The organism is Oerskovia flava (assembly GCF_026163685.1).
GTDB lineage: Bacteria > Actinomycetota > Actinomycetes > Actinomycetales > Cellulomonadaceae > Oerskovia_A > Oerskovia_A flava.
On the sequence record NZ_JAOXSR010000007.1, the window covers coordinates 1 to 56,594 of the forward strand.

A 56,594-nucleotide genomic window follows, 5' to 3' on the forward strand; every position below is an offset into this window, starting at 1 on the left:
CGCAGCTGACCGGTACTAATCAGCCAACAACTTCAACACCAACACTTTTGCTACGCGTCCACTGTGCGGTTCCCGAGAAACGGGCCAACACCCCCACCACCCACGACCACGGGCGGCAAAAGGGGGGCACCCGACAACTCGATAGCGTTACGGCGGTCACAGCGAAGGGGAAACGCCCGGTCCCATACCGAACCCGGAAGCTAAGCCCTTCAGCGCCGATGGTACTGCCCTGGAGACGGGGTGGGAGAGTAGGACGCCGCCGAACACCCATTCACCAAAGGCCCACCCCACCGGGGTGGGCCTTTGGCATACCCCCACACCCCGTCTCCGGGCGGCCGGCCCACGTCGCTCGTCAGCTCCACCCGTAGCCGGCCACCCACCGCGTCATCTCGGCGAAGAAGCGAGCTCGTGGTACGGGTGCCGACAAGCAGAGGTCGTGCACGCCGCCGAGGATCCTCACCACGGAGACCACGGGTCCCAGGTTCGGTGCGCGACGGGCGAGCAGTTCCACGTCGAGGACGATGTCCGCGCTGCGCATCTCCTCGCTCCACCGGGCGCTGATGAGCGAGCGGCTCGCGGTCAGGACGGCCACGGGACAGTCGATATCCAGCCCTGCCGCCACGCGCGCGTGCCCCTCGATGATGGCGCGCAGCCACCCGGCACGGACTGGGAACGACGGGACCGGCCGCCACGCCGGTTCGATGTCCCAGCCGCGACCGTTCAGGTCGCGGAGACTGCGCGCGTAGTAGCCGGGATCCACGTTGGGCAACGGTGCTCGGGGCTGGAAGCGTGCGAGCTGGCGGATCGCCGGCGTCGAGACCGTCCGGACCACCGACGAACCCTGCAGCTCCAACCAGGGGCTGTTGAGGACAAGGCCGCGGATCCGTCCCGGGTGGCGCTGCGCCCAGAGCGCCGCGACGAGCCCACCCGTGGAGTGCCCCATGAGCATCACCGACGCGTGCGCACCGAGCTCGTCCCGCACCAGGTCGAGCGCGGCTCCGATGTCCTCGTCGTACTCGTCGAGGTGCTCGACGTACCCCGGGGTCTGGTGTGGTCGCAGGCTCCGGCCGTACTTGCGCAGGTCGAGCGCGTAGAACGCCGCGCCCTGAGCCTTCCAGTACTGCGCGAGCTCGGTCTGGAAGAAGTAGTCGCTCCAGCCGTGCAGGTACAGCACAGCCCGGACCGGTCGCCTCGCGTCCGGCGTGGGCGGTTCGTAGCGCACGACGGTCGCCTCGACGGCGCCCTCGTCGTCCGGCGTGAGTTCGAGCGTGTGCCGCCGGTAGTCCGGTCCGAGCACGTCCTCGGTCCATCCGGGCGGGTAGGTGCGTGGCGTGGTCACGGTTCTGGCACGTCCCTCCCGACCTGATGCTCGGCCCGAGGGCCGTCCAGCGGGTCGGGGAGTCCGAGGTGGGCAGCGTACGCGACGAGCATGGGACCAACCTACGGTCTGGGCGGGCACTGCGCCTGGCGCGCGGCTCGTGCGTACATCGGCCGCAGATCCGTTACAGCAGCGGGAGCATCCGCCCGAGGTCGGGCACGGCCTCCGAGGTGTGCGCCGGCGCCAGAGCACGAGCGAGCTCGTCGACGTCATAGGGCTGACGTCCGGTCGCGAGCCGTACCCACAGGAGCGGGTCTGCGACGGTCAGACGCCATCCGCCCCGGGCGACGACGATGCGCAGCAGCTCGTCGGCGACGGCCGCCAGAGCCTGCGGATCGACGGGGTCCGACCCGATCTCCGGCGCGGAGCGAGCGAGGTCGTCGGCGTGGACGACCAGCTCGACCGTTCGGGAGACCACCATGTCCCGCAGGGTGAGCGGACCACGCCTCGCCTGCACGATCGTCTCGCCCGCGAGCTCGTCGAGGCGAGCGAACGCGGCCTGTGCCAGACGGCCGACGCCGGTGAGGCGGTCGAGACCGAGGTCGGCGTCGAGCTCCCGTGTCGCATCGGCGACCTCCTCGGCTCGCGCCGGGTACGTGCCCAGGTACTCGGCCAGCGTCAGTGGATGTGTGCCCGCCGGAACGGGGCTCGCAGCCGTGAGCGCCGTCATGGCACGTCCGAGGTGGGAGACGAGCTGGCCGAGGGTCCAGCCGTCGAGCACGCTCGGACGCTCGGTGATCCCGTCGTCCAGAGCGCCGCTCTCGTCGAGATCGCGCAGCCACGTGTCGAGCCGCGCCCATTGCTGCCGCAGCACGCGGGCTGCTTCTGTGACCTCCGGATCCATCCTGCTCCTTGCTCCCGTCCTCAGAGCCGCGCGCGCTGGCCGAGGAAGTCCGCCACCACGGGGCCGAGCTGGTCGAAGTCGATGAGGAACCCGTCGTGCCCGAAGTCGGACCGTAGGACGTGCAGCGGCTCGGCTCCCGGGATCCCGGCGACGATGCGCGCGCATCCGGCGGGGAGGAAGAGCCGGTCGGTGTCGACCGCCACGACGAGCGCCCGGGCCGTGATCTGCGCGAGCGCCGCCTCGACCCCGCCACGGTCGCGGCCGAGGTCGTGGGTGAGCATGGACTCGGTGAGCACGAGGTACGAGTTCGCGTCGAACCGCCGCGCGAGCTTGTCGCCGTGGTGATCGAGGTAGGACTGGACGGCGTACCGCCCGTCGACGAACGGGTTCTCGCCCCCCTGCGGCAGGCGGCCGAAGCGTTCGTCGAGCTCACGCGCCGACCGGTACGTGGTGTGGGCGATCTGTCGCGCGATCCCGAGACCGCGGTGCGGCCCCTCGCCGTCGGGCAGATCGTAGTAGTCCCCACCGTGGAACCCGGGGTCGGCACGGATCGCGCCGAGCTGCGGGTGCGCCCAGGCGATCTGGTCCCCGCTCGTCTGCGCGTTCGTCGCGATGGGCGCGATCGCCTCGACGGCGATGCCGGCCTCGGGGCCGAGGACCGCCCACTCCAGCACCCGCAGGCCACCCATCGAGGCGCCGACGACCAGGGCCCAGGAACTGATCCCGAGCGCGCGGGTGAGCTCGATCTCGACGGCGACCTGGTCACGCGTGCTGACGCGGGGGAAGCGGCTGCCCCACGGGCGCCCGTCTGGCGCCGACGACGCGGGGCCGGTCGTCCCCTGGCAGCCGCCGAGCGCGTTCGGCGCGACGACGAAGTACGTGTTCGTGTCGATCGGTGCGCCCGGCCCGACCATCTCCTGCCACCACCCGGCCGTGGCGTGCCCCGGGCCCTGCGGCCCGGTGACGTGGGAGTCTCCCGTCAGGGCGTGCAGCACCAGGACCGCGTTGGACCCGTCGGCGTTCAACGTGCCCCACGTCTCGTACGCCACGCGGACGTCGGGCAGGCGCACACCTGACTCGAGGTCGAAGGTGCCGACCTGCGCGAACTGCCGGTTCCCGACGTCGTCCCCCTCGCGCCAGGCGCCCGAGGCGCGCACCGCCGGCTTCACCCGGGCGCGCGACGACGCCGGACGTCGGGACGGTCCGGCCACCGGGGCAGGGTCGGGCTTCACTGCTTCCCACTGTAGGGCCGGGGCGCCAGGGGCGCCCCGGCTGTCCAGGTGCGTCATCGGGCAGGTCGTCTCAGGCGCCGAGCTGCGACTTCGCGGCCGTGAAGCCGAGCTCGAGGTCCGCGAGAATGTCGTCGACGTGCTCGATGCCGACGGACAGGCGCACGAGTCCCGGCGTCACCCCGGACAGGGCCTGCTCGTCCGGGCTCAGCTGGCTGTGCGTCGTCGAGGCCGGGTGGATGACGAGCGAGCGGACGTCACCGATGTTCGCCACGTTCGAGTGCAGCTCGAGCGCGGACACGAACGCCTGGCCCGCCTCGGCGCCGCCGTCGAGCTCGAACGCCAGCACGGCGCCGGCGCCCTGCGGCGCGTACTTCTGCGCGTTCGCGTACCAAGGGCTGGAGGGCAGGCTCGCGTAGTGGACCTGGCGGACGTCGTCGCGCGCCTCGAGCCAGGCCGCGACCTTCTGCGCGTTGGCGACGTGGCGCTCCACGCGCAGCGACAGGGTCTCGATGCCCTGGGAGATGAGGAACGCGTTGAACGGTGAGATGGCCGACCCGAGGTCGCGCAGGAGCTGGACGCGGGCCTTGAGGATGTAGGCGAGGTTCGCACCGAGGATGCCTCCCACACCGAGGTCACGGGCGAAGACGATCCCGTTGTAGCTGGGGTCCGGGGTGTTGAAGTTCGCGAAGCGCTCCGTGTCCTGCGCGAAGTCGAACGTGCCGCCGTCGACGATGACCCCGCCGATGGCCGAGCCGTGGCCGCCGAGGTACTTGGTCGCCGAGTGCACCACGATGTCGGCGCCGTGCTCGAGCGGCCGGACGAGGTACGGGGTCGCGACGGTGTTGTCGACGATCAGCGGGACGCCCGCGGCGTGCGCCTCGGCGGCGACCGTCTCGATGTCGAGGACGTCGGACTTCGGGTTGGGGATGGTCTCGGCGAAGAACAGCTTGGTGTTCGGCCGCACCGCGTCGCGCCAGGCCTGCGGGTCGTGCGGGTCGGTGACGAACGTCGTCGTGATGCCGAGCTTGGGGAGCGTGTAGTGCAGCAGGTTGTACGTGCCGCCGTACAGGCTGGGGCTGGCGACGACATGGTCGCCGGCCTCGGCGACGTTGAGGATGGCGAAGGTCTCGGCCGCCTGGCCCGAGGCGAGCAGGAGCGCGCCCACCCCGCCCTCGAGCGAGGCGATGCGGTTCTCGACGACCTCCTGGGTCGGGTTGCCGATGCGTGTGTAGATCGGACCGAGGTCCTTGAGCGCGAAGCGGTCGGCCGCGACGCCGGCGTCGGGGAAGACGAACGAGGTCGTCTGGTAGATGGGCAGGGCGCGGGCGCCGGTCGTCGGGTCGGGCGACTGCCCGGCGTGGATCTGGCGGGTCTCGAAGGACCATCCGGGCTGGGCTGCGGGCTGGGTGGTGTCGGTCACGATGCTCTCCAGGTGGGTTCGTCGATCGGAGCCGCGAACCGTCGTCGCACGTGCTGCTCGACGCGCGGGACGCGGGGCGGGCGGATGGCGCACGTGTACGGGAGATGCCCGAGGGGCGCCGGAGCTCCGCCCGTCATCGACGACAGGGGGAGGGGGCGACGCAGGGCAGAGCGAACGTGCGCGGGGTCAGCAACACATTCGGCAGGTCATACGGACGAGACTAGGTCGCCGTCTCGCGGGTCGGTAGACGTGTCTTGAAGAGTGAGATCTCGCAGGGTGGTGCTCATCGGCCCGCACCGCCTCCACGCACGACGGCGCCGCTCCCGACCAGGGGAGCGGCGCCGTCGCACGTGGTGCGAGAGGTCAGTGACCGGGCGTGTGGTACCCGCTGTCGATGGCGCGCTGGATCGAGCGCTCGATCTCGGCCTCGGCCTCGGAGCGGCCCGTCCAGTGGGCGCCCTCGACAGACTTGCCGGGCTCCAGGTCCTTATAGACCTCGAAGAAGTGCTGGATCTCGAGACGGTGGAAGTCGGACACGTCGTCGATGTCCTGGCGCCACGCGGCGCGCTGGTCACCCGTCGGGACGCAGAGCACCTTGTCGTCGCCGCCGGCCTCGTCGCGCATGCGGAACATGCCGAGCGCGCGGCAGCGGATCAGGCAGCCCGGGAAGGTCGGCTCCTCGAGGAGGACGAGCGCGTCGAGCGGGTCGCCGTCCTCGCCGAGCGTGCCCTCGATGAACCCGTAGTCGTCCGGGTAGCGCGTCGAGGTGAAGAGCATGCGGTCGAGCCGGATCCGACCGCTCGCGTGGTCGACCTCGTACTTGTTGCGCTGGCCCTTCGGGATCTCGATCGTGACGTCGAACTCCACTGTTCTCCTCCAGGTCGAACCAGTCCGGCGTGCTCGGCGCGGTACCTGGTCGGGTGATGGCTGTTCGTGCAGACGCGGGCCCCCCACCGGCGACGAGCCGACGACGACGCGGACCACGCCTGCGTGCGCGTCCAGTGTGCCATGTGATCGGTGTTCGGCGAGTGGTCGCGGCCCCCGTGAGGGCCGGAAACTGAGTGATAATGCGCACGTGCATCTGCCGGTGCACGGTGCGCGTCGCGTGCAGGACGCCCGAGAGACATGAGGGACGAAGATGGGGTGGGGCGCACGGACCGGCGCGACCGCTGCGGTGGTGCTGACGTTGGCCGGGGCATACCTGACGGCCGACGCGTACGACGCGGTGCCGGGGATGCTCACCCTCGCGCCGCCGCACGCAGAGCCGGCCCCGTTCCCGCAGGCGCCCGGCGCGGTCGAGGGGACGCCGCCGAGCGTCACGCTCGACATCCTCGACGAGACGGCGCCCGTACCGTCCCCGGCGCAGGTCGGGTCCGCCGTGGACGCGCTCGCCGCCGACCAGCGGCTCGGCCCGGCGCTCGGTGCTCTGGTCGTCGACGCGAGCACCGGGGAGGCCCTCGGCTCGCACGCCGCCGACGCGACGCTCGTCCCGGCGTCGAGCCTCAAGCTGCTCACCGCGGTCGCTGCCCTCAGCTCGCCGGGGGGCGCCACCACGCTGCCGACGAGCGTCGTGCAGGAGTCCGCGGAGACGATCACGCTGGTGGGCGGCGGCGACATGATGCTCGCGGCGGGTGCCGGTGACCCGACCGCGGTGAACGGCCGGGCCGGGCTGGGCGACCTCGCGGCGCAGGTCGCCGCAGAGCTGCGGCTCACCGGCCGCACGACCGTGCGGCTGGTCGTCGACGACTCGCTGTTCACCGGTCCGGCCGAGAGCCCCAGCTGGCACCCCGACAGCGTCCGGGACGGCTGGGTCGCGCCCGTGACGGCCCTCGCGATCGACATCGCGCGGCTCGAGGACGAGGAGTACGCGCCCCGCAGTGCCGACCCGGCGCTCGCGGCGGCCCAGGTGTTCGCCGCCGCACTGGACGAGCGGGGTGTCACGGTCACCGGGGAACCGGTCCGGGGGACCGCGCCCTCGAGCGCGACGACCATCGCCGAGGTGCGCTCGGCGCCGCTGAGCGAGGTCGTGGACTATCTCCTCCAGCGGTCCGACAACACCATCGCCGAGGTCGTGGGCCGTGTGGTCGCGCTCGACGCGGGCCTGCCGGGCTCCGCCGAGGGCGCCACGCAGGCGGTGCGGGCGAGCGTCGAACGTCTCGGCGTCGACCTGACCGGTGCGCAGATCGCGGACTGCGCGGGGCTCGGCGACGGGTCTGCCCTGTCCGCGCGCCAGCTCGTGGACGTCCTCGCGCTGCTCACCGACCCCGCGCACCCCGAGCTGCGGACCGGTGCCACGGGTCTGGCGATCGCCGGGCTGAGCGGCACGCTCGACGACCGCTTCGTGGAGACGCCGGGCGCCGGGGTGGTGCGCGCCAAGACCGGGAGCCTGCCCGACGTCACCTCGCTCGCCGGCACCGTGGTGACCGACGACGACCGCCTCCTGCTGTTCGCGCTCCTCGTGGACGACGTCCCCGAGGGCGGGACGTGGGGCGCCCGCCTCATCCTCGACGGCTTCGTGGCCTCGCTCGCCGAGTGTGGCTGCACCTGACCGGTACGCGGCCGTCCGGGGCCGCCCACGGTCGCTCACGGTGGCCACGCGGCGACTACGGTGGAGCGATGACGCTCACCGACGCGGCGCCCACCCCTCTCGTGGACTGGTCCGCAGCTGCGCAGATCGCCGGCCGGCTCGCCCGGCCCGGCCCGGCGGCGTCCCGCACCGAGCTCGACGACCTCGTCGCCGACCTGCACGCGGTGGCGAGCGCCGCGGTCCCGCACGTCCTGCGCGTCACGCGGATGCGCGTCGCTCCCGGCCCGGGCGCCGACCCGGGGGGCCCGACGAGCCTGGGGCCGGTGTACGTCGTCGACCGGGTGCGGTGGGCGAGGGCGAACACCGAGATCATGGCCGCGATGACGGCCGGGCTCCCCGGCGACCACCAGGCCGAGGCCCGCGGCCGGCGACCGCGGGTGTCGCAGGCGACGGCACTCACGGGCGCCGCGCAGGTCGGGGCGGTGCTCGCGGCGCTCTCCAGCCGGGTGCTCGGGCAGTTCGACCCCTACAGCGCCCCCGAGAGCCCCGGCGCGGGGCGCCTGCTGCTCGTCGCACCGAACGTTCTGCACGTCGAGCGGGAGCTCGAGCTCGTGCCGTCGGACTTCCGGCTCTGGGTCGCCCTGCACGAGCAGACCCACGCCCTGCAGTTCTCGGCGGCACCGTGGTTGGCCGACCACCTGCGCGCACGCGCGACGTCGCTCCTCGCGGACGTCACGGAGTCCTCCCGGCGGCTGACGGAGGCCCGGCTCCGCGACCGGCTCACGGTCGCCGGCCGCGCGGTGCTCGGCGCGGTGCGGGGGGACGGTTCGTCGCTGCTCGACGGCGTGCTCAGCCCCGAGCAGCGGCACGCCGTCGAGGAGGTCTCGGCCGTCATGGCGCTGCTCGAGGGCCACGCGGACGTCGCCATGGACGCGGTCGGTCCCCGGACCGTGCGCACCGTCCGGCAGATCCGGGCCCGCTTCGAGCGACGGCGCGACGGCGCGGGGTCGGGGACGTTCGACGCCGTGCTGCGCCGCCTGCTGGGGATGGACGCCAAGATCGCGCAGTACCGCGACGGGGCGGCATTCGTGCGCGCCGTGGAGAAGGACGTCGGCCGCGACGGCTTCAACGCCGTGTGGGCCGCACCGGAGAACCTGCCGACCTCCCGGGAGATCGCCGACGCGCGGGCCTGGGTGCGCAGGGTCCACGGCTGAGCCGATGGCCGGACCCGCACCGTCCGTGGCCGCCGCGCGCAACGCCGTCCGTGCCGCGACGGCGGACCTCGCCCCGGGCGACCTCGTGCTCGTCGCGTGCTCCGGCGGCGCCGACTCCCTCGCGCTCGCGGCCGCGACCGCGTTCGTGACGCGCCGGTCCGGCGTCCGCGCCGGTGCGGTGATCGTCGACCACGGCCTCCAGCCGGGTTCGGGCGGCGTCGCCGCCGACGCCGCCCGCACCTGCCGCGGGCTCGGGCTCGACCCGGTCGAGGTGCGCCGCGTCGTCGTCGGCTCGGACGGAGGGCTGGAGGCCGCCGCCCGGGCAGCCCGGTACGCGGCGCTCGAGGACGTCGCGCGTGATCGGGGTGCGGCCGGGGTGCTGCTCGGGCACACGCTCGACGACCAGGCGGAGACGGTTCTGCTCGGCCTCGCGCGCGGGTCGGGCGCTCGCTCGCTGGCCGGCATGCGAGCCGTCCGCGGGCTGTGGCGGCGCCCGTTCCTCGGGCTGCGCAGGAGCGACACGGAGGCGGTGTGCACCGCGAACGGCCTCGCCTACTGGCAGGACCCGACGAACGGTGCGGCCGGGACGCCGCTGCGTTCGCAGGTGCGGGCGCGCGCGCTGCCCGCCCTGGAGGGGGTGCTCGGTCCGGGCGTGGCGGAGGCGCTCGCCCGGACGGCGGACCAGCTGCGCGACGACGCAGACCTGCTCGACGGCCTCGCCGACGACCTGCTCGAGCGCGCACGGCGCGAGGTGGACGTCGCCGGGACCGGCGGGGACCAGGACGGTCGCGGGATCGTGCTGGGCGTCGAGGTGCTCGCGGGCGCACCGCCGGCGCTGCGCCGTCGGGCACTGCGGTCCGCCGCCGCCGCCGCGGGGGCGCCCGCCGGGGCTCTCGGGCACACGCACGTGGCCGCCCTCGACGCCCTCGTCACCCGCTGGCGGGGGCAGGGTCCGCTGCACCTGCCGGGTGATCTTCGTGCGTGGCGCGCGTGTGGCAGGCTTTTCCTACGACCCGCACCCGTGGTCTCCGGCCACACCCACCAACACCACCAGGAGTAGCCCCCGTGGACGCATCGGACGTCGGCAACGATCTCGAGAACATCCTCCTCACCCAGGAGCAGCTCGAGACGCGGCTCGGTGAGATCGCCGCGCAGATCGACCGCGACTACGCGGGCAAGGACCTGCTGCTCGTCGGCGTCCTCAAGGGCGCCATCATGGTGATGGCGGACCTCGCCCGGCACCTGCACCACCCCGTCGAGATGGACTGGATGGCGGTCTCGTCCTACGGCTCGGGCACCAAGTCCTCGGGCGTCGTGCGGATCCTCAAGGACCTCGACACCGACCTCTCCGGCCGCAACGTGCTCGTCGTCGAGGACATCATCGACTCGGGCCTGACGCTGTCGTGGCTCCTGTCCAACCTGCGCTCGCGCGGGCCGGCGTCGGTGGAGATCGCCTCGATGCTGCGCAAGCCCGACGCGGCGAAGGTCGACGTCGACGTGCGCTACCTCGGGTTCGACATCCCCAACGAGTTCGTCGTGGGCTACGGCCTCGACTACGCCGAGAAGTACCGCAACCTCCCGTTCGTCGGGACCCTCGCCCCGCACGTCTACTCCAGCTGACGACGGGTCAACGCCCTGGGCGAACAGACCAGCCAATTGCCAGGGAGAACGTGTAACTTCACTGGCGAACCATTGCGCGAGTGGAGGGATGCGGGGAATCGTCCCCGTCGCCGATGAACATCAAGAAGATTCTCAGTGGCCCGATCGTCTGGATCGTGCTCGGCCTGGTGATCCTCTGGATCGCCTTCACGACGCTGTCGGGGCCCTCCGTCGAGCGGATCGACACGTCTCAGGGGCTGGAGCTGCTCGCCGGCGACACGGTCGAGCAGGCCCTCATCGTCGACGGCGACCAGCGGGTCCGGCTGACGCTCTCGGAGGACTACGAGGTCGACGAGGACAACAAGGGCCGCGACGTCGAGTTCTTCTACGTCGCACCGCAGGGCGAGGCCGTGGTCGACGCGGTCGTCGCGGCGGAGCCCACCGACGGGTACAACTCGGAGGTCGCGCAGCCGTCGTTCCTGTCGTCGCTGCTCACCCTGCTCATCCCGTTCCTCATCATCGGCGTCATCTTCTGGTTCCTGCTCTCCCGGATGCAGGGTGGCGGCTCGAAGGTGATGGGCTTCGGGAAGTCCAAGGCGAAGCTGGTCTCGAAGGACACCCCGCAGGTGACCTTCGCGGACGTGGCCGGCGCCGAAGAGGCCGTCGAGGAGCTCCACGAGATCAAGGAGTTCCTCGCCGAGCCGGAGAAGTTCCAGGCCCTGGGCGCCAAGATCCCCAAGGGTGTGCTCCTGTACGGGCCGCCCGGGACGGGCAAGACGCTGCTCGCGCGCGCCGTCGCCGGCGAGGCGGGCGTGCCGTTCTACACGATCTCCGGCTCGGACTTCGTGGAGATGTTCGTCGGTGTCGGCGCGAGCCGCGTCCGCGACCTGTTCCAGCAGGCGAAGGAGAACGCGCCCGCCATCATCTTCGTCGACGAGATCGACGCCGTCGGACGGCACCGCGGGGCAGGCATGGGCGGCGGCCACGACGAGCGCGAGCAGACGCTCAACCAGCTGCTCGTCGAGATGGACGGGTTCGACGTCAAGGCGAACGTCATCCTCATCGCGGCCACGAACCGGCCCGACATCCTCGACCCGGCGTTGCTGCGCCCCGGCCGCTTCGACCGTCAGATCGCGGTCGAGGCACCGGACCTCAAGGGCCGCGAGGCAATCCTGCGGGTGCACTCCCTCGGCAAGCCGATCGTCCCCGAGATCGATCTCATGGCCGTCGCGCGCCGCACGCCCGGCTTCACCGGTGCGGACCTCGCCAACGTGCTCAACGAGGCCGCGCTCCTCACAGCGCGCAGCGGTGCCCAGCTCATCGACGACCGCGCGCTCGACGAGGCGATCGACCGCGTCGTCGCGGGTCCGCAGAAGCGCACACGCATGATGAACGTCAAGGAGCAGAAGGTCACCGCCTACCACGAGGGCGGGCACGCCCTGGTGGCGGCCGCGATGCGGTACACCGACCCGGTGACGAAGGTGACGATCCTTCCCCGTGGGCGAGCCCTCGGGTACACGATGGTCATGCCCACCGAGGACAAGTACTCCACGACGCGCAACGAGCTGCTCGACCAGCTCGCCTACGCGATGGGCGGCCGGGTCGCGGAGGAGCTCGTCTTCCACGACCCGACGACCGGTGCGTCCAACGACATCGAGAAGGCGACGGCGATCGCCCGCAAGATGGTCACCGAGTACGGCATGAGCGAGCGCGTCGGCGCGATCAAGCTCGGCACCGGGTCCGGGGAGCCGTTCCTGGGCCGCGACATGGGGCACCAGCGCGACTACTCGGAATCCGTGGCGGGCACGGTGGACCACGAGGTCCGCAAGCTCGTCGAGGCGGCTCACGACGAGGCGTGGGAGGTGCTCACCCAGTACCGCGACGTGCTCGACCACCTGGTGCTGGAGCTCCTGGAGAAGGAGACCCTCAACCAGGCCGAGCTCGCCGACGTCTTCGCGCCGGTCGTCAAGCGGGATGCCCGCGACGTCTGGCTCTCGAGCGAGCAGCGCGAGGTCTCCCAGCGCCCGCCCGTCCAGACGGACGTCGAGAGGTCCAAGAGCAACGGCAGCCCCGTGATCCCGCAGGACGAGGCCGCTGCCGCGAGCGACGAGCTGCCGCCCGAGCGGATCGGCGAGGTGCCGTCGGGCGGTGCTGTGGGTGGTGTGCAGGACGCGCCGAGGTCGGTCGCCGACCGGATCGCCGACCGGCTCACCGACCGGCCCGCGGACGGTGACGACCCGGACCGGACGACCTGATGGACGACGCGCACCGCGTCGCCCACGCCGCCGACGACCTCCCGGCACCCGGCGACGTGCCGGCGTACGACGCGCCCAGGATCGAGGCGGCGGTCCGCGAGATCCTCTTCGCCGTCGGCGAGGACCCGGACCGGGAGGGTTTGCGCGAGACCCCCGCTCGGGTCGCGCGGGCCTACCGGGAGATCTTCGCCGGTCTGCGGCAGGATGCGGGCGAGGTCCTGAGCACGACGTTCGACCTCGGCCACGAGGAGATGGTGCTCGTCAAGGACATCGAGGTGTACTCGACGTGCGAGCACCACCTCGTGCCCTTCCACGGCGTCGCGCACGTCGGGTACATCCCCAACACGGACGGCCAGATCACCGGGCTGTCCAAGCTGGCGCGGCTCGTCGAGGTCTACGCCCGCAGGCCACAGGTGCAGGAGCGCCTCACCTCGCAGATCGCTGACGCACTCGTGGGGAACCTCCAGCCGCGCGGGGTCATCGTCGTGGTGGAGTGCGAGCACCTGTGCATGTCGATGCGCGGGGTGCGCAAGCCGGGCTCGCGGACGGTCACGTCCGCGGTGCGGGGGCAGATGCGCGACGTCGCCACCCGCGCCGAAGCCATGAGCCTGATCCTCGGGCGCTAGCGTGAGGCTCCCCGGCCTGGCCGAGCTCGACGACCTCGGGCGCACTCTCGTCATGGGGGTCGTCAACGTCACGCCCGACTCGTTCTCCGACGGCGGCGAGTGGTTCGAGCCAGCCGCTGCGGTCGCGCACGGACGTCGGCTGCGCGCCGAGGGTGCGGACATCCTCGACGTCGGCGGTGAGTCGACACGGCCGGGAGCGGCGCGGGTGCCCGTCGAGGACGAGCTCGCGCGCGTCCTGCCGGTCATCGAGGCCCTCGCCCGCGACGGCGCCGTCGTGAGCGTCGACACCACCCGCGCGGTGGTCGCGGAGCGGGCGGTGGCGTCCGGCGCCAGGCTCGTCAACGACGTCTCCGGAGGCCTCGCCGACCCGCGCATGGCGGAGGTCGTCGCCCGCACGGGTGTCGCGTACGTGTGCATGCACTGGCGCGGGCACGCAGACGTCATGGACTCCCTCGAGGTGTACGACGACGTCGTGGCGGACGTGCGGGACGAGCTCGCCGCGCGGATGGTCGACCTGCGCGCGGCAGGGGTGCGGGCCGAGCAGATCGTGCTCGACCCGGGTCTGGGCTTCTCCAAGGCCGGCACGGCGAACTGGCCCCTGCTCAGCCACCTCGGCACGCTGCGCACCCTCGGACGTCCCGTCCTGGTCGGTGCGTCCCGCAAGAGGTTCCTCGGGCACCTGCTCGCCGGACCCGACGGCGTCCTGGCGCCGCCCGCTGCCCGGGACGCGGCGACGGCGGCGGTCTCCACGCTCGCCGCGGCCGCGGGGGCCTGGTGCGTGCGGGTGCACGCCGTGCAGGCGACCGCGGACGCGGTGCGGGTCGTCGCGGCGTGGGACGGCGCACGCGCCGTCGACTCGACGGCGGGCCCTGTCAGCACGCAGGATGAGACGGTTCAGGAAGCGTTCGGCGACGACGAGGGGAGCACGACGTGACCGCAGCGTTCACAGGGGTCGTTCCCGGTCCGGACGGCCGCCCGCTCGACCAGATCAGGATCGGTGGGCTGTCGGCCACGGGCCATCACGGTGTGCTCGCGCACGAGCGTGTCGAGGGCCAGGTGTTCCGCGCGGACGTCGTCCTGCACCTCGACACCCGGTCGGCAGCGGTCGGGGACGACCTGGCGGACACGGTGAGCTACGCGGTCGTGGCCGAGGAGGTCGTCGCGATCCTCGAGGGGTCGCCGGTGGACCTGATCGAGACCGTGGCCGAGCGGGTCGCCGCCGCCGCGCTGGCACACGGGCCCGTCGTCGCCGTCGACGTGGCGATCCACAAGCCGCAGGCACCGATCGACGTCCCCTTCGACGACGTGGAGGTCGTGATCCGACGTGATCGGGTGAAGGTGCCCGTCGTCGTCGCACCGACGGTCGCGCCGCAGCCGGCAGCAGAGGCGCCGCAGCACGTGGCGGCCTCGCCCGCAGCGCCCGCGGCGCCGATCCCCGTGGGCTCCGTCGCACCCGCCGTCCTGCACGGCGAGCCCTTCGCCCCGCAGGCACCCGCCGGTCCACCTCCGCTGCCGGACGTCGGCGAGGCTCACCACGTCGCACAGCCGGACGACCAGTCGCACGACGAGCCGGCGCGAGCCGACCAGGCGAGGGCCGACCTGCACGAGCCGGCCGTTGAGGAACAGGAGCCCGACGACCAGGACCCCGGCGAGCCGCACGGGCAGCCGGACCGTCATGGGGACGGCGCGGCCGCCACGACGCCGTCCGTGCCCGCCCGCGAGCGCGACCGGATGGACGAGGTTCCCGCGGGCTTCGTCGACGTGGTGATCGCGCTCGGTGCCAACCTCGGCGACGCGCAGGAGACGCTGCGCGAGGCCATCACGGATCTCGACCGCATCTCCGGCATCGAGGTCACGGACGTATCGCCGCTCGCCCGGACGGCCGCCGTCGGACCGGAGCAGCCGGACTTCCTCAACACGGTGCTCCTCGCCCGGACGGTGCTGTCCGCCCGCGACCTGCTGCACGCCTGCCAGAGCGTCGAGCAGCTCCACGGCCGGGTACGCGACGAGAAGTGGGGACCGCGGACGCTCGACGTGGACCTCGTGGTCTACGGCACGCTCACCGCCGTCGCCGACGACCTCGAGCTGCCGCACCCGCGTGCCCACGAGCGGGCGTTCGTGCTCGAGCCCTGGTCCCAGATCTCGCCCGATGCCGTGCTCCCCGGCCTGGGCGGCGGCCCGGTCCAGGCGCTCGCCGCGACGGCCCCGGACCGCACTGGGATCCGTTGGCTCGCGCTCGACTGGTTGACGGAACCGACACCAGGGCTCGGGACGGGAGAGACTCCGTCCGTGGCCCCGGCCGCACCCTCGTCGCCCGCACCGATCTCGGGGCAGTTCCTGGCGGCCGTCCCGCCGCAGGCGCCCGTCCCGCGGCCCGAGGCGCCGGTCACCGCGGTGACCGGCGACGGTCCGGGCAGCATCACGGGCCCGGTCCCGATCGTCCGGGCCGCAGACGCACAGCCCACCGAGGCCCAGCCGGTCGACGAGCCTAACCACGTCCAGCCTGCCGGTGAGCGGTCGACGGACGAGCACACGCCCGTCGGGCAGCCGGCCGGCGAGCCGGCACCTCCCGCGCCCCGGCGACACGACGAGCAGTCCGGGCACCAGCCGGTCCCTCCGCAGCCGCAGGCACCCGCGCGGCCAGAGGCTCCTGCGCAGCCACAGCCGCAGCAGTGGGTGCCGGAGCGGATGCCGGAGTCGGCACCGCTGGCTCCCGCACCGCTGACACCGGCGCCGTCGCCGGCGCCAGCCCCGATGCTCCCGCCGGCGCCGCCGTTCGAGCAGGTGACGCAACCGACCGCTCCGTCGAACGAGCCTGCACCGGAACGGCCGCGGCCACCCTTCGCGCCCGTCCACCCGCAGCCCGACGAGCCGGCGGGTGCGGGCGACCCGACCGCCTTCGTGGGTGCGGGGTCGCAGCTGCCGCCGAACCCGTTCGCCCCGGTCAGCAGGGTGCCCGCGATCGAGACGCCTTCGGGCCCTGCCGACGTCGGGCAGGCGCCGAGGCGCGACGAGCAGGAAGCCCTGGACGAGGGGGAGCATCCTGCCGCGAACCCGTTCGCACCGGTCCGCCTGCCCCGCCGTGAGCCGGGTGCGACGACCGAGGCGTCCGACCCGAAGGGCCCGATCACCGGGGTGCCGCCGACGTTCCCCGTCGACCCGGCGGGCCCGTCCCGTTGATGCGTCGCACCGCGGTCGCCACGCTGGTCCGGCTGCTGCTGATCACGACCCTCCTCAGCTGGGTGGCCGTCTGGTCGCTCGAGCGTCGTGGGACGTACCTCCCCGTCGTCCCGTGGGTCGTGGACGTCACGCTCCTCGCGCTCGCCGGTGCGATCCTCTGGGCCGGGTGGGCGGTGCGCTCCTACCAGCAGGGCAGGCGACCGTCGCTCGACCCGCTGCGAGCGGCACGCACCCTCGTCCTGGCCAAGGCCGCGTCGCTGACGGGCGCGCTCCTCGCCGGGTGGTACCTCGCCCAGGTCCTCGTCGTCCTCGGGGACCTCGCCATCGACGCGCGCCGGGACCGGGCGACCGCCGCGGGGGCCGCGGTCGTGTGCGCGGTCGTCCTGACGGTCGTCGGGATGGTGGTGGAGAAGTTCTGCGAGCTGCCCGGCGGGACGGACGGCGACGGGCCGGGAGGGGCGTCCGGCGCAGAGAGCCCGGACGCCCCGCTGTCCACCTGACGCCCGCTCGGGCAGCAGCGGTGTCGCCCGTGCCTGACCGGTGGCGCGTCGATGCGAGGATGGAACCATGACTGACCAGCCCGGCACGACGGACGCCGCACCGTCCGGACCGTTCGACCCGCCCGGCATCGTGTGGCAGCGCGTCTCGTTGCGCCTCGTGTCCGCGCGCCTGCTCACTCTCGGGCTGTGGCTGGTGGTGCCGGCCGTCGCGGGCGGGGTGGTCGCGGTGCTGACGTCGACGCCGTGGGTGTGGATCGCTCCCGCCGTGCTGGTGATCATGATGGTCGTCGCCGTGCTGCTGGTGCCGCGGCAGGTCCGGGCGATGGGTTATGCAGAGCGCGACGACGACCTGCTGATCCGCAAGGGGATCATGTTCCGGTCCCTCGTGGTGGTGCCCTACGGGCGGATGCAGTACGTCGACGTCGAGGCCGGTCCCGTCGCGCGCAGGTTCCGCATCGCCCAGGTCCAGCTGCACACCGCGTCGCCCGGCACGGACGCGACGATCGATGGCCTCGAGCCGAGCGAGGCGGAGCGCCTGCGCGACCGTCTCGCGTCCCGGGGCGAGGCCCGGCTGGCCGGGCTATGAGCGACCTGACGCCCACCGACCCGATACGCACCGACCCGTCGCCCACCGACCCGTCGCCCACCGACCCGTCGTCCACCGACCCGACCCCGCCCGAGCCGGCCCCGCTGGTATGGCACCGGGTGCACCCGGTGACACCGGTGGTGCGCGGCTGGACGGTCATCGCCGTGCTCTTCGTCATCGTCGGGCAGCAGACGGTCAACGGGCTGCCCGAGGGTGACAACCTCCTCGAGGGTGACCGATGGTGGCAGATCCTCCTCGGCATCCTCGCGATCGGTCTCGTCGGGCTCGCCTACTCGGCCCTCGCATGGCGCATGACGACGTACGCGATCGACGACGAGTCCGTGCGGCTCCACCAGGGCGTGCTCTTCCGGCAGCAGCGCAAGGCGCGGCTCGACCGGCTGCAGGCCGTCGATATCGTGCAGCCACTGGTCGCGCGCCTCTTCGGGCTCGCCGAGCTGAAGCTCGAGGTCGCCGGGGGCGCGGACTCGGGCATCAAGCTCGGCTTCCTCAAGGAGGCGCAGGCCCAGCGGCTGCGCAACGAGCTGCTCGCCCTGGCCGCGGGCATCCGGGTGGGGGGCCCGGCGCCCGGCGCGTCGGCGTCGCCGGACGTCGAGGGAACCCCCGGCGGCGTCGCGCCCGGCGACGGTGTCGACGCGTCGGACACCCTCGCGCTCGTCGCCCCGGAGGCCCCCGAGCAGCCGATCACGACCGTGCCTCCGGGCAGGCTCGTGCTGTCGCTCCTGCGCTCCGGGGCGACGATCGGCCTCGTTCTCGGTCTGCTGCTGCTGGTCGGCCTGGTCATCGGTACCCGCGAGCTCTCGGTGCTGTTCACCGCCTTCCCGGCGGTGCTCGGTTTCGGTGGGTATCTCTTCTCGCGGTTCACCCGGGAGTTCAACTTCCGGTCGGCGCTCTCGCCCGACGGCATCCGGCTCCGGCACGGCCTGCTGGAGACGCGCTCGCAGACCATCCCGCCCGGCCGCGTGCAGGCGATCCGCCTCACGCAGGGTCTGCTCTGGCGCGGTCCGGACTGGTGGCGCGTGGACGTCAACGTCGCGGGCTACACGCTCTCGGCCGACGGCAGCGACAGCAACAGCGTGCTGCTGCCCGTGGGCACGCGTGAGGAGGCGCTCACGGCCGTGTGGCTCGTCCTGCCGGACCTCGGCGCCGACGACCCGCTCGCGGTCCTCGACGAGGGCATGACGGGGCTCGACGCGGGGGAGTACTTCACGGCGGCGCCGCGGCGCACCCGCATCCTGGACCCGGTCGCGTGGCGCCGCAACGGCTTCGCCGTGACCGACCGTGCGCTCCTCCTGCGGCGCGGTCGGTTGCTGCGACGGCTCGAGGTCGTGCCGCACGAGCGGACGCAGTCCCTCGGCCTGCAGCAGGGTCCGTGGCAGCGGCGACTGCGCGTCGCGACGTTCACGGTGCACTCGACGCCCGGACCGGTCATCCCGACCGTGCAGCACCTGGACGAGGCCGACGCCGGCCTGCTCATGGACACGCAGGCGCGGCGTGCGCGCGAGGCCCGGGCGCACGCCGCACCCGAGCAGTGGATGCGCACCGATGCCGCCGCCCGTCCGGAGCCCGCGGATGGCTGACGTCTCCCGCCGCCCCGGACGTCTCGGGGTCGGCGTCATCGGCGCGGGCCGGGTCGGGGCCGTCCTCGGCAGCGCGCTGCGGGCGACCGGGCACGCCGTCGTGGGCGCCAGCGGGATCTCGGAGGCCTCGCGCGAGCGGATCGAGACCCTGCTCCCTGGCGTCCCGGTCCTGGAGGTCCCGGAGGTGGCCCGGCGCGCCGAGCTCGCGCTCCTCGCCGTGCCCGACGACGTCCTGCCCACACTGGTCTCGGGGCTCGCCGAGGTGGGGGCGTGGCAGGCAGGACAGCTCGTCGTGCACACCTCTGGCAGGTTCGGGACGTCCGTGCTCGAGCCCGCGCGCGCCGCGGGGGCCATCCCGCTCGCGATCCATCCCGCGATGACCTTCACCGGGACGTCGCTGGACCTGTCCCGCCTGGAGGGAACCACGTTCGCGGTGACCGCGCCCGCGCCCGTCCAGCCCATCGGGCAGGCGCTCGTCGTGGAGATCGGGGGCGAGCCCGTCGTCGTCGACGAGGACGCCCGCGGCCTGTACCACGCGGCGCTCGCCCACGGGGCGAACCACCTCGTGGTCCTCGTCGCGCAGGCAACGCAGGCACTCGCCGCCGCGGGCGTCGAGCAGCCGGGACGGGTGCTCGCACCGCTGCTCGCGGCGGCGCTCGACGGCGCGACCCGCACCGCCGACGTGGGCTCCGGTGGTGGTCCCGGGGCGATCGCCGCCCTCACCGGCCCGGTCTCGCGCGGCGACGTCGGGACGGTCGAGGAGCACCTCGCGGTGCTCGAGGACCTCGCGGTCGCGAGCGGCGCGACCGACGTCCCGGCGTCGTACCGGGAGCTGAGCCGCGGGGCGACCCGTCGGGCGCTCGCGAGCGGGCGCATCGACGCGCGGCAGGCGCAGGACATTCTCGACGTGTTGGAGGAACGCTAGATGTCGCACGGACGTGCCCCCGGATCAGGTCCCGGACCGCTCGTCGCCACCACCCGCGCGGAGCTCGACGCGGCGCTTCGCGGCTGGGACGCGAGCCGTGCACCGGGCGCGCGCCGCGCCGTCGTCATGACGATGGGCGCGCTGCACGACGGGCACCTCGAGCTGGTGCGCCGGGCCCGGGAGCAGGCCGGCCCGGGCGGGCAGGTCGTGGTGACGATCTTCGTCAACCCGCTGCAGTTCGGTGCTGGGGAGGACCTGGAGCGCTACCCCCGTGATCTCGCGGGTGACGTCGCCCTGCTCGCGGGGGTCGGCACCGACCTGGTCTTCGCGCCGGACGGCGACGGCGTGTACCCCGGGGGTGAGCCGGTCGTGCGGGTGAGCGCGGGTGCCGTCGGCGAGGTGCTCGAGGGCGCGCACCGCCCCGGCCACTTCGACGGCATGCTGACCGTCGTGCTCAAGCTGATGCACCTGACACGGCCGGACGTCGCGCTCTTCGGCCGCAAGGACGCCCAGCAGCTCATCGCGGTGCGTCGGATGGTGCACGATCTCGACGTCGCCGTCGACGTGGTCGGCGTGCCGACGGTGCGGGACGAGGACGGCCTGGCGCTGTCGTCGCGCAACGCCTACCTGTCACCCGCCGAGCGTGCGGACGCCCTGGCGCTCAGCGCGGCCCTGCGCGTGGGTGCGGACGCCGGAGCGCTCGGCGCCGGTCCGACGGGAGTGATCCGCGCCGCAGCGGGAATGCTCAACGCGTCACCGGGCGTTGTGGTCGACTACCTTGCGCTGGTGGACCCTGCGGACGCGGCCGAGCTGGCGTCGGACGCGACCGGGCCGGCACTCCTGCTCGTGGCGGCACGCGTCGGCTCGACGCGACTCATCGACAACATGGCCGTGGACCTGCGCGCCATGGCCCCCACGCCGGGCGGCAAGGCCCGCCCGGCGGCTCGACCTGGAGGAACCTCGTGACCGACCCGACCCGACACCCCCGTCCCGCGTCCCTGCAGCGGCCGATGATGATCGGCAAGATCCACCGGGCGACCGTGACGCAGGCCGACCTGCACTACGTCGGCTCGATCACGGTCGACGTGGACCTGCTGGAGGCGGCCGACCTCTACCCCGGGCAGCAGGTCGACGTGGTGGACGTGACGAACGGCGCACGCCTGACGACCTACGTCATCCCGGGCGAGCGGGGTGCGGGCGAGATCTGCATCAACGGCGCGGCCGCCCACCTGGTCTCGCCGGGCGACGTCGTCATCCTCATCGCGTACGGCATGGTCGCCGACGCCGAGGCCCGTCACCACCTCCCGAACGTCGTGTTCGTCGACGGGCGCAACCGGATCGTCGAGCTCGGGGACGAGCCGGGTCTGGTCCCCGACGGGTTCGGCCTCGAGGCGAGCGGCATCGCGGCCGCCCCGTTCCAGCGACCGGTCGGCGGGGCATGAGCCTCCGGGTCGCGCGAACCCTCGCGGCGCCCGACCCGGGCTGGACGACGACGGCCGACGCGATCGTCGTCGGCTCCGGGATCGCGGGCCTCACCGCGGCGCTCGAGCTGCGGGCACGGGTGCCGCGGGTGCTGCTCGTGACCAAGGGCGCGCTGTCGTCCGGGTCGACGGTCTGGGCGCAGGGCGGGATCGCCGCCGCGCTGCACCCCGAGGACTCGCCGGAAGCGCACCTCGCCGACACCCTCGTGGCGGGCGGCGGTCTGTGCGACCCGGTCGCGGTCGAGGTCCTCGTCACCGAGGGTCCGGCGCGGGTGCACGAGCTCGTCGCCCGCGGGGCGAACTTCGACCTGGGGCCGGGCGGTGACATCGCCCTCACCCGTGAGGGCGGGCACCACGCCGACCGCATCGCCCACGCCGGCGGGGACGCGACGGGCGCCGAGATCTCCCGCGCGCTCGTCTCCCAGCTGGAGGCGGTGCTCGCGGACCCGGGCATCGAGGTGATCGAGAACGCCCTCGTCCTCGACGTGCTGACGACGGCGTCCGGCGACGGGCCGCGGGCCTGCGGCGTCACGCTGCACGTGCGCGGCGAGGGGTCCCGGGACGGGGTCGGCGCGGCGCTCGCCAAGGCCGTCGTCCTGGCCACCGGCGGCGTGGGCCAGGTGTTCCGCTCCTCGACGAACCCGCCCCAGGCGACCGGCGACGGGATCGCCGCCGCGCTACGTGCCGGCGCGACGCTGGGCGACCTGGAGTTCGTGCAGTTCCACCCGACGGTGCTGTGGTCGGGGATCGGTGCGAAGGGCCAGCTCCCGCTCATCTCGGAGGCGGTGCGCGGGGAGGGCGCGATCCTCCTCGACACGGACGGCGCGCGCTTCATGCCGTCGGTCCACCCCATGGCCGAGCTCGCTCCGCGCGACGTCGTCGCGCACGCGATCGTGCGGCAGATGGCCGCGACGGCGTCCGACCACGTCCTGCTCGACGCACGCCACCTCGGGGCGGACTTCCTGCGTCGCCGGTTCCCGACGATCAGCGGCCGGCTGCTCGACCAGGGCATCGACATCACCGAGGAGCCGGTGCCGGTCGCGCCGGCCCAGCACTACCACTCGGGCGGTGTCGTCACCGACCTGCACGGGCGCTCGTCGCTCGACGGTCTCTACGCGATCGGCGAGGTCGCGTGCACCGGTGTGCACGGCGCCAACCGCCTCGCGTCGAACTCGCTGCTCGAAGGGCTGGTGTTCGCCCACCGCGCGGCCCGGGAGATCACGGAACGGGTCGGCGCGGGCGACCTCGTCGGAGGCGAGCCGGTCGCACGTCCCGGACCGTCAGCGCTCGTCGCCGCAGCCGCCCGCTCCCGCATCCAGTCGATCACCTCCGCAGGCCCCGGCGTCATCCGGGACGCGGTCGGGCTCGCGGTCGCGGCCGACCGGCTCGCGTCGGTGCGTACGGACGCCCACGTGGCCTCCGACGTCGTCGCGGAGCCGCAGGCGGCAGAGTGGGAGACGACGAACATCCACCAGGTCGCCACCGCGCTGACCGCTGCGGCCACCGTGCGCACCGAGAGCCGGGGCGGGCACTACCGCACCGACTTCCCCGCGCCGGACCCGACCTGGGAGCGGCGGGTCGTCGTCGTGCTCGACGAGGACGGGACGCTGCACGCGGGGTGACCGGCTACCGTGGGTGCGCGTGAGCACCTCCCCGCAGGCACCCGTCCCTTCTGCATCAGCGAACGGCCTCGACCCCGCCTGGATCGCCGAGACCGTCGCACGGGCCCTCGACGAGGACCTCGGCCCCGCGCCCGGCCGTGACGTGACCACCCAGGCGACCGTGCCGGCGTCGGGCACGGGCACCGCCCACCTCGTGGCGCGCGCCCCCGGTGTGGTGGCGGGACTGGTCGTGGTCGCCGAGGTGACCCGCCAGGTCGCCGAGCGGTTCGGCCTGCCGGGCGTCGAGGTGGGACTCGTCGCCCGCGACGGGGACGAGGTGACCGCCGGTCAGGTGCTCGCCCGGCTGAGCGGTCCCGTGCAGGTGCTGCTCACCGCGGAGCGCACGCTCCTCAACCTCGCGAGCAGGGCCTCGGGCGTCGCGACGGCGACCAGGGCCTGGGCCCGCGAGCTCGACGGCACGGGGGCGCAGGTCCTGGACACGCGCAAGACCACCCCGGGCTTGCGCGCCCTCGAGAAGTACGCGGTCCGCGCAGGCGGTGGCACCAACAAGCGCATGGGCCTCTACGACGTCGCGATGGTCAAGGACAACCACGTCGTCGCCGCGGGGTCCGTGAGCGCCGCGATCGTCGCGATCCGTCAGGCGTTCCCGGACGTGCTGGTCCAGGTCGAGGCGGACACCACCGCGCAGGCGCTCGAGGCGATCGACGCCGGTGCGGACTTCCTGCTGCTCGACAACATGCCGACGCCGGTGCTCGCGGCGACCGTCACGGCCGTGCGGGAGCGCGAGGACGAGACCGGGCGGATCGAGCTCGAGGCCACGGGCAACCTCACGCTCGAGCGCGCGCGCGAGGTCGCCGGGACGGGCGTGGACTACCTGTCGGTCGGTGCCCTCACGCACTCCGCGCCGATCCTCGACCTCGCGCTGGACCTGCAGCCCGAGGCCTGACCTGCTCGTGCCGGGGCGTGCCGAGGGCGCCGGTAGAATCCTCCGGTGACCTCCGACGCCCCCACCGCCCTGGCCGACGCGCCCGACGACCTCCCCGAGCAGCTCCGGATCCGCCGGGACAAGCGTGAACGCATCCTCGCGCGGGGCGACGAGGCGTACCCGGTCGAGGTCGCGCGCACGCACACGATCGCCGAGGTGCGTGCCGCGTACGACCACCTCGAGGCCGGGCAGGAGACCGAGGACGAGGTCGGCGTCGCCGGCCGGGTGGTCTTCCTGCGCAACACCGGCAAGCTCTGCTTCGTGTCCCTGCAGGACGGCGAGGGCAACCGTCTCCAGGTCATGCTGAGCCAGGCCGTGGTCGGCCCCGAGTCGCTCGAGACCTTCAAGGCCGACGTCGACCTCGGCGACCACCTCTTCGCGCACGGCAAGGTCATCAGCTCCCGCCGCGGGGAGCTGAGCATCTTCGCCGACTCGTGGCAGCTCGCCGCCAAGTCGTTGCGCCCCCTGCCGGTGCTGCACAAGGACCTCTCCGAGGAGTCGCGGGTCCGCCAGCGGTACGTCGACCTCATCGCCCGGCCCGCCGCCCGCGACATGGTGCGGCTGCGTGCGGCCGTGGTGCGCTCCCTGCGGGAGAACTTCCACGAGCGCGGATTCCTCGAGGTCGAGACCCCGATGCTGCAGACACGTCCGGAAGGCGCGGCGGCGCGCCAGTTCGAGACGCACATGAATGCGTTCGACATCCCCTTGTTCCTGCGAATCGCTCCCGAGCTCTTCCTCAAGCGTGCCGCGGTCGGGGGAGTGGAGAAGGTCTTCGAGATCAACCGGAACTTCCGCAACGAGGGCGTCGACTCCACGCACTCGCCGGAATTCGCGATGCTCGAGGCGTACGAGGCCTATGGCGACTACAACACCATGGCGACGCTCACGCAGAACCTTGTGCAGCGGGCGGCCTCCGACGCGCTCGGGACGACGCTGGTCACTCTTTCCGACGGCACCGAGTACGACGTCGGCGGTGAATGGGCGCAGCTGCGCATGTACGACTCGCTCTCCGAGGCTCTCGGCGAGGAGATCACGCCCGCGACGACCGTGGAACACCTTTCCGCCCTCGCGAACCGTCTCGAGGTCTCGTTCGACCCGAAGAGCGTGAATCACGGAAAGCTCGTCGAGAGCCTGTGGGAGCACCTCGTCGGCGACCATCTCGTCGCACCCACCTTCGTCCGGGACTTCCCGGTCGAGACCTCGCCGCTCACGCGGGACCACCGCACGGTGCGCGGTCAGGTGGAGAAGTGGGACCTGTACATCCGGGGCGTCGAGCTCGCGACGGCGTACTCCGAGCTCGTCGACCCGGTCATCCAGCGCCAGCGCTTCGAGGCGCAGGCGCAGCTGGCGGCCGCCGGCGACGACGAGGCGATGCGGCTGGACGAGGACTTCCTCGTGGCCATGGAGCACGCCATGCCGCCGTCCGGGGGGATGGGCCTGGGCATCGACCGACTTCTCATGGCGCTCACGGGCCAGGGGATCCGCGAGACGATCCTCTTCCCGCTCGTCAAGCCCGCGCAGTGAGCGGACGTAGACTCGACGCATGAGCGATTTCTGGCCCGCCGTCGGCGCGTTGATCCCGTCCATCGGTGTGGGCGTGCTGTTCTACGTCGCGATGCGATACATCGTGCGTGCTGACAGGAACGAACGCCGTGCCCTGGCCGAGCTGGACGCCAGGACACCTGTTTCTCCCGCACCTTCTTCCGTGCGCCCGGACGAGAAGCCTTGAATTCTTGCGTGCCACAGGCGTTGTGCTTTGACGCTCGCGGGGCGCGCTGGCATGATTACCACACGATCTCCATTCTCTGATGCGTGAGGTAATCACAGTGGCTCAGAAAGTCCAGGTAATTCTCGTCGACGACATCGACGGTGGCGCGGCGGACGAGACGGTGACCTTCGCTCTCGACGGCGTGTCCTACGAGATCGACCTCAGCTCGGCGCACGCACAAGAGCTGCGCGACGCCATGGCGTCCTGGGTCGGTAATGCGCGCAAGGTCTCCTCGCGAGGGACGACGCGCACGTCGCGCCGGCCTCGTGGGGGCGGGAACGGCGTCTCCAAGGCGACCGAGATCCGCGAGTGGGCGCGGGCGAACGGTTACACGGTCAACGACCGTGGCCGCATCTCCCAGGACGTCCAGACGGCGTACGACGCCGCGCACTGACGCGACGCGCGATCGACGGCCGGCAGGGGCGACCCTGCCGGCCGTCGCCGTCCCTGCCGACCGTCCCTGCCGACCCACGCTGACGCTGCGGGCGCGAGCGGTGCCGCGTGCGAACTAGGCTCGCTCCATGAGCTCCGGCACCTCCTCGACGTCCGCACCGACCAGCACACGCGGCCTGTGGATCGGCACGTACCCCGACGGCGGGCCCGCAGGAAGCGGTGAAGGAGTCTGGCGGGTCGACGTGGACTCCCGCTCCGGTGCGTTCACGGCCCCGCGGCTCGCGGCCGCCACCCCCGCACCGTCGTTCGTCGCGCTGCACCCCACGGGTCGTGTCCTGTACGCGGTCGCCGAGGTGACCGACGGTGAGCTCTCGGCGTTCACGGTCGGGCCGGGCGGCACGCTCGCCCCGCTCGGTGAGCCGGTGACGACCGGCGGGTCGTCCCCGTGCCACGTCGTGTCCACCGAGACCGAGGTCTGGGTCACGAACTACGGCAACGGCGTCTTCACGGCCGTGCCGCTGGACACCGACGGGGCGTTCGACGGCGCGGCCCAGCACCGGACCCACGAGGGCTCGGGCCCGGACCACGAGCGCCAGGACGGGCCGCACGCGCACTCCTCCGCGCGTGTCGACGGGGAGGCGTGGGTCGCGGACCTCGGCACGGACGAGCTCCGCCGGTACCCGTACCCGACCCGCCCCGACGCCCCGGCCGGGCTCGCGGCCAGGCTCCCGGACGGTGCGGGGCCGCGCCACTTCGTGACGCTCGACGGCGACGTCCCGGGTGACGGTCCCGGCAGCGCCGTGCTGCTCGTGTCCGAGCTCGACGCGCGCGTCTACGTCCTGGTCCCGGCCGCGCACGTGCAGCCCGGCGCGGACCCCGGCGGCGCGCCCTACGCCGTCGCCGCGCACCACCCCGCCTGCTCGACGGTGGCGCCGGACGGGGGGCGGGGATACCCGTCGCACATCGCCCTCAGCGCCGACGGCACCCGGCTGTTCGTCGCGGTCCGCGGCCCGGACGTCCTGTCCACCTTCGCGGTGCGTCCCGGTCCCGTCCCCGAGCTGACCCACCTGGGCGACACCCCGGTCGGCGGCCGGTGGCCGCGGCACTTCGCGGTCGTGTCGTCCGGCGCCACGGACGCGCGCGCGGACCTCGTCGTCGTCGCCAACCAGGAGTCGTCCACGCTGACGGCGCTGCGCGTGCCGCGCGAGGGCGGCGTGGGCGAGGTCGTGGGCTCGTGCCCGGTCCCCGTCCCCGCGTGCGTGGTCGAGGACTGACCGTGCGCGACGACCCACGGATCGCGATGCTCTCCGTCCACACCTCCCCGCTCGACCAGCCGGGGACCGGGGACGCGGGCGGGATGAACGTCTACGTCACCGAGCTCTCGCAGGCGCTGGCCCGGCGCGGGGCGCAGGTGGAGATCTTCACCCGGGCGACGTCGTCCGCGCAGCCGACCAAGGTGGAGGTCGCCGAGCGCGTCCTCGTCCGGCACGTCGCGGCCGGACCGTTCGAAGGGCTGGACAAGAACGACCTGCCCGGGCAGCTCTGCGCCTTCACGGCCGGGGTGCTGCGGGCCGAGGCCCGGCGCGCGGTCGGGTGGTACGACGTCGTGCACACCCACTACTGGCTCTCCGGTCAGGTGGGCTGGCTGGCTGCCGATCGTTGGGACGTGCCCCTCGTGCACACGATGCACACGCTCGCGCGCGTGAAGAACGCCGCGCTCGCGCCGGGCGACGCACCCGAACCCCTGGGCCGGATCATCGGCGAGGAGCAGGTCGTCGAGGAGGCGGACGCGCTCGTCGCGAACACCGACGCGGAGGCGTCGGACCTCGTCGCGGACTACCACGCGGATCCCGCGCGCGTCCACGTCGTGGCACCGGGCGTGGACCTCGAGGTGTTCTCGCCGGGGACGCTCGGCCGGCCTGCTCTGCGCGCCGCGCTGGGCCTCCCGGCCGACGACCGGATCGTCCTCTTCGCGGGCCGGGTGCAGCCGCTCAAGGCGCCGGACCTGCTCGTCCGGGCGATGGGTGTGCTCGCCGAGCGGGGCGAGGCGGTCCCGACGCTCGTGGTGCTCGGAGGAGCGAGCGGTCGTCCCACGGCGGTGCGCGAGCTCGAGGCCCTGGCCTACCAGGTGGGGGTCGCCGACCGCCTCGTGGTGCGCCCGCCCGTGGGCCGGGAGGTGCTCGCGCAGTACTTCCGGGCCGCGGACGTCGTGGCCGTCCCGTCCCACAACGAGTCGTTCGGGCTCGTCGCCGCCGAGGCGCAGGCGACCGGGACCCCGGTCGTGGCGGCCGCCGTCGGAGGGCTGCGCACGATCGTCGAGGACGGTGTGTCCGGTGTGCTCGTGCCCGACCACGATCCCCGGACGTGGGCTCGCGCCCTCGCCGACCTGCTCGGCGACGACGTCCGCCGCGCCGCGCTGGCCGCCGGGGCTCGCCGCGCGTCCGCGCGATTCGGCTGGGACGCCGCGGCCGAGCAGATGCTCAAGGTCTACGAGCTCGCCGCGCAGGTACGCTCCGCCCGCTAGGGCTGCGCCGCCCGCCGGCTCCCTACCGGGCTGCTGCGGGCGGCAGCCCGGTCACGCGGTCCGCTCGAGGACGAGCACCGGGATCTCTCGCCGTGTGCGCTCCTGGTAGTCGGCGTACGGCGGGTAGGCCGCGACGGCCCGCTCCCACCACGCGGCCTTCTCTGCGCCCGTGACTTCGCGGGCGACGTAGTCGTGGCGATCGGGGCCGTCCTGCAGCTCGGCGAGGTGGTGCGCCAGCAGGTTGTGGTACCAGACGGGGTGCGTCGGCGCGCCGCCGAGAGACGCGACGACCGCGTACGCGCCGTCGTGCTCGACGCGCATGAGCGGGGTCTTGCGGACCTTGCCGCTGCGGGCGCCGAGCGTCGTGAGGATCACGACGGGGCGCCCGCCCATCGTCGTGGCCTGCGTCCCTCCGGAGCTCTCGTAGGTCTCGACCTGGCGGCGGGCGTGCTCGGACGGGCTCGGTGCGTACTCTCCGGTGATGGGCATGCCCGTGCAACACACCGCGGCGCGGTCGTGATTCCCACGACCCGACCACGCGTGACCACCACCCGGGACACGGGTGCCCCGTCCTGACGGCGTGCGGCAGGATGGAACCATGACCTACACCCTCGTGCTGCTCCGCCACGGCGAGAGCGAATGGAACGCCAAGAACCTCTTCACCGGCTGGGTGGACGTCCCGCTGTCGCAGAAGGGCACTGAGGAGGCGACGCGCGGAGGGCATCTCCTGCGCGAGGCCGGCATCCTGCCCGACGTCGTCCACACGTCGCTCCTGCGCCGCGCCATCACGACGGCGAACCTCGCCCTCGACGCGGCGGACCGCCACTGGATCCCGGTCAAGCGCAGCTGGCACCTCAATGAGCGCCACTACGGGGCACTCCAGGGCAAGGACAAGAAGCAGACCCTGGACACGTACGGCGAGGAGCAGTTCATGCTGTGGCGCCGCTCCTACGACGTGCCGCCGCCGGACATCGAGCTCGGCTCGGAGTTCTCGCAGGACACGGACCCGCGCTACGCGGACGCCCCCGTCGTGCGGGCAGAGGCGCTGAAGAACGTCCTCGACCGTGCGCTGCCGTACTGGACGTCTGACGTCGTCCCGGACCTGCAGGCCGGCAAGACCGTCCTGGTGGCCGCGCACGGCAACTCGCTGCGCGCGCTCGTCAAGCACCTCGACGGCATCTCCGACGAGGACATCGCCGGGCTCAACATCCCGACCGGCATCCCGCTGCTCTACGAGCTGGACGAGGACCTGCGCCCCGTGACGAAGGGCGGACGCTACCTCGACCCCGAGGCGGCTGCCACGGCCGCGGCAGCAGTCGCGAACCAGGGTCGCTGAGCCACCGGCCCCCCGGGCAGCACGACGAACGGCGCGGCCCCCGCGAGGGGGCCGCGCCGTTCGTCATGCTGGTGGGGCGGTGCCGGCGTGGACCGCTACGCCGTCGTGCTGGCCGTGCTCGGGCGCCCGCGGTCGTCCGCGAAGTCACCCGTCACGAGGAACGTCACGCGCTTGGCGATCGAGACGCCGTGGTCGCCGAAGCGCTCGTAGTAGCGACCCAGGAGGGTGACGTCGACGGTCTCCTGCGGCGTCCCGGACCAGTCCGGGCCGAGGAGCGCCGTGAACGTGTCCTGGTGGAGCTGATCGAGCAGGTCGTCGTCGCGCTCGATGTTCGACGCGACGGTGAGGTCGCGCGTCGTGAGCAGGGTGGTCGTCCGGCGTGCGACGCGCACCGCGGCGTCCTGCATCTGCTCGAACGTGCGGCGCATCGACGGCTCGACCGCCGCGCTCGGGTAGCGCCCGCGCGCCACCTGGGCGACGTGCCGGGCGAGGTCGCCCATGCGTTCCAGCGTCGCGCTCATGCGCAGTGCGCTGACGACCACCCGCAGGTCGGTCGCGACCGGCTGCTGCTGGGCGAGGAGCAGGACGCACCGCTCGTCGAGCGTGCGCTCGAGCGCGTCGATCGCGTGGTCGGAGGCGATGACCGACTGCGCGAGCTGGAGGTCCGCCGTGAGGAGCGCCGTTCCGGCACGATCCATGGCCGACTCGACCAGTCGGCTCATCTCGGCGAGGTCCTCGCCCACCTGCTTCAGCTCGGCCTCGAAGATTTCCCGCATCGCTTCCCTTCCTCCAGCCGCCGGGTGTCAGCGGTTCCGGGCCACCATCGCATCGCGAGGTGAACGGTCCGGTGAACTCCAGTGTCCCCGCAGATGAACACTGCGCACCGAACACGCCACAGCAGGGTTCGTCGTCCGGACGTCCCTGGTACCGACCGTACCCTGGAAGTGTGAACGGACTGATTCAGGGAGTGCCGATCCTCGTCGCAGGGGTGATCGGCCTGGTCGTCGGTGTCGTCGCCGCGATCGCGTTCCGGGTCAGCGAACGGCAGCAACACCGGCTTCCGCCCGCCGAGCCGGCAGAGCTGGACGAGGGCCTCGTCCGGGTGCTCGCCGTGCTGCGCTCGGCGGCGGTCGTCCTCGACGCCGAGGACGAGGTCGTCCGGGCGAGCCCGCCCGCCTACGCGCTCGGGCTGGTTCGCAACGACACCGTCGTGCACCCCGCCATCTGGGACATGATCGCGGGCGTTCGCCGCGACGGCGTGATCCGCGACGAGGAGCTCGAGCTCCCGCGCGGTCCGGTCGGGCGCGGCCGGGTCATGCTCCAGGTCCGGGTGGCGCAGGTCGGGCCCGAGCATCTCCTCGTGCTCGCCGAGGACCGGACCGAGGCGCGCCGGGTCGAGGCGATCCGGCGGGACTTCGTCGTCAACGTCTCCCACGAGCTCAAGACCCCGGTCGGCGCGCTCGCGTTGCTCGCCGAGACCGTGCAGGACGCCGCGGACGACCCGGTCGCCGTGCGCAGGTTCGCCGAGCGCATGCAGTCGGAGGCCACCCGGTTGTCCGCGCTGGTCCAGGAGATCATCGAGCTCTCCCGCCTCCAGGTCGCCGGCGCCCTCAAGGAGGTCAGGACGATCCCCGTACGGGACGTCGTCGAGGAGGCGGTCGACCGTGCCCGCACCCGTGCCCAGGCGAAGGGGATCACCCTCACCGTCGGCGGGGACCTCGACGCGGCCGACGCCGTCGTCTACGGCGACCACAACCTGCTCGTCACCGCGGTGCGGAACCTGCTCGACAACGCCGTGGCCTACTCGGGTGACAACACACGCGTCGGGGTGGGCGTCTCGGTCACGGGCGACCTGGTGGAGATCGCGGTCGTCGACCAGGGCATCGGCATCTCCGCGGACGAGCAGGACCGGGTCTTCGAGCGGTTCTACCGCGTCGACCCCGCACGGTCGCGCGACACCGGGGGCACCGGTCTCGGCCTGAGCATCGTCAAGCACGTCGCGGCGGACCACGGCGGCGACGTGACGATGTGGTCGGAACCTGGCCGCGGGTCGACCTTCACCCTGCGCGTCCCCGCCGCGAGCACGTCGGCCCCGGTCGACGACGATCCCGACCCCGCGCCCGCGGAACCGATGTTCCACCCGTCCGGCGCGCCGCGCGCGGCCGGCAGCACGAACGACCCGACCAAGGAGGTGGATGCGTGACGCGCATCCTGGTAGTCGAGGACGAGGAGTCGTACCGCGACCCCCTGACCTATCAGCTCACCCGAGAAGGCTTCGACGTCGTCGCGGCCGCGACCGGCCCGGAGGCTTTGGCGGCCTACGACGACGGCGGCGCGGACCTCGTCCTGCTGGACCTCATGCTCCCCGGTCTCAGCGGCACCGAGGTCTGCCGCGAGCTGCGGCAGCGAGGCAACGTCCCGGTGATCATGCTGACGGCCAAGGACTCCGAGATCGACAAGGTGGTGGGGCTCGAGCTCGGTGCCGACGACTACGTCACCAAGCCGTACTCGTTCCGCGAGCTCCTCGCCCGGGTCCGGGCCGTCCTGCGCCGGCACGGCGCGACCGAGCAGGGCGCCGAGGCGCCGGGGGAGCCGTCCCTCGAGGTCGGTCCCGTCCGGATGGACGTCGAGCGGCACACCGTGACAGTCCACGGCGACGTCGTCGCGTTCCCGCTCAAGGAGTTCGACCTCCTGGAGCTGCTGCTGCGCAACGCCGGCCGCGTCCTCACGCGCGGTCAGCTCATCGACCGGGTCTGGGGCGCGGACTACGTCGGCGACACCAAGACGCTCGACGTCCACGTGAAGCGCATCCGGTCGAAGATCGAGCCCGACCCGGCCTCGCCGCGCTATCTCCTCACGGTGCGGGGCCTCGGCTACAAGGTCGCCGACGGGGTCGGCGAGGGCTGAGAGGGCGCACACGGGAGCGGTCGTGCACAGCCCTGCGAAGTGTCTGTGCACTGTTCATCTCGTGTTCACCGTGACTAGGCGGACGCGTCACTCGGCCTGCTTAGCGTCTTCCTTGTCACCGGCGGTCGCTGGTGGCTCGAGACGTTCGAACAGGATGGAACGAAGAGTGAAGCTCAGCCGATTCTCCCGCGCTGGATCCGCCGTCGTCATCGGCGCGCTCGCCCTGACCCTCGCCGCATGCGGCTCGGACGACCCGGTGGGCAACGCCACCGGGGAGTCCACCGGTGACGGATCCACCGCCGACACCGTCAGCGACCTCAGCGGTGAGCTGAACGGCGCCGGCGCGAGCTCGCAGGAAGCTGCGATGAATGCCTGGCGCGCCGGCTTCCAGAGCCTGAACGCCGACGTCACCGTCAACTACGACCCCGTGGGGTCGGGTGGTGGCCGCACGCAGTTCGTCGAGGGTGGCGTGTCCTTCGCCGGCTCCGACGCCGCCCTGGACGAGGAGGAGTTCGCCCTCGCGCAGGAGCGCTGCATGGGCGACTTCGTCGAGGTGCCGCTCTACGTCTCGCCGATCGCGGTCATCTACAACCTGCCCGAGGTCGAGGGGCTCCAGATGTCCGGTGAGACGCTCGCGGGCGTCTTCAACGGCGACATCACGTCGTGGGACGACCCGGCGATCGCCGCGGACAACGAGGGCGTCGAGCTCCCCAGCACGCGCATCACCCCGGTGAACCGCTCCGACGAGTCGGGCACCACCGAGAACTTCACCGAGTACCTCGCGGCTGCCGGCGGCGACGCCTGGCCGCACGACCCGAGCGGTGACTGGCCGGTGCAGGGCGGCCAGTCCGCGCAGGGCACCTCGGGCGTCGTGCAGACGGTCCAGGGCGGCGAGGGGACGATCGGCTACGCCGACGCCTCGCAGGCCGGATCGCTGGGCACCGTCGCGATCGGCGTCGGTGAGGACTTCGTGCCGTACTCGCCCGAGGCCGCAGCGGCTATCGTGGACGCGTCGCCACGACTCGAGGGCCGCGGTGCGGGCAGCCTCGCGCTCGAGCTGGACCGCGACACCGACGCCGAGGGCACCTACCCGATCGTCCTCGTCTCCTACTCGCTCGCGTGCCTCCAGTACGCGGACGAGGCCGAGGCCGAGCTCGTGAAGTCGTTCCTCGGCTACGTCGCCAGCGAGGAGGGTCAGCAGCAGTCGGCCTCGGCCGCGGGCTCCGCGCCCATCTCGGCCGAGCTGCGGGGCGAGATCGAGACGATCGTCGAGCAGATCAGCGCCTCCTGAGGCACCGAGCATCAGCACCACCGATGCGCCGACGCCGGTGGTCGGGTCCTGTGGGACCTGGCCGCCGGCTGCGGCGTGACAGCACACCGATCCGCACCCCGACCTGCACGGGAGCTTGAGTGACTACCACCGCACCTCCGCCCGCCGCACCGCCAGCGGCACGTCGGCGACGTCGTCGCACGACTTCTGACACGGGCCTGAGCCGTGTCTTCCGCTGGCTGTCCACCGGTGCCGGAGCGCTCATCCTGCTCGTCCTCGCCGCCGTCGCGATCTTCCTCCTCATCGAGGCGTGGCCCGCCATCAGCGCCGGGGGCGACGAGCTCTCCGCGCGCGTCAGCTGGTTCCCCGAGGACGCGAACCTCGTCACCTTCGTGGGGCCGCTGGTCTTCGGCACGCTGCTCGCCGCAGCGCTGGCCCTGGCCATCGCGACCCCGCTCGCCGTCGGTATCGCCCTCTTCATCTCGCACTACGCTCCCCGCCGCCTCGCGAGCGCGCTCGGGTACGTCGTCGACCTGCTGGCGGCCATCCCTTCCGTGGTCTACGGGCTGTGGGGCGCGCTGACGTTCGCCCCCCTCGTCTACCCCGTGTGGGACTGGCTGGCGAGCACGCTCGGGTGGTTCCCGCTCTTCGCCGGACCGGCCTCCCAGCCGCCGCGCGTCATGCTCACGGTGGCCGTCGTCCTCGCGGCGATGATCCTGCCGATCATCACGGCCGTCTGCCGCGAGGTCTTCCTCCAGACGCCGCGCCTGCACGAGGAAGCCGCGCTCGCGCTGGGCGCGACCCGGTGGGAGATGGTGCGCACCGCGGTGCTGCCGTTCGCCCGCTCGGGCATCGTCTCGGCGTCGATGCTCGGCCTCGGTCGAGCGCTCGGCGAGACGATGGCGGTCCTCATGATCCTGTCCCCGGGGACGCTCTACTCGTTCGCGGTCCTCCAAGCAGGTCAGCAGCAGACGATCGCGGCCAACATCGCCGCCCAGTACCCCGAGGCGCCGCCGCTCGGTGTGAGCACGCTCATCGCCACCGGCCTCGCCCTGTTCGTGATCACCATGGCCGTCAACATGGCCGCCCGCGCGATCGTCGCGCGCCGCAAGGACTTCTCGGGGGCCAACTGATGAGCACCACCGTCGAGCACCTCCCGGGCGACAGCACCCCGGGCCAGGACCAGGACCGCAGCGCATCGGTCCGCGCGATGCTCAAGGGCGCCGACGCGCGTCGCAAGCGCACCGACCGAGGCATGACGGTCATGGTGTACCTGGCCTTCGCGCTGGCGATGGTCCCGTTGATCTCCGTCTCCTGGACCGTGCTGTCGAACGGCATCGAGCGGTTCAACCTGTACTTCCTCACCAACTCGATGCGTGGCGTCTTCGGGGGCATCGACGCCGGCGGCATCTACCACGCGATCGTCGGCACGGTGCAGATCACGCTCGCCGCGGCCGTCATCTCGGTGCCGATCGGCATCCTCGCTGCCGTCTACCTCGTCGAGTACGGGCGTGGGCTGCTCGCCCGGTCGGTGACGTTCTTCGTGGACGTCATGACCGGTATCCCCTCGATCGTGGCGGGACTGTTCGCCTACGCACTCTTCGCCGTGTTCTTCGGACCGGGCATCCGGATGGGCATCGTCGGTGCTGTCGCGCTGTCGGTCCTCATGATCCCGGTCGTGGTCCGGTCCACCGAGGAGATGCTCAAGCTCGTGCCCAACGAGCTGCGGGAGGCGTCCTACGCGCTCGGTGTCCCCAAGTGGCTCACGGTCGTCAAGGTCGTGCTGCGCACCTCCGTCGCCGGCATCGTCACGGGCGTCATGCTCTCGATCGCCCGCGTCATCGGGGAGACCGCACCGCTGCTCATCACGGTCGGTGTGATCGACTCGATCAACAACAACCTCTTCGAGGGCCGCATGATGACGCTGCCCGTGTACGTCTATCGTCAGTACCAGCAGGGTTACGTCCCCTGCGCGGCGGACGCCGCGGACTGCATCTCGACCATCAACTTCGACCGGGCGTGGGCAGCCGCGCTGACGCTGATCCTCATCGTCATGGCGCTCAACCTCCTGGCCCGGCTGATCTCCCGGTACTTCTCGCCGAAGCTGCGCTGACCGCGCACCGCACACCCGACAGACTTCCGCACCACCTGACAGGACGGACCGATGGCACAGCGCATCGACGTGAAGGATCTCAACATCTACTACGGTGACTTCCTCGCCGTGGAGGACGTCTCGATGACGATCGAGCCGCGCTCGGTGACGGCGTTCATCGGCCCCTCCGGCTGCGGGAAGTCGACGTTCATCCGGACCCTCAACCGCATGCACGAGGTGATCCCCGGCGCTCGGGTCGAGGGTACGGTCGCCATGGAGGGCGTGGACCTGTACGGCGACGAGGTGGACCCGGTCGCGGTCCGCCGCCAGGTCGGCATGGTCTTCCAGCGCCCGAACCCGTTCCCGACGATGTCGATCAAGGAGAACGTGCTCGCCGGGGTCAAGCTCAACAACAAGCGGATCTCGAAGTCCGACGCCGACGCGCTGGTCGAGTCCTCGCTGCGTGGCGCGAACCTCTGGAACGAGGTCAAGGACCGCCTCGACCGGCCGGGCTCGGGCTTGTCCGGCGGGCAGCAGCAGCGTCTGTGCATCGCCCGGGCGATCGCGGTCAAGCCCCAGGTGCTCCTCATGGACGAGCCCTGCTCGGCTCTCGACCCGATCTCCACGCTCGCGATCGAGGACCTCATCGCCGAGCTGAAGAACGACTACACGATCGTGATCGTCACGCACAACATGCAGCAGGCCGCACGGGTCAGCGACCGGACGGCGTTCTTCAACATCGCCGGGACCGGCATGCCGGGCAAGCTCATCGAGATGGGCGACACCGCGACCATGTTCTCCTCGCCCACCCAGCAGGCGACGGAGGACTACATCTCGGGCCGTTTCGGGTAGGTCCCCCGACGGCCGAGAACGACCTTGGCGTCGTTCTGCGGCCCTTCACGGCACCGATCCCGTGTTCGGCGGCGAGCAGGGTCGTGGTCGGCGGTGTACGCGTTGGCGGAGCGGCATCGAGAGAGCGGAGCGGCTCCGGCGAGCGGCTCAGAGGGAGCGGCTCAGCGCCCGGAGCCGGCCAGGCTGCCGGTGACCAGCTCCGGGGCGGTGTCGAGCACGCACTGCACGACGCGGTCGTCCAGGGCCTGCCACCCGGCCTCGAGCGGGGTCATCGACCAGAAGTAGAGCTCCGAGTCCTCGTAGGCGACGCCGACGAAGGGCTCGAACTCGGCGATGCAGAACTCGTCCGCCCGGGCGTTGACGGCGTCGGCACCCGGGAAGTCGCCCGCCGGGAGCTCGAGCTCGGCGTAGATCTCGCCGTCGTGGGGGTCACTGCAGGGGACGACGGGCAGCGACTCGATCTCGCCCGCGCTCTCTGCCGACTGGTCGAGGCAGTCACCCACCTGCAACGAGAACACGTCAGCCTGCGAGGCCGCGGTGATCTGCCCGCCGGGCTCGTCGCGCTGCGCGTCCGCGGCGCCTCCGAGCGCGTTCTGGATCGCTCCGCAGCCGGAGAGCAGGGCGACGGCCGCAAGGCTCGCGACGAGGGTGGTGACGGAACGCCGCGCGGCGCTGCTGGGGTTCACTGAGGTGTCCTTCGACCTGGGGGCGGCTCTGGTGGCCGTCCGACGGGCGCAAGGATAGGCCCTGGTGGGACCCCGTGGAAGGGCTTTGCGCGGGCGGTACGTCGATGTCCGGCCGAGCCGGTCGACGGCGGGCCGGACGCCCCGGCGACGGGCTACGGCAGGAGGACCTCGGAGTACTCCGGGAGGGTGCCGTCGAGCACCGGGATGGACACCGTCGTGGAGTCGCCTGCGCTCGAGCTGACGGTCGCGGGGATCATGCTCCCGGGGGCCCCGGGCACGCTACCGATCTCCACGTCGACGCCGCCCTCGGCCCCGATCAGGAGCGTCTCGCCGGCGGACACGACGATCTCGACCGATTCGCCGACGTCCGGTGCGACCAGGATGGCGACGTCCTCGCCGGAGTCGTTCGACAGTGCGCCGAGCATGACCCCGGGCTCGCCCTCGGCCGTCGTGACGAACATGAGGTTGAGCGCGCGGACGTCGTCCGTCAGGTCCACCCGCACCCCGTCCGACGGGGAGTAGGGGTTGTTGGTGGTGATGGGCGCGCACGCGGCGAGCGCGAGGGCGCTGGCCGCGGCGACGGGCAGTGCGAGACGGCGCAGGGTCCGGGAGGCTCGTCGGGGCTGGGTGCGGGTCACGTGCTCTCCAATGCGCGAAGGGGCCGAACAGGTCCGCGGCGGGACGCCCACCGGGGCAGACCGTGCTCCAGCCTAGTCGGTGGACGGGGCCGCGCGGTGCACCGTCCGTCCGACAAGACCAGCATGTGCCGTCTGAGCGGTTCAGGTGAGTCGGCATCTCCGTCGAACACGGCGCTGACCTGCGACGATGTGTTCGAGGAGGGTGCGCCGGAGGCGTCCGGGACTCGGAATGGGCGTCTCGCCCGTGGTAAGGTTGACCTCCGCGAAAGGGGACATCCACAGATGACGTTCACAGTAGGCGAGACCGTTGTCTACCCGCACCACGGTGCCGCTCTGATCGAAGAGATCAAGACCCGCACGATCCGCGGAGAGGACAAGATCTACCTCAAGCTCAAGGTGGCCCAGGGTGATCTGACCATCGAGGTACCGGCGGAGAACGTCGACCTCGTCGGTGTGCGCGACGTCGTCGGCCAGGAAGGTCTGGACCGCGTCTTCGAGGTGCTTCGTGCACCATACACCGAGGAGCCGACCAACTGGTCGCGCCGGTACAAGGCCAACCTCGAGAAGCTCGCCTCCGGCGATGTGATCAAGGTGGCCGAGGTCGTCCGGGACCTGTCCCGTCGCGACGCTGACCGTGGCCTGTCCGCAGGGGAGAAGCGCATGCTCTCGAAGGCGCGCCAGATCCTCGTCTCCGAGCTGGCTCTGGCCGAGCACACCGAGGAGGAGAAGGCCGAGGCCATCCTCGACGAGGTGCTCGCGTCCTGATCCGACGTGACCGACGCGCGGGGACAACTCGCGCGTCGGCTACGGTGTGCGCGTGACCACCCTCGCGATCCTCACGGCAGCAGGTTCCGGGACACGACTCGGGATGGACGTGCCGAAGGCGCTCGTCGAGCTCGAGGGTCTTCCCCTCGTCGTGCACGCGGCCCGTCGTCTGAGCGCCTCCGGCGTGGTCGACTCGATCATCGTCACCTGCCCGCGCGGCCTCCAGCAGACCATGACTGCGCTCGTCGCCGACGACGAGCGGACCTCCGTCCCCGTCCAGGTCGTCGAGGGTGCCGGCACCCGGCAGGCCTCCGTCCGAGCGGGGCTCGCCCTGGCGGGCCCGGACGTCGGCGTGGTCCTCGTGCACGACGCCGCCCGCCCCCTCGCCCCTGCCGACCTCGTCCGCCGCGTGGTCTCCGCGGTCCTCGCGGGCCGTGGCGCCGTCGTCCCAGGCCTCGCGGTGACGGACACCGTCAAGGAGGTCGCCTCGTCCCCGGACCGGGCGGCCGAGCGGGTCGTGCGGACCGTGGACCGGACGCTCCTGCGGTCCGTGCAGACACCTCAGGGGTTCGCGCGGACGCTCCTCGACCGTGCCCACGACAGCGCCGTCGACCGCTCCGCCGACGAGGGGACCGCCGCCAGCGACGACGCAGGACTGGTGGAGGCGCTCGGGGAGGAGGTCCACGTGGTCGCGGGCGACGAGCTCGCGATGAAGGTCACCACCCACCGCGACCTGCTCGTCGCCGCCGCGCTCCTCGCGGACCCGACAGACCTGGAGGCCCGATGACCGACACTGCGCCGCTGATGCCCCGCACCGGGATCGGGGTCGACGTGCACGCCTACGCCGCGGACGACGAGCCTCGGCCGTTGTGGCTGGGTGGCCTGCACTGGCCGGGAGAGCGAGGGCTGGCCGGGCACTCTGACGCCGACGTCGCCGCGCACGCGGCGGCCGATGCGCTGTTCTCGGCCGCGGGCCTGGGTGACCTCGGGTCCAACTTCGGCACGGGGGAGCCGCGGTGGTCGGGTGCCAGCGGGTCGGCCCTCCTCGCCGAGGCGGCACACCGTGTCCGGTCCGCAGGCTTCGTGATCGGCAACGTCGCGGTACAGGTGGTCGGCAACCGTCCCAAGATCGGTCCGCGGCGCGCGGAAGCCGAGCGCGCGCTCTCCGAGGCGGCCGGCGCTCCGGTCACGATCAGCGCCACGACGACCGACGGGCTCGGCCTCACCGGTCGGGGCGACGGCGTCGCGGCCGTCGCCACCGCGCTCGTCGCGCCCCGGCCGGCCTGATCGACCCGTCCGGCAGGATCGGTCGGGCGCGCGCACGGCCACGCTCGGCCCTCAGACGTCCGCAACCGCCCCTTGCGGTGACCTCAACCGGCCTCGGTGGCCTCGGGGGCCCCGGCGAGGCTCTCCAGCACGCTGAAGGCCTCGAGGGCGCCGTCCTGGTCGCCGTCGGCGGCGGACGCGGTGAGGAGGGCGAACGCCCCGCCCTGTGCGTCCAGCTCGACGACGACCACGACCTGGTCCACGACCACCGCGCGCGTCGCGGCGCCCGGCGCGGCGCTCGGGGAGGTGTACGTCCCCGAGACGGAGTAGGCGGGCAGGCCGGCGAGCTCGGTGGGCCCCGTCCCCGCCTCGTCGACGTCCCATCCGGGCAGGGTCTCGGCGTACGCGGTCGTGGCGGCGCCCTGGTCGGCGAGCGTCCCGGCGCCGACCGTCCGGGTGGTCACCACGACGTTCGACCGGAACCCTCGGTCACCGAAGCCGTCGTCCGCCCGCAGGGTCAGCCGTCCGTCGCGCTCGGACGGTGACCAGCCGTCCGGGGCGGTCACTGTCCACGATCCGGACGCCCCGGGGAGCGGGATCGCGCCCGGCGTCCCCGCCGTTCCGTCGGCGCCGTCCACCTGGTCTCGGGTGTCGTCTGGGCCGCCGCCGCCGGGGCCGACGTCTGCGCCGCAGCCCACGAGCGCGAGGGTGCCGAGCAGCGCGCCGACCAGAGGTCGTGCGGCGCGTGCCGTGCGGCGGCGCTGTCCCTGGGTCATGTCGTCCTCTCTGCGGGGCTGTCGGAGGTGTCCGTCCAGGACCCCGGTGATCGTTCCAGCGTGCCATGTTGCTCCGCCGGCCATAAAATCGTCTTGAGTGCGTCGAACTGACGGAAATGTTTGACTTTCACAAGATCGACACCTGGGATGGCGGCATGAACCGGATGTCAGTCGAAGAGCGTCGAGTCCAGCTGATCGATGCCGCGATGACGATCGCCGTCCGAGAGGGCGTCGAAGGCATCACGATCCGTGGGGTCGCGGCCGAGGCCGGGGTCTCGCTCGGCGTGGTGCACTACTGCTTCGAGGACAAGGACGACCTCCTGCGGGCGATGGGCAACAGCCTCGCTCTCGTCGCCTCGGACCCGGTGCGTGACGCGCTGTCCGCCGGCACCGACGTCAAGACGATCATGCACGCCGCGGCCGACGGGCTGTGGGAAGGGTTGACGCCGCGTCGGCACATGCGTCTGCTGACCTTCGAGTTCGCGACGGCGGGTGCACGCAGCCGTGCGCTGCGTTCGGTCGCCGAGGCGCACCTCACCCAGACGATCGACATGACGCAGGGAATCCTCGACGAGATCGCGCGGGTCGCGGGGGTCACCTACTCGATCGAGTCGCGCTTCCTCGCGCGGCTCGTCGCCGGCTACATCGACGGGATCGAGATCGCCTGGCTCGTCTCGCAGGACGACGACGTCGCGGTCGCGAGCTTCCACGCCCTGGCGGACTACGTCCACTCGTTGGTCGTCGAACCGGAGTAGCCCGGCCGGCCCAGGACGCGATCGGTGTAGTCGTTCGCGAAGACACCGCGCGGGTCGGCGGTGTCCCGTACCGCCCGGAAGTCCTCGAAGCGCGGGTAGAGCTGTCCGAGCCGTCCGGCATCGAGGCCGTGCAGCTTGCCCCAGTGAGGTCGGCCCCCTCTCTCGGTCATGATCCGCTCGACGGCGGCGAAGTAGCGGGCGTACGGCAGCCGCGCGTACTGGTGCACCGCGACGTACGCCGTCGGGCGGCCGTGGGCGGTCGAGAGCCACACGTCGTCGGCCGCGGCGAAGCGCACCTCCACCGGGAACGGCACGTGCTCGCCGGACGTGCGCAACCAGTCCTCGACGGCGCCCAGGGCGTCCGCGAGGTGCTCGCGCCCGATCGCATACTCCATCTCGCGGAACCGCACGCGCCTGCTCGTCACGAAGACCTCGTGCGACGGCGCGACGTAGGTCCGCGGTGCGAGGGCACGGGCCGAGACGGCGTTGAGCCGCGCGGTCGCGCGCGGCAGCGCCGTGGCGACGCGGTTCACGACCTCGAACGCGCCGTTGGACAGCAGCTCCTCGTCGATCCACGTCCGCGCCCGGGCCACGGTCCCGGGGCCGTGGTCCGCGAGGCGCCGGACGGCAGCGGCCTCCTCATCGGGGGACAGGCGGTTGTTGCGCTTCGTGAGCGCACGCCGGGTGTGCGGGAACCAGTAGAACTCGACGTGGTCGTTGGCGTCGACGAGCCCGTCCGGACCGTCGAGCTCGGCCAGCACACGGTCGAGCGGCCACGGCTCCTCCTGGGCGCGCAGCAGGAACGCGGGCACGACCTCGAGGGTCACCGACGACAGGATCCCTGTGGTGCCCAGGCCGAGGCGGCTCGCGGCGAACAGCTCGGGGTGACGGGCCTCGTCGGCGTCGACGACCGAACCGTCGGCCCCCACGACCCGCAGCCCGCGCACGGCCGTGCAGAGCCCGCCGAGGCGCGCCCCCGTCCCGTGGGTACCGGTGGAGATCGCCCCCGCGACCGACTGCCGGTCGATGTCCCCGAGGTTGCGCATCGCGAGCCCTGCCGCGGCGAGGACCTCGTTGAGGCGGTGCAGGCGCATGCCCGCCCCGACCGTGACCTCGACCCCGCTCCGGGTCCGTGCGATCCGCTCGACCATCGCGAGCCGGTCCAGGTCGAGCAGCAGGCCGTCGGTCACGGCTGCCGGGGTGAACGAGTGCCCCGCGCCGACCGCGCGCACGCGCAGCCCGTCCTCGGCGGCGCCCGCGACCAGGGCGCTCAGCTCGGCCTCGTCGGCGGGGGAGGCCCGACGCCTGGGGGTGGCGGAGGTGGTGCGCGCCCAGTTGGTCCAGGTCGAGGAGCTCGGGCGCCCGCGCGTGATGCTCGTCACGTCCGGCACTATCTCACGACGGCGCTCGGCCGTGCTCCGGCGCGCTCTGCCGCGACGGTGCGGCCGGCCCGGTCGGCGGTAGGTTCCTCCTATGACCACGCACCTGACGCCCCGGACGCTCGGGGAGCGGCTCACCGCCGCGACCGCGGGACGCGGCGCGCCGATCGCCGTCGTGGACCTCGACCTCTTCGATCACAACGCCGCGGAGCTCGTCGAGCGGACGAGCGGATCTCCGGTGCGGATCGCTTCGAAGTCCGTGCGGGTGCGGTCGCTGCTTGACCGCGCGCTCGCCGTCCCGGGCACCGCCGGGGTCATGGCGTACTCGCTCGCGGAGGCGTTGTGGCTCGTCGACGGTGGCACCCGCGACGTGTTGGTCGCCTACCCGAGCGTCGACAGGGAGGCGCTCGCACGGCTCGTGGCGAGCCCGGCGGCGCTGCGCGAGATCACCGTGATGATCGACAGCCCGGCACACCTCGACCTCGTGACCGCGGCCTCGCGCGGCGCGAGCGACCTGCCCGTGCAGGTCTGCCTCGACGTCGACGCGTCGCTGCGGCCGGGCCTCGGTCCGTGGACCGCGCACCTCGGTGCCCGGCGTTCGCCCGTGCACACCCCCGCGCAGGCCGCGACGCTCGCGGCGGCGGTGGCCGCGACGCCCGGGGTCCGGCTGCGCGGGGTGATGTTCTACGAGGCGCAGGTCGCCGGCCTGCCGGACACGCGGCTGGCGGTGCGGCTCGTCAAGCGGGCGTCCGTGCGAGACCTCGCGACGCGCCGGGCCGCCGTGGTCGCGGCGGTGCAGGACGTCGTCGGGCACCCCGTGACGCTCGTCAACTCCGGCGGCACCGGCTCGCTCGAGACTTCCGCCGCCGACCCGGCCGTGACCGAGGTGACGGCCGGGTCCGGGCTGTTCGCCCCGGGTCTGTTCGACGGTTACCGCGCCTTCTCGGCACGCCCGGCCGCGTTCTTCGGGCTCGACGTCGTGCGCGTCCCCGCACCGGGGTGGGCTACCGCGTTCGGCGGGGGCTACGTCGCCTCGGGCCCGGCCGGGCGCTCGCGCCTGCCGCGGCGCGCGGAGGACGACGGCTGGGAGCTCACCCGGGCGGAGGCGGCGGGCGAGGTGCAGACCCCGCTGCGCCGTCGCGGCCGCGGCGACGGTCGCCCCTCGCTCGAGATCGGTGACCGGGTGTGGTTCCGCCACGCGAAGGCCGGGGAGCTCATGGAGCGCTTCGACCAGGTGCACCTCGTCCGCGGGACCCGGGTCGTCGACGTCGTCCCCACCTACCGCGGGGAGGGCAGGTCCTTCGGGTAGCGCCGGCCGCCGCGGGTGATCCTGCCCGCCGGTTCGGCCTCGCAGGACGTGCGCCGGTACCCTTGCGGGCGTGACCCTTCGCCTGTTCGACACCGCCACGCGGGACGTGCGCGACTTCGCGCCCCTGACCCCGGGCGAGGTCGGCATCTACCTGTGCGGGGCCACGGTGCAGGCTGCACCGCACATCGGGCACATGCGGTCGGCCGTCGCGTTCGACGTGCTCGTGCGGTGGCTGAGCCGCACGGGCTCGCGGGTCACCCTCGTCCGGAACGTCACCGACATCGACGACAAGATCCTCGCGAAGTCCGCCGAGGCCGGCGAGCCCTGGTGGGCCTGGGCCGCGACGTACGAGCGCGCGTTCAGCGCCGCCTACGACGCCCTGGGCGTCCTGCCGCCGACGGCGGAGCCGCGCGCGACCGGGCACGTCACCGACATGGTGGCGCTCATGGAGCGGCTCGTCGAGCGTGGCCACGCGTACGTCACGGGTCCGGGCGACGTGTGGTTCGACGTCCGCTCGTGGCCCGACTACGGGTCGCTGACGAACCAGCGGCTCGAGGACCTCTCCCCGGCCCCCGAGGACGTGGGCGAGACGTCCGGCACGGTCAAGCGCGACCCCCGCGACTTCGCGCTGTGGAAGGCGCCCAAGCCGGGCGAGCCCGGCACCGCCTCCTGGCCGACGCCGTTCGGCCGCGGCAGGCCGGGCTGGCACCTCGAGTGCTCGGCGATGGCGCGGCGCTACCTCGGCGACACGTTCGACATCCACGGGGGCGGCCTCGACCTGCGCTTCCCGCACCACGAGAACGAGCAGGCGCAGTCGCACGCGGCCGGCTACGGGTTCGCCCGGCACTGGTTGCACAGCGCCTGGGTCACCCAGGGCGGCACCAAGATGAGCAAGTCGCTCGGCAACGGGCTGCTGGTGCGCGAGGTCCTGGCGACGACCTCGCCCGCCGTGCTGCGGTACGCGCTCGCGTCCGTGCAGTACCGCTCGATGCTGGAGTGGACCGCCGACACGGTCGCGGAGGCGACGGCGACGTGGGAGCGCCTCGCCGGGTTCGTCCAACGCGCCACCGAGCGCGTCGGCGCCGTCGCCGCCGAGGAGGTCGCCGACGCCGAGCTGCCCACCGCCTTCGTCACCGCGATGGACGACGACCTCAACGTGCCCGCCGCGCTCGCCGCCGTCCACGAGCACCTGCGCGCCGGCAACTCCGCGCTGCAGGACCGCACCGCCGCCGCCGACACCGTCGCGCGGCACCACCTCGTCGCCCTGCGGGCGATGCTCGACGTCCTCGGCCTCGACCCCGGCTCCCCTCGGTGGGCCGACGAAGGGGACTCCCGCTACGCGGCGGCGCTCGACGCCGTCGTGTCCGCCGAGCTCGCGGCTCGCGCCGAGGCGCGCGCAGCCCGGGACTTCGCCACCTCCGACGCGATCCGGGACCGGCTCGCCGCCGCCGGCATCGTCGTCGAGGACTCCGCCGACGGTGCGCGCTGGACCCTTCCTGCGCGCTCGCCGGGCGCCTGACCATCTCACTGATCCACGACACGACGGGTACTCCCATGGCTGGCAACTCACAACGACGCGGCGCGACCCGCAAGGCCGGGTCCAAGAAGGCGGCGACCGCCGGTACCGGCGGAAAGGGCCGCAAGGCCCTCGAGGGTCGCGGCCCGACCCCGAAGGCGGAGGACCGCCCCTACCACCCGGCGCACAAGCGCAAGGTGCTCACCGAGAAGCGCTCGGCGCCCGAGCGCCCGAGCCGCGCACCGGCTCGCGCCGCGGGTGGCGAGCGCTCGGCCGGGCGTGGTCGAGGATCGGGCTCCCAGGAGGTCATCGCGGGCCGCAACGCGGTCCTCGAGGCGCTGCGTGCCCGGGTCCCCGTCTCGACCGTCTACCTGGCGTCGCGGCTCGACGGCGACGACCGGACCCGCGAGATCCTCAACATCGTCAACGGGCGCGGGTACGAGCTCGCCGAGGTCTCGCGGCAGGAGCTCGACCGGCTCACCGAGGGCTCGGTGCACCAGGGCGTGGTCATCAAGGTGCCGCCCTACGAGTACGCGGACGTCGACGACCTGCTCGACGCCGCGGCCGACGCCGGTGAGCCCGCCCTGATCATCGCGCTCGACGGGATCACGGACCCGCGCAACCTCGGCGCCGTCCTGCGCTCCGCGGGGGCGTTCGGTGCGCACGGCGTGCTCGTGCCCGAGCGTCGTGCGGCCGGTGTGACCGCCTCCGCGTGGAAGGTCTCCGCGGGTGCCGCCGCCCGGGTGCCGGTCGCTCGCGCGACCAACCTGGCGCGCTCCCTGGGCGAGCTCAAGCAGGCCGGGTGCTTCGTCGTCGGGCTCGACGCCGGTGGCACGACCGTCGTCCGCGACGTCGCCTTCGCGACAGACCCGCTGGTTCTCGTGGTGGGATCGGAGGGCAAGGGCCTCTCCCGGCTCGTGCGCGAGGCGTGCGACGTCGTCGCGTCGATCCCCATGAGCTCGGACGTCGAGTCGCTCAACGCGGGCGTCGCCGCCGGGATCACCCTGTACGAGGTCGCCGCGCTGCGCGCCGAGGGCGCCGAGAAGGCCTGATCCGAGCAGTCTGGTCCGAGCTGTCTGGTCCGAGCAGGTCCGGGCCGAGCGGCCCGGGCCGGCGGGTCAGCCGAAGAGCTCGTCGGTCTCGCCGGGCGCCAGGCCGAGGATCGCCTTCTCGTCGGGGCGGTGGCGCAGGACGTCGTCGACGTACGACTGCGTGGCCTCCGCCATCGGCACGTCCCGACCCGCGCGCTCCGAGGTGAACCAGCGGTGGTCGAGGATCTCGTGGAAGAGCTGCGCGGGCTCCAGCTTGCGCCGCAGGTCGCGCGGCACGGCCTGGATGGTGGGCTCGAAGACGCCGCTGAGCCAGTCGTGCGCGACGAACTCCTCGTCGTCGTTCTGCCGCTCGGCGGCGGCCCGGAACGAGTCGAGGTCGTTGAGCAGCCGCCGGGCCTGGTTCTCCTGCACGTCGAGGCCGGTCAGGCGCAGCAGCCGGCGGGAGTGGTGCCCGGCGTCGACGACCTTCGGTTGGATCTGCACGGTCGTGCCGTCGATGTCGGTGGTGATCGCGAGCTCGCCGACGTCGAAGCCGAGCGTGTTGAGCTGCTCGATGCGCGCAGCGACCCGCCAGCGCTCGTTCGAGTCGAACGACTCGGACACCGTCAGCGCCTCCCAGAGCTCGTTGTACCGCTCGACGAGCGCGTCGCCGATCGCGACCTCGTCGACGTCCTCGTCGAGCAGCTCGCCGGCGGCGAGGTCCATCAGCTCGCCGATGATGTTGGTCCGCGCGAGATCGAGGTCGTAGCTGCGCTGCCCGGGCGAGAGCTCACGGTGCAGGTCGCCGGTCTCGGCGTCGACGAGGAACGCCGCGAACGTCTCGGCGTCGCGCCGGAAGAGCGTGTTCGACAGGGACACGTCGCCCCAGTAGAAGCCCACGAGGTGCAGGCGGACGAGCAGCACGGCCAGCGCGTCGATGAGGCGCGTCGCGGTGTCCGGGCGCAGGGCCTGGCTGAACAGCGCGCGGTAGGGCAGCGAGAACTGCAGGTGCTCGGTGATGAGCACGGCCTCGAGGCGTTCGCCGTCCGCGTCCTTGCGGCCCGTGATGACCCCCACCGGGACGACGCTCGGTACCTCGAGCCGGCGGAGCTGGCGCAGCAGCTCGAACTCGCGGTACGCGACGCTCTCGCCGATCTCCTTGATCGCGATGACGCGGCCGGACAACCGTACGAACCGCACGATGTGCCGGGAGATTCCGCGCGGCAGCGCGGCGAGCGTCTCCGCGGGCCACTGCTCGAGCGGGATGTCCCAGGGCAGGTCGAGGAGGGCGGGGTCGGGGTTCGACGCCGTGATCTGTAGGTTCTGCACCGTCACGCCCCCCATTGTCCACTGATCGGCCGGCAGACGCGGGAGCGACCACGGGTGATCCCGGCGGGAACGCCCGACGGGGCGGGTCCGGCCGTGTGGCCGGACCCGCCCCGTCGTACGTACCGCGGGACCGTGAGGTCAGCTCAGACGCTCACCCGTGGCGGACGAGAACACGTGCGCCTGACCCGGGCGGATCGAGACGTACAGACGCTCGCCCTTCTGGGGCACGTTGCGGGGGTCGATGCGGACGATCACCTGGTTGTCGCCGGCGCCCGACGTCAGGTGGGCCTCGCTGGCGAGCTCGCCCTTGAGGGTGCCGTAGACGAACGCGTCGGAGCCGAGCTCCTCGACGATGTTGACCTCGACCGGGAAGGCGGACTCGGTGGCCTGGCCCACGACGTCGAGCGCCTCGGGTCGGAAGCCGACCGTGACGTGGCCCTTGTCGGCCTCGGTGACCTTGGCCAGCGTCTCGCGCTCGAGCGGGATACGGGCCGACCCGACCTGGGCAGCGCCGTCGGTGACGCTGAAGGTGGCCAGGTTCATCGCGGGCGAGCCGATGAAGCCGGCGACGAACACGTTCGCCGGGGTGTCGTACATGTCGCGGGGAGTGCCCACCTGCTGCAGGAGGCCGTCCTTGAGGACCGCGATCCGGTCGCCCATGGTGAGCGCCTCGGTCTGGTCGTGCGTGACGTAGACCGTGGTGACGCCGAGGCGGCGCTGGAGCGACGCGATCTGCGTACGGGTCTGGACGCGCAGCTTGGCGTCGAGGTTCGACAGCGGCTCGTCCATCAGGAAGACCTGGGGCTGACGCACGATGGCGCGGCCCATGGCCACACGCTGACGCTGACCACCGGAGAGCGCCTTCGGCTTGCGGTCGAGGTACTCGGTGAGGTCGAGGATCTTCGCCGCCTCCTCGACACGCTGGCGGATGTCCGCCTTCGGGTTGCCGGCGATCTTCAGGGCGAAGCCCATGTTGTCGGCGACCGACATGTGCGGGTACAGCGCGTAGTTCTGGAAGACCATCGCGATGTCGCGGTCCTTCGGCTGGACGTCCGTCACGTCGCGGTCACCGATGTAGATGTTGCCGCCGTTGACGTCCTCGAGGCCTGCGAGCATGCGCAGCGAGGTGGACTTTCCGCAGCCCGAGGGGCCGACGAGGACGAGGAACTCGCCGTCCTCCACGTGCAGGTTGAGCTGGTCCACTGCAGGACGCTCGGTCCCGGGGTAGAGCCGGGTTGCGTGGTCGTAGGTGACCGTAGCCATGATCAGGTACATCCCTCCACCGGCAGGTACGTGCCGGACGATCCGTTGTGTAGTGACGTGCCGTAGCTTTCACGACGAGCGTGTCTGCGGTGACACAGAAGAAGTCGGACCACGTCACGTCCCAGGTCTCCCCGGGACGGCCGTCGCTCGACCCCATCGTGATCCGCATCCTACTCCCCGTTGCTGAGTGCTGGGTCACACCCGGGTCACGATCGTGCGGCGTCGATCTCGAGCCGGTCGGCGATCACGGTGAGCACGGCGGCGGCGGCGTCCGGGTCGGCGACCCGGAACCGCGCGGCCGTCTCGCCCGACCCGACCTTGACGGTCAGGTCCTCCCGCTCGAGCACCTCGAAGGCCCGCTCGTCGGTCACGTCGTCGCCCATGTAGAACACCGTGCCGAGGCCGAGCTCGTCGCGCAGGGCCGTCAGGGCCACGCCCTTGGACGTGCTCGTGACGGCGATCTCCACCACGTCCTTGCCGCTCATCGTGTGCGCACCGAGCCCTTCGCCCAGCTCGACGGCTGCCCGGGCGGCGAGCGTGCCGTCCTCGGGCGCGCACCGCCGCGTGTGCAGGACGGCGGCCGAGGGCTTGTCCTCCACCCACGCGCCCTCCAGCGGGTCCGCGATCTGCGCGAGCCCCGTGCGCACGCGCCCCAGGAGCGCGCCCTCCTCCGCGGTCAGGTGGAACGGCACACGCTCCACGACCGTCGTCCCGTCGGGTGCCGCGTGGACGTCGGCCCGCTCTGCACCGTGGCTGCCCACGAGGAGGGTCCCCGCGGGTGGGTCCGTGAGCCGCGTCAGCGAGTCCAGGTTGCGGCCCGAGACCAGCGCGACGCGGACGCGGTCCGGCGCCGCCACCGCGAGCCGGCGCAGCGCGGCGTCCGCGGCGTCCGTGGGACGGGATGCCGACGGGTCGTCCACGAGCGGGGCCAGGACTCCGTCGAAGTCGCTCGCCACGAGCAGCGGCGGACCGCCCAGGGTGTCGTCCACGGCACGCTCGAGCGCGCCCCGCAGGTCCGTGGGCAGGTCGGGGTGATCGGTGGTCATCGTGCGGGGTGCCTCTCGTCAGGACGTCCGGTAGTGCGGGTCCTTCGCCCGGACGGGGTCAGACGTGGTCGGTGCGCGGGGGCATCGCGGTGAGCACGCCGAGGAAGGACTGCGACCAGCGTGCCACGTCGTCGTTGAGCACCTTGCGCCGCAGGCGTCGCATCCGCTTGCGCTGCTCCCGGCCGTCGAGGTGGGCGGCCGCGACGATGATGTCCTTCATGCCGTCGATGTCGTGCGGGTTGACCAGCAGCGCGCCGCTCGAGAGCTCGTCCGCCGCACCCGTGAACTCGGACAGCACGAGGGCGCCACGGTCGTCGGACCGGGCGGCGACGTACTCCTTCGCCACGAGGTTCATGCCGTCGCGCAGCGAGGTCACGAGCATGACGTCGGCGGCCAGGTAGAGGGCGGCCATCTCCTCGGGCGGATAGGAGTGGTGCAGGTAGTGGATCGCGGCGTGCCCGATCTCGGCGTACTCGCCGTTGATCCGTCCGACGAGACCCTCGACGTGCTCGCGCAGCTCGGCGTAGGCGTCGACGTTCTCCCGGCTGGGGCTCGCGACCTGCACGAGCGTGGCGTGCTCGACGTCGAGCCGGCCGTCCTGCAGCAGCTCGCCGTAGGCCTTGATGCGGTGCCGGATCCCCTTGGTGTAGTCGAGGCGGTCGACGCCCAGCATCATGATCTCGGGGTCACCGAGGTCCGACCGGATCTCGCGGGCGCGGGCCTGCACCTCCGGCGTCCGGGCGAGCTCGTCGAAGCGGCGGGAGTCGATCGAGATGGGGAACGCCGCGGCGCGCACGTGCCGCCCGGGCTTCCCGTCCGGACCGGTCGTCGAGATGATCGGTCCACGGGTCGTGTAGTCGGTGAGCCGGCGCACCGCCCGCACGAAGTTCGAGGCGTCACCCGCGCGCTGAAAGCCGATGAGGTCGGCGCCGAGGAGGCCGTCCACCACCTGGCGGCGCCACGGGAGCTGCTGGAAGAGCTCCAGGGGCGGGAACGGGATGTGGTTGAAGAACCCGATACGCAGGTCCGGGCGCAGCTCGCGCAGCATGCGGGGGACGAGCTGCAGCTGGTAGTCGTGCACCCAGACGATCGCGCCCTCTGCCGCTTGCGCAGCAGCCGCGTCGGCGAACCGCTGGTTGACCCGGCGGTAGGCGTCCCACCACGTGCGGTGGTAGGTGGGCGGCGAGATGACGTCGTGGTAGAGCGGCCACAGCGTGTCGTTCGAGAAGCCCTCGTAGTACCGCTCGACGTCGTCGGCGCTCAGGCTGACGGGCACGAGGCGCATGTCGTCGGCGTCGAACGGCTCCGCCTCGATGTCGGGCGCGCCGGACCAGCCCACCCAGGCGCCGTCGGCTCCCTGCATGACCGGTTCGAGCGCCGTGACCAGGCCTCCGGGCGAGCGCTTCCACGCGATGTCCCCGTCGTCGCCCACCGTGACGTCGACCGGCAGCCTGTTTGCCACCACGACGAGGTCGTACCCGCCTTTGCCTGACACTGGATATCTCCTTGGGTTGGTCTTGAACGATCCTCGAAACGACCCCTAGGTTAGCGTCCGGCTCGTTCGCTCGCCCATCAGCAGCACGTCTCGTCCGCGCCGTCCAGCGCGCCGTCCGTCGCGTCGTCGGCCGCGGAAGCCCGCCGTTGTCGGTACCTTGAGCGCATGGGTTCACCGACGCAGGAGGCCGACCGCGACCCCTCAGGAGAGTGGGGTCTGGAGCCGGGCAGCGAACGAGGCGGCTACCGCATCCTCGAGCTGCTGGGCTCCGGTGCGATGGGCACCGTCTACCGCGCGGCCGACGGCGGCGGGAACCTCGTGGCGATCAAGTTCCTCCACGCACACCTCGACGCCGACGCCCGTTCGCTCGGCCGGGAGCGACTGCGCCGCGAGTCCGTCGCCCTGCAGCGCCTGCACCACCCTGCCGTCGCGCAGATCCTCGACGTCGAGCTCGATGGTCCGGACGCGTTCATCGTCACCGAGCTGCTCGAGGGCCCGACCCTCGACGACGAGATCGCCGAGCGCGGTCCGCTCGACGCGCACGACCTGTTCGAGCTCGCGGACCAGCTCGCCGAGGCGCTCGAGGCGGTGCACGCCGCCGGGGTCGTGCACCGTGACCTCAAGCCCTCGAACGTCATCGTCAGCGACCGCGGCCCGGTGCTCATCGACTTCGGGATCGCGCACGGACTCGAGGACGCGCGGGTCACCTCCACGGGCCTCGTCATGGGGACCCCCGGGTACCTCGCCCCGGAGCTCCTCGAGGGTGCGCAGCCCAGCACCGACACGGACTGGTGGGGCTGGTCCGCGCTGCTCGCCTACGCCGCGACCGGGCGGGCGCCCTTCGGGACGCGGCCGGTCGACGTCGTGCTCGCCCGTGCCCGCGCCGGGCGGGCGGACCTCGCCGGTCTCGGACCGATCACGGTGCGTGCCCTGGAGGGCGCGCTGCGTGCCGACCCGGCGCGTCGGCTCGGGCCGACCGAGGTCGCGGCCGCGCTGCGCGGTGCGGCCGAGGTCGGTGACGTCCCGGGCACGGTCGTCCCAGCCGCCGCGACCGAGCTCGTGCCCGTGGTGCGCGGCGACGTCACGCCGACGACCGCGGTCGCGGCCGGCACGTCGGGCGTGGGGCGCGGCGACGGGTCCGACGACGCCCGGCCGACCGTGCGGATGCCGCCGGTCGGCGCCCACGACGGGCGGACGGCGCCCGCCCCCGTCGGCATGCCGGCGCCCGACGAGGAGCTGCTGGACGAGCTCGGCGCACCGCTCGAACCCGGTCAGGAGGTCACGGGCTACGTGCGCCCGGCCCCGGCGCGGCGTGCGCTGAACCTCCTGTCGCTCGGCCTCCCGCTCGTCCTGCTCGCCGGGCTGTACCCGGGCATGGCGCTCGTCGTGCTGACGCTGGTCGTGTTCGTGGCGCGGGTCGTCGGTGTCACGAGCGACTCGTTGCACGGCCGCAGGGAGCGGCGGGGCGTCGCCCGGTCCGACACGTGGCGCACCGTGCTGTCCATGCCCTGGTACCTGGTGCGCGCGCTCGTGGGCACCCTGCCCTCCGTGCTCGTGGCGGGGTGCGCGGCGGTCCTCCTCACCGTCGGAGGCTGGTGGCTGCTCGCGCCCGGCCGACTGATCCTGGCCCCGGACCCATCGGTCGCGGCCCGGTCGATCGGCGGGGTGAACGAGGACTGGGTGTTCTCCGTCGTCCTGTGCGTCGCGATGCTGGCCGCGGTCCTCCTCGCCTGGTTCGGGCCTCTCACGCACCTCACGCGCTACGGCGCGCGCACGGCCCTGGCGCACGTGGCGCCGGGGACCGTCGGCTCTTTCGTCGTGGCGCTCGTCGGCCTCGGTGCCGCCGTGTCCCTGGGCGTCCTGCTCGCGGTCGGACCCACCATCGACTGGTGGCCGCTGCCGGGCGCCCCGACGATCCGGTGAGCTCCGACCTTCCGCCCAGTTCCGCCTTGTACCCTGGGGCCGTGCTCCGGACGTCGGCCCCGCGCGCGCTCATGCGCCAGCGTCGTCCTGCCGCGTCGGTCCGCGACGCCGTAGGACGGCTCGCCGGGCAGCGCCTGCGCACGGCCCGGCACCTGCTGCTGCTCGGATCCGTCCTCGCACCGGTCCTCGCGCTGGCCGTCACGTCGCTGACGCACCTCGCCGACCGTGGTTACCTCCTCGTCCACCAGTGCGTCCCCGCCTCGGGGGCGTGGGGCTGGGTCGGGACGAACCTCGCCCTCGTGCGGCACTCCGCGGAGTGCCCCGTCGGCACGGCCGCGCTCGGCGGTGAGCCCGCGCACGCCGCGACCGTGCTCGGGGTGCTCGCGCTGCCCGTCGCGCTCGCCCACGCCGCGGCGCTGCTCGCCGGCTGGGGCGCGACCTCGGCGGTCCACCGCGCGCTCGTACGGCTGCGGGGCGTGCTGCGCACGCCGCGCCCCAGCGCGCTCGCCGACGTCCTCGTGGACGTCCCCGCGCCGGTGCGCACCACCGCTCCCGTCGCCCCGCGCGTCACGACGTGGCACCACCTCGTCCTCGCCGCTGTCCACCCGCGGCGCGGCCCGCCGTCGGGCACCCTGGCGCTCGCCTGACCCCCGCTCCACGGGGTGGCGACCGCCGCCGGACCGCGCTGCCGCGCGCCGTCCCGCACCCGTGGAGCAGCACACCCGACCAGGACGCGAACGTAAGGACACCCATGCCCACCGAGAAGCCCCAGTCCAAGGCGGAGCGCCGCGAGGCCGCCCGCGCCGAGGCGCTCGCACTGCGCGAGGCACAGGCCAAGCGCGACAAGCGCAGCCGGACCATCACCATCAGCGCCCTCGCCGTCGGGGTGCTCGTGCTCGTCGGCCTCGGCGCGTACATCCTCAGCCAGGCCGGCGACCCGGACCGTCCGCTCGAGGGCGTCGCGGCGCCCACCGTGGCGACGGAGAACGGTGGCATCCCCGTCGGCGCAGAGGGCGCCGCCGGCACCGACAACGGCCCGGACGCCGTCGAGGTCGGGGTCTACCTCGACTACATGTGCCCCCGCTGCGGGGAGTTCGAGGCGATCAACGGCCCGACCCTCGACGAGCTGCGCGAGGCGGGCGACATCACGCTCGTGCTGCACCCGGTCTCGATCCTGGACCGCCAGTCGAACCAGACGCAGTTCTCCACGCGGTCGGCCGCGACGGCGGGGTTCGTCGCGGACCGCGCCCCCGAGGCGATGAACGAGTTCAACACCCTGATGTTCGCCAGCCAGCCCGGTGAGGGCTCGAGCGGGTTCACCGACGAGCAGATGGCGGACATCGCCGTGCAGGCGGGAGTGCCCCAGGACGTCGCCGACGAGATCGCGGACGGCGCGCCCATGGACGAGTTCGGCAAGTGGGCCGAGGGCGCGACGCAGGTCGCGATGTCCGAGGTCTCCGGCCCCAACGGGTTCGGCACCCCGACGGTGACGATCGACGGCGAGCGGTGGGAGGGCAACTGGGGCGACCCGACGGCGCTCGCCACCGCGATCACCGAGGCGCAGGGCTGACGCGATCGCCGAGCCGGTAGGGCTGACGGTCTGGCCCTGACCGGTCGGGGCTCGCTGCGCGGACGAGCAGGTAGGCTTTTCCGCGCAGCGCGCCCGTGCCGCCTTAGCTCAGCTGGTAGAGCACTCGCCTTGTAAGCGAAAGGTCGTCGGTTCGAACCCGACAGGCGGCTCCGACGCACGAAGGGCCCGTCTCCGCGGAGACGGGCCCTTCGTGCGCGCGGCGACGGGCGGTGGGCTAGCGCTCGGCGGCACCGCCGTCGGCGGCGGCGCCGAGGTCGGCGAGGGGCACCTCGGCGAGGACGGGGGCCTTCGGCACGCGTGCGTCGCCCGAGCTGGTGCCGCGGATCCGGCGCTGCACCCACGGGTACACGTGCACGCGCGCCCACTGGGCGTGCTGGCGTGCGCGGTCGAGCGCGGGCGCCGGGGGCAATGGCGTGAGCGGGTCGTCCCACGCGTCGTCGTCGGGCGTCTGGCCGAGGGCGACGAGCGCGGCCTGCGCCACCCGGCGGTGACCGTCGGGCGTGAGGTGGATGCGGTCGTCGGACCACATGCGCCAGTCGTGCAGCGACCGCATGCCCCACAGATCGAGGACGTACGCGCCGTGGCGGCGCGCGATCGACCACAGGTGGGCGTTGAACACGCCCACCCGCTGGCGGGTGAGGCCGACCAGCGGGCTCTCGGAGGCGTCGAACCCCGTCCCGAGGAGCACGTCGGCGCCCTGGGCGCGCAGGCG

The 56,594-nt window shown here is 72.8% G+C and carries 54 protein-coding genes, 1 tRNA gene and 1 rRNA gene (1 of these 56 running past the window's edge); 40 read left to right on the top strand and 16 right to left on the bottom strand.

The genetic code is table 11. From position 1 onward, the window contains the following. Positions 1-148: 148 nt before the first annotated feature. Positions 149-265, top strand: a 5S ribosomal RNA gene (gene rrf, locus OHL10_RS12110). Between the two features lie 87 nt (positions 266-352). Here the strand turns inward: rrf and OHL10_RS12115 are convergent. The 5 genes from OHL10_RS12115 to OHL10_RS12135 all read right to left on the bottom strand — a co-directional run bounded on the left by OHL10_RS12115 (position 353) and on the right by OHL10_RS12135 (position 5,741). After that, positions 353-1,339 carry an alpha/beta hydrolase gene (locus tag OHL10_RS12115; RefSeq protein ID WP_265522479.1) on the bottom strand — a complete coding sequence of 329 codons (987 nt, stop codon included), beginning with the start codon at positions 1,337-1,339 and terminating at the stop codon, positions 353-355. Between the two features lie 163 nt (positions 1,340-1,502). After that, positions 1,503-2,222, bottom strand: coding sequence for a maleylpyruvate isomerase N-terminal domain-containing protein (locus tag OHL10_RS12120; RefSeq protein WP_265522480.1), 720 nt, complete (start codon positions 2,220-2,222; stop codon positions 1,503-1,505). A 20-nt stretch (positions 2,223-2,242) separates the two neighbouring features. Beyond that, positions 2,243-3,511, bottom strand: a complete 1,269-nt coding sequence (metX, locus tag OHL10_RS12125) for a homoserine O-acetyltransferase MetX (protein WP_425499002.1) — start codon at positions 3,509-3,511, stop codon at positions 2,243-2,245. A gap of 13 nt (positions 3,512-3,524) precedes the next feature. Next, positions 3,525-4,874: a bifunctional o-acetylhomoserine/o-acetylserine sulfhydrylase gene (locus OHL10_RS12130; protein WP_265522482.1), complete on the bottom strand. Its 1,350-nt coding sequence runs from the start codon at positions 4,872-4,874 to the stop codon at positions 3,525-3,527. A gap of 363 nt (positions 4,875-5,237) precedes the next feature. Then, a complete protein-coding gene (locus tag OHL10_RS12135; RefSeq protein WP_265522483.1) occupies positions 5,238-5,741 on the bottom strand; it encodes an inorganic diphosphatase in 504 nt (167 codons plus the stop codon). 271 nt (positions 5,742-6,012) lie between these two features. Here OHL10_RS12135 and dacB point away from each other — a divergent pair, with 271 nt between their 5' ends. From dacB to mshA, 21 genes are all read left to right on the top strand, one after another. Continuing rightward, positions 6,013-7,422: a D-alanyl-D-alanine carboxypeptidase/D-alanyl-D-alanine endopeptidase gene (dacB, locus tag OHL10_RS12140; RefSeq protein ID WP_265522484.1), complete on the top strand. Its 1,410-nt coding sequence runs from the start codon at positions 6,013-6,015 to the stop codon at positions 7,420-7,422. A gap of 68 nt (positions 7,423-7,490) precedes the next feature. Beyond that, positions 7,491-8,615, top strand: a complete 1,125-nt coding sequence (locus tag OHL10_RS12145; protein ID WP_265522485.1) for a zinc-dependent metalloprotease — start codon at positions 7,491-7,493, stop codon at positions 8,613-8,615. A 4-nt stretch (positions 8,616-8,619) separates the two neighbouring features. After that, positions 8,620-9,675, top strand: a complete 1,056-nt coding sequence (gene tilS / locus OHL10_RS12150) for a tRNA lysidine(34) synthetase TilS (protein ID WP_265522486.1) — start codon at positions 8,620-8,622, stop codon at positions 9,673-9,675. 5 nt (positions 9,676-9,680) lie between these two features. After that, positions 9,681-10,235 carry a hypoxanthine phosphoribosyltransferase gene (gene hpt / locus OHL10_RS12155; RefSeq protein WP_265522487.1) on the top strand — a complete coding sequence of 185 codons (555 nt, stop codon included), beginning with the start codon at positions 9,681-9,683 and terminating at the stop codon, positions 10,233-10,235. A 113-nt stretch (positions 10,236-10,348) separates the two neighbouring features. Beyond that, positions 10,349-12,469: an ATP-dependent zinc metalloprotease FtsH gene (gene ftsH / locus OHL10_RS12160; protein ID WP_265522488.1), complete on the top strand. Its 2,121-nt coding sequence runs from the start codon at positions 10,349-10,351 to the stop codon at positions 12,467-12,469. After that, complete coding sequence (folE, locus tag OHL10_RS12165; RefSeq protein WP_265522489.1) at positions 12,469-13,095, top strand: GTP cyclohydrolase I FolE; 627 nt, start codon at positions 12,469-12,471, stop codon at positions 13,093-13,095. Before ftsH ends, folE begins: the two co-directional genes overlap by 1 nt. 52 nt (positions 13,096-13,147) lie before the next feature. Continuing rightward, the gene (gene folP, locus OHL10_RS12170; RefSeq protein ID WP_265522667.1) at positions 13,148-14,029 is read left to right on the top strand and encodes a dihydropteroate synthase; all 882 of its coding nucleotides are present in this window, start codon (positions 13,148-13,150) and stop codon (positions 14,027-14,029) included. Next, a complete protein-coding gene (folK, locus tag OHL10_RS12175; protein ID WP_265522490.1) occupies positions 14,026-16,275 on the top strand; it encodes a 2-amino-4-hydroxy-6-hydroxymethyldihydropteridine diphosphokinase in 2,250 nt (749 codons plus the stop codon). The genes folP and folK overlap by 4 nt, the downstream gene beginning before the upstream one ends. Continuing rightward, complete coding sequence (locus OHL10_RS12180) at positions 16,275-16,775, top strand: DUF3180 domain-containing protein (RefSeq protein WP_265522491.1); 501 nt, start codon at positions 16,275-16,277, stop codon at positions 16,773-16,775. The genes folK and OHL10_RS12180 overlap by 1 nt, the downstream gene beginning before the upstream one ends. Positions 16,776-16,842: 67 nt before the next feature. Beyond that, positions 16,843-17,361, top strand: coding sequence for a PH domain-containing protein (locus tag OHL10_RS12185; protein ID WP_265522492.1), 519 nt, complete (start codon positions 16,843-16,845; stop codon positions 17,359-17,361). Further along, complete coding sequence (locus tag OHL10_RS12190; RefSeq protein WP_265522493.1) at positions 17,358-18,959, top strand: PH domain-containing protein; 1,602 nt, start codon at positions 17,358-17,360, stop codon at positions 18,957-18,959. The genes OHL10_RS12185 and OHL10_RS12190 overlap by 4 nt, the downstream gene beginning before the upstream one ends. Continuing rightward, entirely contained in the window at positions 18,952-19,884 is a 933-nt protein-coding gene (locus OHL10_RS12195) for a Rossmann-like and DUF2520 domain-containing protein (protein ID WP_265522494.1), read from the top strand. The genes OHL10_RS12190 and OHL10_RS12195 overlap by 8 nt, the downstream gene beginning before the upstream one ends. Next, positions 19,885-20,850 (top strand): pantoate--beta-alanine ligase, encoded by a 966-nt coding sequence (gene panC / locus OHL10_RS12200; RefSeq protein WP_265522495.1) that lies wholly within the window; start codon positions 19,885-19,887, stop codon positions 20,848-20,850. A gap of 44 nt (positions 20,851-20,894) precedes the next feature. Beyond that, positions 20,895-21,326 (top strand): aspartate 1-decarboxylase, encoded by a 432-nt coding sequence (panD, locus tag OHL10_RS12205; RefSeq protein WP_322645558.1) that lies wholly within the window; start codon positions 20,895-20,897, stop codon positions 21,324-21,326. Beyond that, positions 21,323-22,987, top strand: coding sequence for an L-aspartate oxidase (locus OHL10_RS12210; protein WP_265522496.1), 1,665 nt, complete (start codon positions 21,323-21,325; stop codon positions 22,985-22,987). The genes panD and OHL10_RS12210 overlap by 4 nt, the downstream gene beginning before the upstream one ends. Positions 22,988-23,006: 19 nt before the next feature. Beyond that, complete coding sequence (gene nadC / locus OHL10_RS12215) at positions 23,007-23,933, top strand: carboxylating nicotinate-nucleotide diphosphorylase (protein WP_265522497.1); 927 nt, start codon at positions 23,007-23,009, stop codon at positions 23,931-23,933. Positions 23,934-23,978: 45 nt separating this feature from the next. Continuing rightward, on the top strand, positions 23,979-25,496 hold the full coding sequence (gene lysS / locus OHL10_RS12220) for a lysine--tRNA ligase (protein WP_265522498.1): 1,518 nt from the start codon (positions 23,979-23,981) through the stop codon (positions 25,494-25,496). Positions 25,497-25,515: 19 nt separating this feature from the next. After that, the gene (locus OHL10_RS12225) at positions 25,516-25,701 is read left to right on the top strand and encodes a hypothetical protein (RefSeq protein WP_265522499.1); all 186 of its coding nucleotides are present in this window, start codon (positions 25,516-25,518) and stop codon (positions 25,699-25,701) included. Between the two features lie 97 nt (positions 25,702-25,798). Continuing rightward, positions 25,799-26,134, top strand: a complete 336-nt coding sequence (locus OHL10_RS12230) for a histone-like nucleoid-structuring protein Lsr2 (protein WP_265522500.1) — start codon at positions 25,799-25,801, stop codon at positions 26,132-26,134. Positions 26,135-26,261: 127 nt separating this feature from the next. Then, positions 26,262-27,407, top strand: a complete 1,146-nt coding sequence (locus tag OHL10_RS12235) for a lactonase family protein (RefSeq protein WP_265522501.1) — start codon at positions 26,262-26,264, stop codon at positions 27,405-27,407. Continuing rightward, positions 27,404-28,657, top strand: coding sequence for a D-inositol-3-phosphate glycosyltransferase (gene mshA, locus OHL10_RS12240; protein ID WP_425499006.1), 1,254 nt, complete (start codon positions 27,404-27,406; stop codon positions 28,655-28,657). Before OHL10_RS12235 ends, mshA begins: the two co-directional genes overlap by 4 nt. A 51-nt stretch (positions 28,658-28,708) precedes the next feature. Here the strand turns inward: mshA and OHL10_RS12245 are convergent, their stop codons facing one another. Then, a complete protein-coding gene (locus OHL10_RS12245; protein WP_265522502.1) occupies positions 28,709-29,146 on the bottom strand; it encodes a nitroreductase family deazaflavin-dependent oxidoreductase in 438 nt (145 codons plus the stop codon). 109 nt (positions 29,147-29,255) lie between these two features. Between OHL10_RS12245 and OHL10_RS12250 the strand changes: the two genes are divergently transcribed. Next, complete coding sequence (locus OHL10_RS12250) at positions 29,256-29,993, top strand: phosphoglyceromutase (protein ID WP_265522503.1); 738 nt, start codon at positions 29,256-29,258, stop codon at positions 29,991-29,993. 95 nt (positions 29,994-30,088) lie between these two features. On the opposite strand, the gene phoU is transcribed toward OHL10_RS12250, so the two are convergent. After that, positions 30,089-30,769: a phosphate signaling complex protein PhoU gene (phoU, locus tag OHL10_RS12255; RefSeq protein WP_265522504.1), complete on the bottom strand. Its 681-nt coding sequence runs from the start codon at positions 30,767-30,769 to the stop codon at positions 30,089-30,091. A 170-nt stretch (positions 30,770-30,939) separates the two neighbouring features. Here phoU and OHL10_RS12260 point away from each other — a divergent pair, with 170 nt between their 5' ends. From OHL10_RS12260 to pstB, 6 genes are all read left to right on the top strand, one after another. Next, the gene (locus tag OHL10_RS12260; protein ID WP_265522505.1) at positions 30,940-32,196 is read left to right on the top strand and encodes a sensor histidine kinase; all 1,257 of its coding nucleotides are present in this window, start codon (positions 30,940-30,942) and stop codon (positions 32,194-32,196) included. Continuing rightward, positions 32,193-32,900 (top strand): response regulator transcription factor, encoded by a 708-nt coding sequence (locus OHL10_RS12265; RefSeq protein ID WP_265522506.1) that lies wholly within the window; start codon positions 32,193-32,195, stop codon positions 32,898-32,900. Before OHL10_RS12260 ends, OHL10_RS12265 begins: the two co-directional genes overlap by 4 nt. Before the next feature lie 166 nt (positions 32,901-33,066). Then, on the top strand, positions 33,067-34,191 hold the full coding sequence (gene pstS / locus OHL10_RS12270; RefSeq protein ID WP_265522507.1) for a phosphate ABC transporter substrate-binding protein PstS: 1,125 nt from the start codon (positions 33,067-33,069) through the stop codon (positions 34,189-34,191). 119 nt (positions 34,192-34,310) lie between these two features. After that, positions 34,311-35,303, top strand: a complete 993-nt coding sequence (gene pstC / locus OHL10_RS12275) for a phosphate ABC transporter permease subunit PstC (RefSeq protein ID WP_265522508.1) — start codon at positions 34,311-34,313, stop codon at positions 35,301-35,303. Between the two features lie 77 nt (positions 35,304-35,380). After that, positions 35,381-36,283 (top strand): phosphate ABC transporter permease PstA, encoded by a 903-nt coding sequence (gene pstA / locus OHL10_RS12280; RefSeq protein ID WP_265522670.1) that lies wholly within the window; start codon positions 35,381-35,383, stop codon positions 36,281-36,283. A gap of 51 nt (positions 36,284-36,334) precedes the next feature. Then, positions 36,335-37,114 carry a phosphate ABC transporter ATP-binding protein PstB gene (gene pstB / locus OHL10_RS12285; RefSeq protein WP_265522509.1) on the top strand — a complete coding sequence of 260 codons (780 nt, stop codon included), beginning with the start codon at positions 36,335-36,337 and terminating at the stop codon, positions 37,112-37,114. 161 nt (positions 37,115-37,275) lie between these two features. Here pstB and OHL10_RS12290 read toward each other — a convergent pair whose 3' ends face one another. Together OHL10_RS12290 and OHL10_RS12295 are read right to left on the bottom strand one after the other, a co-directional pair. After that, positions 37,276-37,800, bottom strand: coding sequence for a septum formation family protein (locus OHL10_RS12290; protein WP_265522510.1), 525 nt, complete (start codon positions 37,798-37,800; stop codon positions 37,276-37,278). A gap of 152 nt (positions 37,801-37,952) precedes the next feature. After that, the gene (locus tag OHL10_RS12295; protein ID WP_265522511.1) at positions 37,953-38,438 is read right to left on the bottom strand and encodes a hypothetical protein; all 486 of its coding nucleotides are present in this window, start codon (positions 38,436-38,438) and stop codon (positions 37,953-37,955) included. Positions 38,439-38,720: 282 nt separating this feature from the next. On the opposite strand from OHL10_RS12295, the gene OHL10_RS12300 reads away from it, so the two are divergent. From OHL10_RS12300 to ispF, 3 genes are read left to right on the top strand one after another with little or no spacing between them, the layout of a single operon-like run. After that, on the top strand, positions 38,721-39,203 hold the full coding sequence (locus OHL10_RS12300) for a CarD family transcriptional regulator (RefSeq protein WP_024841917.1): 483 nt from the start codon (positions 38,721-38,723) through the stop codon (positions 39,201-39,203). Positions 39,204-39,255: 52 nt separating this feature from the next. Then, positions 39,256-39,990 (top strand): 2-C-methyl-D-erythritol 4-phosphate cytidylyltransferase, encoded by a 735-nt coding sequence (ispD, locus tag OHL10_RS12305; protein WP_265522512.1) that lies wholly within the window; start codon positions 39,256-39,258, stop codon positions 39,988-39,990. Further along, positions 39,987-40,490: a 2-C-methyl-D-erythritol 2,4-cyclodiphosphate synthase gene (gene ispF / locus OHL10_RS12310; RefSeq protein ID WP_265522513.1), complete on the top strand. Its 504-nt coding sequence runs from the start codon at positions 39,987-39,989 to the stop codon at positions 40,488-40,490. The genes ispD and ispF overlap by 4 nt, the downstream gene beginning before the upstream one ends. A gap of 83 nt (positions 40,491-40,573) precedes the next feature. On the opposite strand, the gene OHL10_RS12315 is transcribed toward ispF, so the two are convergent. Beyond that, positions 40,574-41,245 carry a hypothetical protein gene (locus tag OHL10_RS12315; protein WP_265522514.1) on the bottom strand — a complete coding sequence of 224 codons (672 nt, stop codon included), beginning with the start codon at positions 41,243-41,245 and terminating at the stop codon, positions 40,574-40,576. Between the two features lie 155 nt (positions 41,246-41,400). Between OHL10_RS12315 and OHL10_RS12320 the strand changes: the two genes are divergently transcribed. Further along, positions 41,401-42,000 (top strand): TetR/AcrR family transcriptional regulator, encoded by a 600-nt coding sequence (locus tag OHL10_RS12320; protein WP_265522515.1) that lies wholly within the window; start codon positions 41,401-41,403, stop codon positions 41,998-42,000. Here OHL10_RS12320 and OHL10_RS12325 read toward each other — a convergent pair. Continuing rightward, positions 41,967-43,373 (bottom strand): D-arabinono-1,4-lactone oxidase, encoded by a 1,407-nt coding sequence (locus OHL10_RS12325; RefSeq protein ID WP_425499008.1) that lies wholly within the window; start codon positions 43,371-43,373, stop codon positions 41,967-41,969. The two genes, OHL10_RS12320 and OHL10_RS12325, sit on opposite strands and share 34 nt — an antisense overlap. Before the next feature lie 100 nt (positions 43,374-43,473). Between OHL10_RS12325 and OHL10_RS12330 the strand changes: the two genes are divergently transcribed. From OHL10_RS12330 to rlmB, 3 genes are all read left to right on the top strand, one after another. Continuing rightward, positions 43,474-44,688, top strand: a complete 1,215-nt coding sequence (locus OHL10_RS12330) for an alanine racemase (RefSeq protein ID WP_265522517.1) — start codon at positions 43,474-43,476, stop codon at positions 44,686-44,688. A 70-nt stretch (positions 44,689-44,758) separates the two neighbouring features. Then, positions 44,759-46,207 carry a cysteine--tRNA ligase gene (gene cysS, locus OHL10_RS12335; protein WP_265522518.1) on the top strand — a complete coding sequence of 483 codons (1,449 nt, stop codon included), beginning with the start codon at positions 44,759-44,761 and terminating at the stop codon, positions 46,205-46,207. A 35-nt stretch (positions 46,208-46,242) separates the two neighbouring features. Beyond that, positions 46,243-47,256 (top strand): 23S rRNA (guanosine(2251)-2'-O)-methyltransferase RlmB, encoded by a 1,014-nt coding sequence (gene rlmB / locus OHL10_RS12340; protein WP_265522519.1) that lies wholly within the window; start codon positions 46,243-46,245, stop codon positions 47,254-47,256. 66 nt (positions 47,257-47,322) lie between these two features. On the opposite strand, the gene OHL10_RS12345 is transcribed toward rlmB, so the two are convergent. The 4 genes from OHL10_RS12345 to OHL10_RS12360 form a co-directional block, all read right to left on the bottom strand. After that, positions 47,323-48,579 carry a DUF4032 domain-containing protein gene (locus tag OHL10_RS12345; RefSeq protein ID WP_425499003.1) on the bottom strand — a complete coding sequence of 419 codons (1,257 nt, stop codon included), beginning with the start codon at positions 48,577-48,579 and terminating at the stop codon, positions 47,323-47,325. Between the two features lie 123 nt (positions 48,580-48,702). After that, on the bottom strand, positions 48,703-49,827 hold the full coding sequence (locus OHL10_RS12350) for an ABC transporter ATP-binding protein (protein WP_265522520.1): 1,125 nt from the start codon (positions 49,825-49,827) through the stop codon (positions 48,703-48,705). 206 nt (positions 49,828-50,033) lie between these two features. Further along, positions 50,034-50,873 (bottom strand): trehalose-phosphatase, encoded by an 840-nt coding sequence (gene otsB, locus OHL10_RS12355; protein WP_265522521.1) that lies wholly within the window; start codon positions 50,871-50,873, stop codon positions 50,034-50,036. Between the two features lie 58 nt (positions 50,874-50,931). Then, positions 50,932-52,368 carry an alpha,alpha-trehalose-phosphate synthase (UDP-forming) gene (locus tag OHL10_RS12360; protein WP_265522522.1) on the bottom strand — a complete coding sequence of 479 codons (1,437 nt, stop codon included), beginning with the start codon at positions 52,366-52,368 and terminating at the stop codon, positions 50,932-50,934. Between the two features lie 165 nt (positions 52,369-52,533). On the opposite strand from OHL10_RS12360, the gene OHL10_RS12365 reads away from it, so the two are divergent. The 4 genes from OHL10_RS12365 (at position 52,534) to OHL10_RS12380 (ending at position 56,031) form a co-directional block, all read left to right on the top strand. After that, complete coding sequence (locus OHL10_RS12365) at positions 52,534-54,291, top strand: serine/threonine-protein kinase (protein WP_265522523.1); 1,758 nt, start codon at positions 52,534-52,536, stop codon at positions 54,289-54,291. A gap of 41 nt (positions 54,292-54,332) precedes the next feature. Continuing rightward, positions 54,333-54,938, top strand: a complete 606-nt coding sequence (locus OHL10_RS12370; protein WP_265522524.1) for a hypothetical protein — start codon at positions 54,333-54,335, stop codon at positions 54,936-54,938. 104 nt (positions 54,939-55,042) lie between these two features. Then, positions 55,043-55,861 carry a DsbA family protein gene (locus OHL10_RS12375; RefSeq protein ID WP_265522525.1) on the top strand — a complete coding sequence of 273 codons (819 nt, stop codon included), beginning with the start codon at positions 55,043-55,045 and terminating at the stop codon, positions 55,859-55,861. A 97-nt stretch (positions 55,862-55,958) separates the two neighbouring features. Further along, positions 55,959-56,031, top strand: a tRNA-Thr gene (locus tag OHL10_RS12380). Between the two features lie 65 nt (positions 56,032-56,096). Here the strand turns inward: OHL10_RS12380 and OHL10_RS12385 are convergent. Continuing rightward, a protein-coding gene (locus OHL10_RS12385) for an SGNH/GDSL hydrolase family protein (protein ID WP_265522526.1) crosses the window boundary here: on the bottom strand, positions 56,097-56,594 show its 3' portion. It continues 372 nt past the right edge of the window; 498 of the gene's 870 nt are visible here — the last part of the coding sequence; the start codon falls outside the window, past its right edge; its stop codon occupies positions 56,097-56,099.

Excerpts from the sequence above, each read along its gene's own strand:
- panC (WP_265522495.1), top strand. The coding sequence starts at position 19,885 with ATGTCGCACGGACGTGCCCCCGGATCAGGTCCCGGACCGCTCGTCGCC.
- OHL10_RS12180 (WP_265522491.1), top strand. The coding sequence starts at position 16,275 with ATGCGTCGCACCGCGGTCGCCACGCTGGTCCGGCTGCTGCTGATCACG.
- OHL10_RS12235 (WP_265522501.1), top strand. The coding sequence starts at position 26,262 with ATGAGCTCCGGCACCTCCTCGACGTCCGCACCGACCAGCACACGCGGC.
- OHL10_RS12365 (WP_265522523.1), top strand. The coding sequence starts at position 52,534 with ATGGGTTCACCGACGCAGGAGGCCGACCGCGACCCCTCAGGAGAGTGG.
- OHL10_RS12210 (WP_265522496.1), top strand. The coding sequence starts at position 21,323 with ATGAGCCTCCGGGTCGCGCGAACCCTCGCGGCGCCCGACCCGGGCTGG.
- ftsH (WP_265522488.1), top strand. The coding sequence starts at position 10,349 with ATGAACATCAAGAAGATTCTCAGTGGCCCGATCGTCTGGATCGTGCTC.
- pstB (WP_265522509.1), top strand. The coding sequence starts at position 36,335 with ATGGCACAGCGCATCGACGTGAAGGATCTCAACATCTACTACGGTGAC.
- OHL10_RS12375 (WP_265522525.1), top strand. The coding sequence starts at position 55,043 with ATGCCCACCGAGAAGCCCCAGTCCAAGGCGGAGCGCCGCGAGGCCGCC.
- OHL10_RS12245 (WP_265522502.1), bottom strand. The coding sequence starts at position 29,146 with ATGCCCATCACCGGAGAGTACGCACCGAGCCCGTCCGAGCACGCCCGC.
- OHL10_RS12315 (WP_265522514.1), bottom strand. The coding sequence starts at position 41,245 with ATGACCCAGGGACAGCGCCGCCGCACGGCACGCGCCGCACGACCTCTG.
- OHL10_RS12350 (WP_265522520.1), bottom strand. The coding sequence starts at position 49,827 with ATGGCTACGGTCACCTACGACCACGCAACCCGGCTCTACCCCGGGACC.
- OHL10_RS12250 (WP_265522503.1), top strand. The coding sequence starts at position 29,256 with ATGACCTACACCCTCGTGCTGCTCCGCCACGGCGAGAGCGAATGGAAC.
- OHL10_RS12120 (WP_265522480.1), bottom strand. The coding sequence starts at position 2,222 with ATGGATCCGGAGGTCACAGAAGCAGCCCGCGTGCTGCGGCAGCAATGG.
- OHL10_RS12320 (WP_265522515.1), top strand. The coding sequence starts at position 41,401 with ATGAACCGGATGTCAGTCGAAGAGCGTCGAGTCCAGCTGATCGATGCC.
- phoU (WP_265522504.1), bottom strand. The coding sequence starts at position 30,769 with ATGCGGGAAATCTTCGAGGCCGAGCTGAAGCAGGTGGGCGAGGACCTC.
- ispF (WP_265522513.1), top strand. The coding sequence starts at position 39,987 with ATGACCGACACTGCGCCGCTGATGCCCCGCACCGGGATCGGGGTCGAC.
- pstA (WP_265522670.1), top strand. The coding sequence starts at position 35,381 with ATGCTCAAGGGCGCCGACGCGCGTCGCAAGCGCACCGACCGAGGCATG.
- OHL10_RS12195 (WP_265522494.1), top strand. The coding sequence starts at position 18,952 with ATGGCTGACGTCTCCCGCCGCCCCGGACGTCTCGGGGTCGGCGTCATC.
- otsB (WP_265522521.1), bottom strand. The coding sequence starts at position 50,873 with ATGACCACCGATCACCCCGACCTGCCCACGGACCTGCGGGGCGCGCTC.
- OHL10_RS12190 (WP_265522493.1), top strand. The coding sequence starts at position 17,358 with ATGAGCGACCTGACGCCCACCGACCCGATACGCACCGACCCGTCGCCC.
- OHL10_RS12185 (WP_265522492.1), top strand. The coding sequence starts at position 16,843 with ATGACTGACCAGCCCGGCACGACGGACGCCGCACCGTCCGGACCGTTC.
- OHL10_RS12330 (WP_265522517.1), top strand. The coding sequence starts at position 43,474 with ATGACCACGCACCTGACGCCCCGGACGCTCGGGGAGCGGCTCACCGCC.
- OHL10_RS12300 (WP_024841917.1), top strand. The coding sequence starts at position 38,721 with ATGACGTTCACAGTAGGCGAGACCGTTGTCTACCCGCACCACGGTGCC.
- OHL10_RS12225 (WP_265522499.1), top strand. The coding sequence starts at position 25,516 with ATGAGCGATTTCTGGCCCGCCGTCGGCGCGTTGATCCCGTCCATCGGT.
- OHL10_RS12345 (WP_425499003.1), bottom strand. The coding sequence starts at position 48,579 with ATGGGGGGCGTGACGGTGCAGAACCTACAGATCACGGCGTCGAACCCC.
- dacB (WP_265522484.1), top strand. The coding sequence starts at position 6,013 with ATGGGGTGGGGCGCACGGACCGGCGCGACCGCTGCGGTGGTGCTGACG.
- folE (WP_265522489.1), top strand. The coding sequence starts at position 12,469 with ATGGACGACGCGCACCGCGTCGCCCACGCCGCCGACGACCTCCCGGCA.
- OHL10_RS12145 (WP_265522485.1), top strand. The coding sequence starts at position 7,491 with ATGACGCTCACCGACGCGGCGCCCACCCCTCTCGTGGACTGGTCCGCA.
- metX (WP_425499002.1), bottom strand. The coding sequence starts at position 3,511 with ATGACGCACCTGGACAGCCGGGGCGCCCCTGGCGCCCCGGCCCTACAG.
- rlmB (WP_265522519.1), top strand. The coding sequence starts at position 46,243 with ATGGCTGGCAACTCACAACGACGCGGCGCGACCCGCAAGGCCGGGTCC.
- tilS (WP_265522486.1), top strand. The coding sequence starts at position 8,620 with ATGGCCGGACCCGCACCGTCCGTGGCCGCCGCGCGCAACGCCGTCCGT.
- folP (WP_265522667.1), top strand. The coding sequence starts at position 13,148 with ATGGGGGTCGTCAACGTCACGCCCGACTCGTTCTCCGACGGCGGCGAG.
- panD (WP_322645558.1), top strand. The coding sequence starts at position 20,895 with ATGATGATCGGCAAGATCCACCGGGCGACCGTGACGCAGGCCGACCTG.